The 57671-nt window shown below is 41.8% G+C and carries 42 protein-coding genes and 1 other annotated feature (1 of these 43 running past the window's edge); of the genes, 16 read left to right on the top strand and 26 right to left on the bottom strand.

The features are described 5' to 3' along the window. Positions 1–1466, bottom strand: the 5' portion of a protein-coding gene (locus IM475_RS14075; protein WP_287727976.1) for an ABC transporter ATP-binding protein/permease. Its footprint begins 604 nt before the window's first position; 1466 of the gene's 2070 nt are visible here — the first part of the coding sequence; the start codon lies at positions 1464–1466; the stop codon falls past the left edge of the window. Positions 1467–2096: 630 nt separating this feature from the next. On the opposite strand from IM475_RS14075, the gene IM475_RS14070 reads away from it, so the two are divergent. The 5 genes from IM475_RS14070 to IM475_RS14050 all read left to right on the top strand — a co-directional run bounded on the left by IM475_RS14070 (position 2097) and on the right by IM475_RS14050 (position 28038). Continuing rightward, on the top strand, positions 2097–5393 hold the full coding sequence (locus IM475_RS14070) for a non-ribosomal peptide synthetase (protein WP_287727975.1): 3297 nt from the start codon (positions 2097–2099) through the stop codon (positions 5391–5393). Between the two features lie 14 nt (positions 5394–5407). After that, positions 5408–8725: a non-ribosomal peptide synthetase gene (locus tag IM475_RS14065; RefSeq protein WP_287727974.1), complete on the top strand. Its 3318-nt coding sequence runs from the start codon at positions 5408–5410 to the stop codon at positions 8723–8725. Further along, entirely contained in the window at positions 8722–22860 is a 14139-nt protein-coding gene (locus IM475_RS14060) for a non-ribosomal peptide synthetase (protein WP_287727973.1), read from the top strand. The genes IM475_RS14065 and IM475_RS14060 overlap by 4 nt, the downstream gene beginning before the upstream one ends. 164 nt (positions 22861–23024) lie before the next feature. Then, positions 23025–27281, top strand: coding sequence for a non-ribosomal peptide synthetase (locus tag IM475_RS14055; protein WP_287727972.1), 4257 nt, complete (start codon positions 23025–23027; stop codon positions 27279–27281). 277 nt (positions 27282–27558) lie between these two features. After that, a complete protein-coding gene (locus IM475_RS14050) occupies positions 27559–28038 on the top strand; it encodes a hypothetical protein (RefSeq protein WP_287658690.1) in 480 nt (159 codons plus the stop codon). 164 nt (positions 28039–28202) lie between these two features. Here IM475_RS14050 and IM475_RS14045 read toward each other — a convergent pair whose 3' ends face one another. Continuing rightward, positions 28203–28361 (bottom strand): microviridin/marinostatin family tricyclic proteinase inhibitor, encoded by a 159-nt coding sequence (locus IM475_RS14045; protein ID WP_287658692.1) that lies wholly within the window; start codon positions 28359–28361, stop codon positions 28203–28205. Between the two features lie 185 nt (positions 28362–28546). Further along, positions 28547–28873, bottom strand: a complete 327-nt coding sequence (locus IM475_RS14040) for a mannose-binding lectin (RefSeq protein WP_287727971.1) — start codon at positions 28871–28873, stop codon at positions 28547–28549. 367 nt (positions 28874–29240) lie between these two features. On the opposite strand from IM475_RS14040, the gene IM475_RS14035 reads away from it, so the two are divergent. Both IM475_RS14035 and IM475_RS14030 read left to right on the top strand, forming a co-directional pair. Then, on the top strand, positions 29241–30029 hold the full coding sequence (locus IM475_RS14035) for a class I SAM-dependent methyltransferase (protein ID WP_287727970.1): 789 nt from the start codon (positions 29241–29243) through the stop codon (positions 30027–30029). A 38-nt stretch (positions 30030–30067) separates the two neighbouring features. Then, entirely contained in the window at positions 30068–30802 is a 735-nt protein-coding gene (locus IM475_RS14030) for an SDR family oxidoreductase (RefSeq protein ID WP_287669660.1), read from the top strand. A 384-nt stretch (positions 30803–31186) separates the two neighbouring features. Here IM475_RS14030 and IM475_RS14025 read toward each other — a convergent pair whose 3' ends face one another. The 9 genes from IM475_RS14025 to IM475_RS13990 form a co-directional block, all read right to left on the bottom strand. Then, positions 31187–31435 (bottom strand): type II toxin-antitoxin system HicB family antitoxin, encoded by a 249-nt coding sequence (locus IM475_RS14025; RefSeq protein WP_002795687.1) that lies wholly within the window; start codon positions 31433–31435, stop codon positions 31187–31189. A gap of 16 nt (positions 31436–31451) precedes the next feature. Then, complete coding sequence (locus tag IM475_RS23180; protein ID WP_502865693.1) at positions 31452–31541, bottom strand: immunity protein CdiI family protein; 90 nt, start codon at positions 31539–31541, stop codon at positions 31452–31454. Between the two features lie 23 nt (positions 31542–31564). After that, entirely contained in the window at positions 31565–31909 is a 345-nt protein-coding gene (locus IM475_RS14020) for a HepT-like ribonuclease domain-containing protein (RefSeq protein ID WP_287727969.1), read from the bottom strand. Continuing rightward, positions 31896–32285: a nucleotidyltransferase family protein gene (locus tag IM475_RS14015; RefSeq protein WP_002736777.1), complete on the bottom strand. Its 390-nt coding sequence runs from the start codon at positions 32283–32285 to the stop codon at positions 31896–31898. Before IM475_RS14015 ends, IM475_RS14020 begins: the two co-directional genes overlap by 14 nt. 369 nt (positions 32286–32654) lie before the next feature. Then, positions 32655–34676: an SUMF1/EgtB/PvdO family nonheme iron enzyme gene (locus tag IM475_RS14010; RefSeq protein WP_287727968.1), complete on the bottom strand. Its 2022-nt coding sequence runs from the start codon at positions 34674–34676 to the stop codon at positions 32655–32657. An 87-nt stretch (positions 34677–34763) separates the two neighbouring features. Further along, positions 34764–35522, bottom strand: coding sequence for a PP2C family serine/threonine-protein phosphatase (locus tag IM475_RS14005; RefSeq protein ID WP_287727967.1), 759 nt, complete (start codon positions 35520–35522; stop codon positions 34764–34766). A gap of 13 nt (positions 35523–35535) precedes the next feature. After that, positions 35536–36192: a vWA domain-containing protein gene (locus IM475_RS14000; protein WP_287727966.1), complete on the bottom strand. Its 657-nt coding sequence runs from the start codon at positions 36190–36192 to the stop codon at positions 35536–35538. Between the two features lie 264 nt (positions 36193–36456). Further along, the gene (locus IM475_RS13995; protein ID WP_287658704.1) at positions 36457–36798 is read right to left on the bottom strand and encodes a thioredoxin family protein; all 342 of its coding nucleotides are present in this window, start codon (positions 36796–36798) and stop codon (positions 36457–36459) included. Between the two features lie 88 nt (positions 36799–36886). Continuing rightward, on the bottom strand, positions 36887–37588 hold the full coding sequence (locus IM475_RS13990) for an NnrU family protein (protein WP_287727965.1): 702 nt from the start codon (positions 37586–37588) through the stop codon (positions 36887–36889). Positions 37589–37774: 186 nt separating this feature from the next. On the opposite strand from IM475_RS13990, the gene IM475_RS13985 reads away from it, so the two are divergent. Further along, positions 37775–38068: a (2Fe-2S) ferredoxin domain-containing protein gene (locus IM475_RS13985; RefSeq protein ID WP_287727992.1), complete on the top strand. Its 294-nt coding sequence runs from the start codon at positions 37775–37777 to the stop codon at positions 38066–38068. Between the two features lie 196 nt (positions 38069–38264). Here the strand turns inward: IM475_RS13985 and infC are convergent, their stop codons facing one another. Continuing rightward, the gene (gene infC / locus IM475_RS13980; protein ID WP_002797889.1) at positions 38265–38795 is read right to left on the bottom strand and encodes a translation initiation factor IF-3; all 531 of its coding nucleotides are present in this window, start codon (positions 38793–38795) and stop codon (positions 38265–38267) included. A gap of 402 nt (positions 38796–39197) precedes the next feature. On the opposite strand from infC, the gene IM475_RS13975 reads away from it, so the two are divergent. Both IM475_RS13975 and IM475_RS13970 read left to right on the top strand, forming a co-directional pair. Next, positions 39198–40625: an AAA family ATPase gene (locus tag IM475_RS13975; protein ID WP_287727964.1), complete on the top strand. Its 1428-nt coding sequence runs from the start codon at positions 39198–39200 to the stop codon at positions 40623–40625. Between the two features lie 10 nt (positions 40626–40635). Then, on the top strand, positions 40636–41337 hold the full coding sequence (locus tag IM475_RS13970) for a DUF4276 family protein (RefSeq protein ID WP_287727963.1): 702 nt from the start codon (positions 40636–40638) through the stop codon (positions 41335–41337). A 191-nt stretch (positions 41338–41528) separates the two neighbouring features. Here the strand turns inward: IM475_RS13970 and IM475_RS13965 are convergent, their stop codons facing one another. The 6 genes from IM475_RS13965 to IM475_RS13940 all read right to left on the bottom strand — a co-directional run bounded on the left by IM475_RS13965 (position 41529) and on the right by IM475_RS13940 (position 46126). Then, complete coding sequence (locus tag IM475_RS13965; RefSeq protein ID WP_228020789.1) at positions 41529–41837, bottom strand: HepT-like ribonuclease domain-containing protein; 309 nt, start codon at positions 41835–41837, stop codon at positions 41529–41531. A 1-nt stretch (position 41838) separates the two neighbouring features. Beyond that, complete coding sequence (locus IM475_RS13960) at positions 41839–42171, bottom strand: nucleotidyltransferase family protein (RefSeq protein WP_193978917.1); 333 nt, start codon at positions 42169–42171, stop codon at positions 41839–41841. A gap of 72 nt (positions 42172–42243) precedes the next feature. After that, a complete protein-coding gene (gene purB, locus IM475_RS13955) occupies positions 42244–43539 on the bottom strand; it encodes an adenylosuccinate lyase (RefSeq protein WP_287727962.1) in 1296 nt (431 codons plus the stop codon). Between the two features lie 316 nt (positions 43540–43855). Beyond that, on the bottom strand, positions 43856–45190 hold the full coding sequence (locus IM475_RS13950) for an FAD-binding oxidoreductase (protein WP_287727961.1): 1335 nt from the start codon (positions 45188–45190) through the stop codon (positions 43856–43858). A 199-nt stretch (positions 45191–45389) separates the two neighbouring features. Beyond that, complete coding sequence (locus IM475_RS13945) at positions 45390–45509, bottom strand: photosystem II protein Y (RefSeq protein WP_012265998.1); 120 nt, start codon at positions 45507–45509, stop codon at positions 45390–45392. Positions 45510–45574: 65 nt separating this feature from the next. After that, positions 45575–46126, bottom strand: coding sequence for a gamma carbonic anhydrase family protein (locus tag IM475_RS13940; RefSeq protein WP_287727960.1), 552 nt, complete (start codon positions 46124–46126; stop codon positions 45575–45577). Positions 46127–46234: 108 nt separating this feature from the next. On the opposite strand from IM475_RS13940, the gene IM475_RS13935 reads away from it, so the two are divergent. Together IM475_RS13935 and IM475_RS13930 are read left to right on the top strand one after the other, a co-directional pair. Beyond that, on the top strand, positions 46235–46750 hold the full coding sequence (locus tag IM475_RS13935) for a TIGR02652 family protein (RefSeq protein ID WP_045357972.1): 516 nt from the start codon (positions 46235–46237) through the stop codon (positions 46748–46750). Between the two features lie 254 nt (positions 46751–47004). Next, positions 47005–47439, top strand: coding sequence for a VOC family protein (locus tag IM475_RS13930; protein WP_287727959.1), 435 nt, complete (start codon positions 47005–47007; stop codon positions 47437–47439). Here the strand turns inward: IM475_RS13930 and IM475_RS13925 are convergent. Continuing rightward, positions 47436–48104 (bottom strand): hypothetical protein, encoded by a 669-nt coding sequence (locus IM475_RS13925; RefSeq protein ID WP_287727958.1) that lies wholly within the window; start codon positions 48102–48104, stop codon positions 47436–47438. The genes IM475_RS13930 and IM475_RS13925 overlap by 4 nt on opposite strands. Before the next feature lie 171 nt (positions 48105–48275). Here IM475_RS13925 and IM475_RS13920 point away from each other — a divergent pair, with 171 nt between their 5' ends. Both IM475_RS13920 and IM475_RS13915 read left to right on the top strand, forming a co-directional pair. Beyond that, positions 48276–48977 (top strand): DUF3120 domain-containing protein, encoded by a 702-nt coding sequence (locus IM475_RS13920; RefSeq protein WP_287727957.1) that lies wholly within the window; start codon positions 48276–48278, stop codon positions 48975–48977. Positions 48978–49028: 51 nt separating this feature from the next. Further along, positions 49029–50051 (top strand): adenylate/guanylate cyclase domain-containing protein, encoded by a 1023-nt coding sequence (locus IM475_RS13915; protein ID WP_287727956.1) that lies wholly within the window; start codon positions 49029–49031, stop codon positions 50049–50051. Between the two features lie 150 nt (positions 50052–50201). Here IM475_RS13915 and IM475_RS13910 read toward each other — a convergent pair whose 3' ends face one another. The 6 genes from IM475_RS13910 to IM475_RS13885 all read right to left on the bottom strand — a co-directional run bounded on the left by IM475_RS13910 (position 50202) and on the right by IM475_RS13885 (position 55618). Further along, entirely contained in the window at positions 50202–51194 is a 993-nt protein-coding gene (locus IM475_RS13910) for a 30S ribosomal protein S1 (RefSeq protein WP_002737013.1), read from the bottom strand. A gap of 232 nt (positions 51195–51426) precedes the next feature. Continuing rightward, on the bottom strand, positions 51427–51942 hold the full coding sequence (gene nrdR, locus IM475_RS13905; protein WP_287727955.1) for a transcriptional regulator NrdR: 516 nt from the start codon (positions 51940–51942) through the stop codon (positions 51427–51429). A gap of 122 nt (positions 51943–52064) precedes the next feature. After that, on the bottom strand, positions 52065–52160 hold the full coding sequence (locus IM475_RS13900; RefSeq protein ID WP_071823417.1) for a photosystem II reaction center protein T: 96 nt from the start codon (positions 52158–52160) through the stop codon (positions 52065–52067). Positions 52161–52264: 104 nt separating this feature from the next. Beyond that, positions 52265–52657, bottom strand: a complete 393-nt coding sequence (gene rplL, locus IM475_RS13895; RefSeq protein WP_287658720.1) for a 50S ribosomal protein L7/L12 — start codon at positions 52655–52657, stop codon at positions 52265–52267. Between the two features lie 43 nt (positions 52658–52700). Next, positions 52701–53249, bottom strand: coding sequence for a 50S ribosomal protein L10 (gene rplJ, locus IM475_RS13890; RefSeq protein ID WP_287658721.1), 549 nt, complete (start codon positions 53247–53249; stop codon positions 52701–52703). 102 nt (positions 53250–53351) lie between these two features. Continuing rightward, positions 53352–53468: a sequence feature (ribosomal protein L10 leader region), on the bottom strand. Between the two features lie 644 nt (positions 53469–54112). Continuing rightward, complete coding sequence (locus IM475_RS13885; protein ID WP_287727954.1) at positions 54113–55618, bottom strand: UbiD family decarboxylase; 1506 nt, start codon at positions 55616–55618, stop codon at positions 54113–54115. A 180-nt stretch (positions 55619–55798) separates the two neighbouring features. Between IM475_RS13885 and IM475_RS13880 the strand changes: the two genes are divergently transcribed. After that, entirely contained in the window at positions 55799–56890 is a 1092-nt protein-coding gene (locus tag IM475_RS13880; protein WP_287727953.1) for an AAA family ATPase, read from the top strand. Beyond that, positions 56868–57536 (top strand): DUF3226 domain-containing protein, encoded by a 669-nt coding sequence (locus IM475_RS13875; protein WP_353737453.1) that lies wholly within the window; start codon positions 56868–56870, stop codon positions 57534–57536. The genes IM475_RS13880 and IM475_RS13875 overlap by 23 nt, the downstream gene beginning before the upstream one ends. Positions 57537–57671: the final 135 nt, after the last annotated feature.

Below are 57671 nucleotides of genomic sequence, written 5' to 3'. Positions count from 1 at the left end.
ACTCGATTTAGTAAATTTTGGAGATTGACTTCTTGCAAAACTTCCCTTAATTTTATCTCATTGGTTTCTTGATTGCGATTGGGATAGAGTAACTGTTCTCGCAAGGTTCCTAATATTATATAGGGACGTTGGGGCAGAAACAATACTTCTTCTAGGGGGGGACGAACTAATCGGCCGGTTCCTGCATTCCATAAACCGGCAATTGCGCGTAGCAAGGAACTTTTACCCCGACCACTCGGCCCGACAATTAATAAACCTTGTCCTGGCTGAACAGAAAGGGAGAGGTTTTCGACAATTACCTGTTCATAATCGGGAGTTTGCAAGGTGACATCTTCAAAGGAAAATTGGGTTTCTTCGACAGTTGTAATCGTGCTTAAATTTTCTGGTTGTTTAATGACTTCTTCTAAGGCTTGGGAAAATTCTGATAAACGTTCAACATAACTGCTAAATTGTGCCGAAGTGCCAAATTCACGAATTAATTCCGCCAGCGCCGTAGCAAACAAATTAGCCGCTAAACAGGCTTGCCCGACCTGTCCGAAACTAACCCCCTCACCATTGATATACAAAGGACCCAAAATGACAAAAGTAAATACTTGAATTGCCGCCTGATAGCCTCGACTAAAAATTTCTGTGCCTCTCTCCCAATCAATTTTACGTTTAGCACTGTCTAAGAGTTTATTAAATCGCCGCTGAATAATATTTAATTCCTGATTTTCTCCCTCAAAGAAAGCGATAGACTCCGCATGATTACGAATGTGGGTTAGAGCATAATTATAGTTAGCCTTAAGTTCTAATTCTTCTTGAGTGATTTTATTTAAAGCCTGGTTAAAATAGATAGCAATGACGTTACCGAGAATTGTCCAAACGACTAAAATAATGGCGACAGAGGAAGAAATTGACCAGAGAATCACTAAAAAAGTGATCATATCTAGGACATTTTCTAGGGCAACTGCAAAAAAGGAGAGAGCTTTACTGGTAATCGGCTCAATTTCCTGGGATAAACGCTGATCTGGGTTGTCGATATCGGATTTAAAATTAATTCTGTAATAGGCGCGATTATGCAAATATTTTGTGAGAATCCAGTCATTGAGCCAAGCATACCAATCCAGGGCGATTCTTTTTCTGAGAAATTTGAGCAAGCCAACTAAAAGGGTGACAAAGAGCAGTCCAACCGCGAAAACTACCAAAGTTTTGACAAATTTATCAAAATCATTTTTTTCAAGAATGACATCAACTAAGTAATTACTAACAAAGCTATTGAAGGCATTTAATCCCACAACTCCTAGTATTGCCCCGATTAGTAGGATGAGCATTGCCCAAGCTTTCATCACATCAGAAAAAGCCCTTCCCCCCGATTCAGTAGGATACCAATAGGGAGCAGCGATCAGCTTGACACTGTGCCAAAATTTGCTGACATCGGAGATAATATTAGTCGTCGATCGATCTTGAGGGACTTTGGCGGACATATAGCATTTATATTTGAGTTGTGGACATTTTGCAGGAATGATTTTAGATTTTGGCTGGATTGGCGGAGTTGATCCTTAGGTTGTCTGTGTGGGCTAGTTTCAGGAGAAACCCTCCCCTGTGTAGAAGGCAATTGGCGAAAATATAAAGCTCCCCGACAATTTTAAGGTTATTGTGCTTGAGTTGTGGTAACATACTCCCGTCGCTTTATCTGTCAGCATAGAGTGATCGCTTTCTCAGCCCCCCTGCTACTGCTTTTTTAACCCTCGTTATCTTACTACAAGTAACCATTGTTTTGATAGCTAAAGCTAGTGAGCGCTTCTCAGACTACCACATATTACCGAATTTTGTTGACCATGACAAATTTTCTTTTCTATGATAGGATTTCAGGATACAGGGTTCAAAGTAATGAGGTGCGCCGATTTTCTTCCCCGTTTACTGTTCCCTCAAAGCGATAACAGACCTTGCGACATCATGGTGAAAAATGTTCGATATATGTTACATTTTGTACTCGGCTTCCTTGCGCCCCTACAGTGGGGCAAATTCGGTTTCTGTAGGGGCATAAAGCATACGCTTTCCCCTAGATAACCTTTTTTTATCATCACAAATGCGGGAGAGTCATGAGTAGAAATATGAAAACAATTTACCCACTTTCACCGGGACAAGAAGCAATGTGGTTAATCTGCCAAATTGCTCCGGAGAGCGTTGCTTATAATATATTTATTACTGCAAAAATTCATGCTTATTTAGAGATTGCTGTTGTCAATCGTGTCTGGCAAAAAATTATTGAAAAGCACCCGATTCTGAGAACCACCTATACCAGTTATGAAGGCAAACCGGTACAACAGGTTAACCAGCAAGAGAATTTTAAGGTTGAGGTAATAGATGCCAGCGACTGGAGCGAAGACCAATTAGTAGAAAAAATCTATGCTATTGCTGACCGCCCTTTTAACTTAGAAAAAGATTCAGTTTTGCGGGTGAATTTATTTACTCGTTCAGCAGCAGAACACATTCTCTTGCTGACAATGCACCATATTGCTGGTGATATGTGGTCTTATAATTTACTGCTGAGTGAATTTCAAGCTTTATATCCCGAGGAAGTGGAGCAATTTAGTCAACAGCAGACAGAAACAGCCCCAGATTCTTGGAATGAAAATAAAACCTATGCAAATTTTGTCCAATGGCAAGCAGCAATGCTATCGGGTAATAGGGGAGAAAAACTGTGGCAATATTGGCAACAACAATTAGCTGGCGAATTGCCAATTTTGCATCTGCTTCCCGACAAACCCCGCCCCCCAGTAAAGACCTATCAAGGAGCCTCATACATTGTCAAGCTAGATGAACAGTTAACTGAAAAACTCAGGTATCTAGCTTCAGCATCGAACACCAGTCTTTATCAGATTCTGCTCACAGCATTTTACGTCCAACTTTACCGCTACACTAATCAAACAGATATTCTTATAGGCAGCCCAATGAGAGGTCGGACGGCTAAAGAATTTAAAGAGATTGTTGGCTACTTTTCCAACCTGACCGTTTTAAGAGTTTCTGTTCAGGAGAATGCTACATTTACAGAACTTCTGGCTCAAGTTGGCAAAATAGTTAGACAAGCCCAAAAGCATCAAGATTACCCATTTTCTCTGTTAGCAGATAAACTTCAGCCACAAAGAGATACTAGCCGTTCGCCTTTATGTCAAGTCAGTTTTGCTTGGCAAGCACTAACTTGGTGTGAAGCAAAAAATAATTCCTTGCATTTGCAAAAATCCCTGTTGCGAATGGAGCCATACTTGAAAGGACAACGAGGCGGACACTTGGATTTGAGTTTAATGGTCAGGGAAGCGAAAGGGGAGATTGAGCCGTGTTGGCAATATAACACCGACTTATTTGATGCCGCTACCATTGAGCGTATGGCCAAGCATTTTGTCAGACTGCTCAACTCTATTGTGCTGAACCCACAGCAGCCAATTTCCCAATTATTAATGCTCACAGAAGTTGAGCAGCAGCAGTTACTTTTTGAGTGGAATAATACTCAGGCTGACTATCCATTAGATAAGTGTATTCATCAATTGTTTGAGGAACAGGTGGAACGAACTCCTGATAATATAGCGGTCGTGTTTGAAGACCAGCAGTTAAATTATCGGGAGTTGAATGCCAGAGCGAACCAGTTAGCTCATTACCTGCAAAATTTGGGGGTGGGACCAGATGTGTTGGTGGGAATTTGTGTCGAGCGTTCCCTAGAAATGATGGTAGGACTGCTAGGTATTTTGAAAGCAGGTGGAGGTTATTTACCAATTGACCCTGAGTATCCAACTGAGCGTTTACTGTATATACTCCAAGATGCTCAAGTTAGAGTTCTATTAACCCAAAAACATTTAATCGCAGGACTTCCAAAACACCAATCAGAACTCGTTTGTTTAGATACTGACTGGTCGTTTATCACTCAAGCACAGGAATCAAATCCCTGCTGTGAAGTTCAACCGGAAAACTTAGCTTATGCAATCTACACTTCAGGTTCAACAGGAGAGCCAAAGGGAGTGATGATTCAGCATTCCTCCGTTGTCAATCTTGCTCACGGACTGCATCAAGCTATTTATGCTCACCATCAGATTTCCCCATTGCGAGTCAGCATCAATGGTTCTTTAGCTTTTGACACTTCCGTGAAACAGATTATCCAACTGATATATGGTCATAGCCTGAACATTGTGCCAGAAAAGGTGCGATTTGATGGCCATGCCATGTTATCCTACCTGCGGCAGCAAAAAATAGATGTATTGGATTGCACACCATCGCAACTGAGGCTACTGATTTCAGTAGGATTGCTGGACAGTGACAATCATCATCAATCTGTTTTGGTGGGAGGAGAAGCCATTGATGAATCTATGTGGGCAACTTTGGCCAAGGCTCAAAACATTAATTTCTATAACGTTTATGGACCGACAGAATGCACTGTGGATACCACAATCTGTTTGATCACAGCTAACCTCAAACCAGTGATTGGTCGTCCTATTGCTAACGTACAAACCTATATTTTAGACGAATATTTACAACCTGTTCCTGTTGGTGTGCCTGGGGAATTACACATAGGCGGTGCGGGATTAGCGAGAGGCTATCTCAATTGTCCAGAGTTAACCAATGAGAAATTTATCTCTCATCCCTTCCATCAGACAACAGAAAGCAGATTATATAAAACAGGAGATTTAGCTCGTTATTTACCGGATGGCAATATCGAATACTTAGGACGTATTGATAACCAGGTAAAAATTAGAGGATTCCGCATTGAATTAGGAGAAATTGAAGCAGTTCTGAGTCAGCATAATTATGTAGAAACAACTTGTGTCACCGCTCGTGAAGATAGTCCAGGAATAAAACGCCTAGTTGCTTATATCGTGCCGCCCAAAAATGTCACCCCAAGCACAAATGAACTGCGGCAATTTCTCAAAGCTAGGCTCCCAGATTACATGATTCCTACTGCTTTTGTTACCTTAGAAACCTTACCTTTAACCCCCAATGGCAAATTAGACCATCGTGCTTTACCTGAACCCAACTTGCGTGGGGAGATAGAATTGAATTTTGTTGCTCCTCGTAACCTAGAAGAAGAAATATTAGCCACAATCTGGTCACAAGTTTTGCGAGTAGAGCCAGTAGGTATCTATGATAACTTCTTTGAACTGGGGGGCGATTCCATCCTGACTATTCAAATCATTACTAGAGCCAGAAAAGCAGGATTAGAGTTAACCCCCAAACAATTATTTACCCATCAAAGTATCGCCGAATTAGCCACAGTAGCAAAAAGAGTCACCGAGTCACAAACAGAACCAGAAATAGTGAATCCTCCGCCGCCTGAAGCGGATACTGGAGATTACACCGCCCAAGATTTCCCCTTATTAGAAATCGACCAAATAGAACTAGAACAAATATTAGCTCAACTGTAACGATGAACTCCCAGATGAATAGCACAAATAGACAAAATGTAGCCGATATTTATCCCCTATCGCCGATGCAACAGGGGATGTTGTTTCATAGCTTGTATGAGCCAGATTCAGATGTATATTTCGTCCAATTTAGTTGTAATTTAAAGGGCAATGTCGATACAACAATATTCGAGCAAGCTTGGCAAAGATTAGTAGAAAAGTATGTCGTTTTCCGTACAGCTTTTATTTGGGAATCATTGAGCCAACCTGTACAAGTAGTGTATCGACAAGTAACTGTGAGAGTCGCTACATTTGATTGGCAACATTTAACCGCACAACAGCAAGAACAGGAATTAGCAGTTTTTTTGGAGAGTGATCAGCAAAAATCCCTAGAATTGTCTGAAGCTCCATTAATGCGCCTAAATCTGATCAAGTTGGATAAAAATACCTATCAATTTGTTTGGAGTAGTCATCATTTATTACTTGATGGTTGGTCTTTATCTTTAGTGATTAAAGATTTTTTAAAGATTTATCAAGAAATTTCTCAAAATCAGATTAGCACTGATCAACCTGTTGTCAGCTATCGCCAATATATTGCTTGGCTACAGCAACAGGAACAAAAACCAGCCGAAGAATTTTGGCAACAAAAACTGCAAGGTTTTACTGCTCCTACTCCTTTGGTCATAGAAAGATCAGCGAATTCAAAAAATAGCAACGTCTATAAAAAACAGCAAATTCAGTTCCCCGCTTTAACCACAGCTACCTGCCAATCTTTTGTTAGGAAAAATCGCTTGACACTGAATAATTTAGTGCAAGCAACTTGGGGATTATTGCTATCGCGCTATAGCCAAGAAACAGACATAGTATTTGGTGCGACTGTATCTGGTCGTGAGACATCTATTGCTGGTATTGAAGCAATGGTGGGATTATTTATTAATACCTTGCCCATGCGAATCCAAGTTAAACCAGACACCTCAGCACTGACTTTATTAAAAGATTTACAAGCTCAGTTAGTTGAGTCTAATCAATACTCATATAGTTCATTAGCAGAGATTCAAACTTGGAGTGAAATCCCTAGGGGTGAATCTTTATTTGACAGTATAGTTGTTTTTGAAAATTATCCAGTTGACGCTACTGCGGTCTTAGGTAATGATAGTTTTTATCTGGAAAATATTCAGGTTTCTCAACAAACTAATTATCCTCTAACCCTAATTGCGCTCCCTGGGGATCAATTACAGGTGCGAATTAGCTATGATACTAACCGATTTGATGATGGGACAATTACTCGCCTATTGGGGCATTTTCAAACCTTACTGGAGGGAATGGTCGCCAATCCAGAGGCGCGAGTTTCTCAATTACCTCTGCTGACAGAATTTGAGAAAAATCAATTATTAATAGACGGTCATAATCCGCAGGTTGATTACCCAGTTACTAAGTGTCTTCACCAGTTATTTGAAGAGCAGGTAAAACGCACACCCGAAGCGGTAGCAGTTGTATATTCAGATCAACAATTAACCTACAATGAATTAAATAATCGAGCTAATCAGTTAGCGCATTATTTGCAATCTTTGGGAGTAAAACCTGATCAATTAGTGGGTATTTGTCTTGAACGTTCTTTAGAGATGATTGTGGGTTTATTGGGGATATTAAAAGCGGGTGGTGCTTATGTTCCTCTTGACCCAGAATATCCGATTGAACGGTTAAGCTTCATGTTAGAAGATGCTCAATTATCAGTGCTGTTAACGCAACAAAAGTTAGGAGAAACTCTCCCCCAACATCAAGCTTCCATCATTTGCTTAGATAGCGACTGGGAAAAAATTGCTGAAAACAGCCATTCAAATCCAGAAAACACCGTCACTCCAGATAACTTAGCTTATGTTATCTACACTTCCGGTTCCACGGGTAAACCGAAAGGGGTGTTAGTCAATCACTCCAATGTCGTGCGATTATTTGCCGCTACAGATGCTTGGTATAATTTTAGTAGTCAAGATGTTTGGACTCTATTTCATTCCTACGCTTTTGACTTTTCGGTGTGGGAAATGTGGGGAGCTTTGTTATATGGTGGACGCTTGGTAGTTGTACCCTACTTAATAACTCGTTCCCCCGAAGCATTTTATCAGCTATTATGTCAAGAAAAAGTCACAATTCTCAATCAAACTCCTACCGCTTTCCGTCAGTTAATTCAAGCTGAAGAATCCTTAAAAGGAAGTTTTCTCCCCTTATCAAGGGGGGTTAGGGGGGATCGTTCATCGACAACAGATAACGATTTAAGCTTACGTTTGGTTATTTTTGGAGGAGAAGCTTTAGAAATTAACAGTTTACAACCTTGGTTTCAGCGCCATGGCGACCAATGCCCCCAATTAGTTAATATGTACGGAATTACGGAAACTACCGTTCATGTTACCTATCGACCATTAAGTATGACCGACTTGGATAGTACAGCTAGTGTGATTGGTCGTCCCATTCCCGACTTACAAGTATATTTACTAGACCAATATTTACAACTTGTACCGGTTGGTGTACCCGGGGAGATGTATGTGGGGGGTGCCGGAGTAACAAAAGGTTATCTCAATCGTCCTGAATTAACAACAGAAAGGTTTATTTCTAGTCCTTTTGAGAAGGATGAAGTGATCCCCCCAACCCCCCTTAATAAGGGGGGCAATGAGCCGTCAAAATTGTATAAAACGGGAGATTTAGCCCGTTATTTACCCAAGGGAGAATTAGAATATTTAGGACGCATTGACAATCAAGTTAAGATTCGGGGTTTTCGGATTGAGTTGGGGGAAATCGAAGCATTATTAGCATCTCATCCCCAGATTTGGGAAACAGTAGTAATAGTGAGGGATGATACAACAGGAGATAAGCGTCTTGTGGCCTACATTGTGCCACAATCGGAAAAAATAATTACCATTAACGAAATACGGCAATTTCTGAAAGCTAATTTACCCGATTACATGATACCTAATGCTTTCGTTATTTTAGATGCCTTACCCCTTACTGCTAATGGAAAAATAGATCGTCGAGCTTTACCCCCACCAGAATCTAGTAGTGAACCATCAGACAAATATGTTGCTCCGCGTAACCCGATCGAGGATATATTAGTAACTGTTTGGTCAGAAGTGCTAAAAGTCGAGAAAGTGGGTATAAATGATAACTTCTTTGAACTGGGAGGCCATTCCCTACTAGCCACTAAATTAGTAGCACAGATACGCGATCGCTTGAAAGTTGAACTTCCCTTACGTCAGTTATTCAACTCGGCCACACTAGCAGAATTAGCCCAAGTGATTGAACAGTTAAAACAGGAAAAATCCGCTCCCATCGTTCCAGCAATTTTACCAAGAAAAAGAAAATGAATTTTGAAGAATTACCCCTATCTTATGCTCAACAGCGTTTATGGTTCTTAGATCAATTAGAACCAAACAGTCCCTTTTATAATATTTCCCTGGCCTTGCATTTAGCGGGAAATCTCCAGGTAGATGTCCTCGAAAAAAGCCTACAAGAAATTATTCAGCGCCATGAGTCCCTCCGCACAAATTTCGCCACTATTGAGGGAAATCCTGTACAAGTAATTAAACCAGAAAGTAATTGGCAATTAACGCTTGTCAATGGGAAAGACAGCCCAAAATATCGAGAAGAGCAGGAAATAAAAAAATGGCTGGAAATTCACAGCCATCAACCTTTTGATTTAGCCAATGACTCCCTAATTAGAGCCACCCTACTTAAGTTATCAGACACAGAACATTTCTTGCTAATTTGTCTGCACCATATTGTCTCTGATGGTTGGTCAATGGGGGTATTTATTGAGGAATTGACAACCCTTTATAATGCCTATACTAAAGGTTTAGAACCTCTTTTACAAGAGTTACCAATCCAATACGCAGATTTTGCAATTTGGCAAAGGGAATATTTGCAGGGAGAAATCCGACAAAATCAGTTAAATTACTGGCAAAAACAGTTAGCAGCAGCACCCGCTTTATTACATCTACCTACGGATTATCCCCGTCCTCTAGAACAAAGTTTTCGGGGAGATCGGATAAAATGTAACCTTTCTCCAGAACTTAGTCAAGGGTTAAATAAGCTGAGTCGGGAAAAAGGTGTCACCTTATTTATGACCCTCCTGACCGCATTTCAGACTCTACTCTATCGTTACACAGGACAAACAGACATTTTAGTCGGTACGCCTATCGCTAACCGTACTCGTAGTGAATTAGCTGGGTTAATCGGCTTTTTTGTCAATACCTTAGTCTTAAGAACAGATTTAGCAGGAAATCCCAGTTTTAGCGAGTTATTAAAACAGGTACGAGAGACAGCAACGGATGCTTACGACCATCAAGATTTACCTTTTGAGATGTTAGTAGAGGCTCTACAACCTGAAAGAAACATGAGTTATACTCCTCTATTTCAGGTGATGTTTGGTTTAGATAATGAAATTGTAGATAGTATAGATTTAGAAGGAATAAAAGCCACTCGTCAGCCTTTAGAATTTAAGACAGCTAAGTTCGATCTAAGTTTATCCATACAGGTAAAAGAAGCTGGATTAACTACGATTTGGGAATATAATACAGATCTGTTTGACAAAAGCACAATTGAGCGACTATCAGAGCATTTTGTTAACCTATTAACTGGGATTATTGCTAATCCAGAACAAGTAATTGGTCAATTACCTTTACTAACAAAAAGCGAGACTAATCAGTTATTATTTGATTGGAATCAGACTAAAATTGACTACAAAAATGATTTGTGTCTGCATCAGTTGTTTGAACAACAAGTAAAACAGAATCCACAGGTGATCGCAGTTAAATTAGAAAATGAATTTTTCACCTATCAAGAATTAAATAATCGTGCTAATCAATTAGCCCATTACCTACAATCTTTAGGGGTAAAATCCGATAGTTTAGTCGGGATTTTTGTTGAACGTTCCCTAGACATGATTATCGGAATACTGGGAATACTTAAAGCTGGGGGAGCTTACGTTCCTTTAGATATTAATTATCCCCAAGAGCGAATTACCTATCTTATTGAAGATACTCAACTTAGTATTGTGTTGACGCAATCTAAATTTATTGAGCAACTTCCCCAATTTCAAGGAACAACCATCTGTTTAGATCAAGACTGGTCAACAATTGCCAAACAGAGTACAGTTAACCCTTTGGTAGCAGTTGAGCAGCACAATTTAGCCTATATTATCTACACCTCTGGCTCCACAGGTCAACCCAAAGGGGTAATGATTGAACATCGCTCAGTAGTCAACTATATCCTGACTACTATTCGAGAGTATGGTATTACCTCAGAGGATCAAATTCTGCAATTTTCCTCTATCTGCTTTGATGCTTCTGTTGAAGAAATCTTTGTTAGTTTGTTATCGGGTGCGACCTTGGTATTGCGAACAGAAGAGATGTTGCGCTCTAGTGAGGATTTTTGGCAATGTTGTCAAAAATGGCAATTAACAGTTTTGGGTATTCCTACTGCTTATTGGCATCAATTAGCCTCGGAACTAACTGCTGCTACCCTGCCAATTCTCTCAAATATTAAAGTAATTTTCATTGGTGGAGAAGCCATTCAACCGGCAAAAGTCCAGCAATGGCAAACAGTTACAGGCCAATATTCCCCTCTTCCTCGACTATTCAATGGTTACGGGCCAACGGAAGCAACCATTGCGACAACTTTCTCCGAATTTACTTCACCAACTATAACCAATGTTCCCATTGGGCGACCCATCAGTAATACTCAGGTTTATATTCTCGATGCTTTCTTACAACCTGTTCCTGTGGGGGTAGCTGGAGAATTACATATTGGTGGTATGGGATTAGCGCGGGGTTATTTTAATCGTCCAGAGTTAACACAAGAGAAATTTATTTATTTAGAGAATAGGGGACAGTTACAAGGGGAACGTCTCTATAAAACCGGAGATTTATGTCGGTATTTACCCGACGGTAATATTGAGTATTTAGGACGGATTGACAATCAAGTAAAAATTCGGGGTTTCCGCATTGAATTGGGAGAAATTGAAACCGTTCTTAGTCAGCACAATGCAGTAAAAACGGCTGTTGTGATTGCCCAAGAAGATGAGACAAATCAGAAACGTTTAGTCGCCTATATTATTCCTCAAATAGAGATTATTTCCCCCCAAAAAGAGCAAAATTCACTTAATGTTACTGAACTGCGGCAATTCCTGAAAGCCAAGTTACCAGAGTATATGATTCCTAGTGCCTTTGTCATTTTGGAATCCCTACCCTTAACGCCTAATGGTAAAATCGATCATCGTGCTTTACCGTCCCCCGAATTCCAAAGCCAAGAGCAGTATATTGCGCCGCGTAACCCCATTGAGGAGATATTATCCTCGATTTGGGCAAAAGTGTTAAAAGTTGCACGGGTGGGGATTCACGACAACTTCTTTGAGTTGGGTGGACATTCATTATTAGCAACGCAACTAATTTCGCGCATCCGTGAGGCTTTTCAGGTAGAAATGCCCTTACGCGAGTTATTTGTTGCACCGACAATCGCCGAATTGTCCCAAGAAATAAAACGGCTTTCCGAAGGAGAACAACTAACTGAACTGCCGATTTTACCCAGGGACAAAACAGCAGAATTACCCCTATCTTTTGCTCAGACTCGTCTCTGGTTTTTGGCTGAATTTGAGTCGAATAGTTCTTTTTATAATATCCCCCTAGCCTTGCGTTTAGAGGGAAACCTGAACTCAGAAATCTTAATCCAGAGTTTAGAAGAAATTTGCGATCGCCATGAGGCTTTACGCACCAACTTTATTACCGTTGATGGTATCCCTACCCAGGTTATACAAGCACGAACCTGGACAGTTACGGTTGTGGATTTACAGCATTTATCTGGTAGTGAAAAAGTAATTGCCTCCCAAGAGTTAGCACAAAATCAAGCGATTCAACCCTTTGACTTAGCCGGTGAACCCTTAATTAGAATCACTTTAGTGGTGTTATCTGAAACGGAACATCTCTTATTAGTCTGTATGCACCACATTGTCAGTGATGGCTGGTCAATGGGGGTATTTCTTCAGGAACTAACCGCCCTCTATAATGCCTATATTCAGGGTTTATCTTCGCCTCTAAATCCCCTATCTATCCAGTATGGAGATTTTACCCTTTGGCAAAGACAATGGCTGCAGGGAGAGGTATTGCAACAGCAACTAGACTACTGGCAAAAACAGTTAGCCGGCGCACCGGCCCTCCTATCTTTACCAACAGATAGACCTCGACCCAATCAACAAAGTTTTGCTGGGGGACATTTACCCTTTAGCCTTTCTTGGGAATTAACCGAAAAACTGACCCAATTAACCCAGGAACAGGGTGTCACCTTATTTATGACCCTGTTAACAGCTTATGCTGTCTTACTTTACCGTTATACGGAACAGGAAGACATCTTAATTGGTACTCCCATTGCTAACCGTAATCGCAGTGAACTTGAAGGTTTAATCGGCTTTTTCGTCAATACCTTAGTTTTGCGAATTGACTTGTCAGGTAAGCCCAATTTTCATCAGTTATTGGGTCGAGTACGGGAAATGACAATGGATGCCTATGCTCATCAGGATTTGCCCTTTGAAATGTTAGTAGAAGTCCTACAACCTGAACGAGATTTAAGTCACGCACCTTTATTTCAAGTGGATTTTCTGATGCAAAATAGTCCCCCGTCTCCCTTAGAACTAACAGGATTAACCGCCACTCCCCTCACCACAGAAAATGACACCGCCAAATTTGATCTAACCCTGGCGATGGAGAATACCGGTGCAGAATTAAAAGGGGTATGGGAATATAATACCGATTTATTTGATCGCAGCACCATTGAGCGATTAACAGGAAATTTCATCACCCTACTAGAAGCATTGGTTGTTAACCCGCAACAGCCAATCTTTCAACTACCACTATTAACTGAAGTCGAGGCAAAAGAATTATTAGAAGAATGGAATGCTACCGAAAAAGCATATCCTTTCCATCAATGTATTCATCAATTATTTGAAGAACAAGCAGCACGAACACCGGCTGCAGTAGCAGTGGTATTTGAAGGTCAAGAATTAACCTATCAAGAATTAAATATTCAGGCGAATCAATTGGCCCATTATCTCCAATCTTTGGGGGTAAATTCAGAAGTTTTAGTTGGTATTTATTTAGAGCGGTCGCTGTTAGTTATTGTCGGATTATTGGCAGTTCTCAAAGCTGGAGGAGCCTATATACCTTTAGATCCAGATTATCCCCAGCAACGGTTGACTTATATGGCAGAAGATGCCCAAATTTCTCTACTGCTAACTCAAGAAAGTTTACTCGATTCTTTGCCAGTAGAAGATGTGGGGGTAATTGTCTTAGATAAATTAGCCGAAAAATTGACAGTTCAAACACCAGAAAATCCCTTCAGTGAAGTAGCCCCAGAAAATCTACTATGCCTATTATATACATCTGGTTCAACCGGTAAACCTAAAGGAGTGATGTTAACTCACGCAGCCTTAGTTAATCATAGTTGGGGCATTAGTGAAGTATTCGGTTTGACAGAATTTGATCGCGTTTTACAGTTTGCTTCCTTTGGTTTTGATGTCGCTGCGGAAGAAATTTTCCCCACTTGGTTAAAAGGTGGCACAGTGGTCTTAAGACCAGGGCAAATGTTCCCAACTTTGACTGATTTTGCCGATTTTATAGAACAAGAAAGCCTCACCGTTTTAAATATTACCCCTGCCTATTGGCATGAATGGGCGCTCGCCGTTTCCCAATCATTAGCTACTGTACCATCCAGTCTGCGGGTCGTCGCCGTGGGAGGGGATGCAGTGTTACCAGAAACCGTCAATATTTGGCGACAAATGGTCGGAAAACGGGTTGAATGTATTAATGTATATGGACCTACAGAAGCGTCTGTAACCGCCATAGTTCATGACTTGCTAGATTATCAGTCAGAAAAAATCAATTCAGTGCTGATTGGTCGTCCCATTGCTAACACAAAAGCATATATCTTGGATCAAAATCTGCAACCTGTACCCATTGGAGTTAAGGGAGAATTGCATTTATGCGGTGTTCGTTTAGCGCGGGGTTATCTGAATCGTCCCGAATTGACTGCTGAAAAATTTATTAACAATCCCTTTGCTCATTCACCGTTCAATCGTTTGTATAAAACGGGAGATTTAGCGCGTTATTTACCCGATGGTAATATTGAATGTTTTGGCCGGATTGACAATCAGGTTAAAATTCGCGGATTCCGTATTGAGTTAGGAGAAATTGAAGCGGTACTTAACCAAAATATTGATGTACAAACATCTTGTGTGATTATTCGGGAAGATACTCCGGGGGATAAATATTTAGTCGCCTATATAGTATCCCATTACGAACGGATACCGATGATTAGTGAACTGCGTCAGTTTCTGTCCAGTAAATTGCCTTTGTATATGGTTCCTCAAGCTTTTGTTTTTCTGGAATCTTTACCCCTTACTACTAATCGTAAGGTAGATCGTCGCGCTTTACCCGCACCAGATAAAATAGGGAATCGCCGGGATCAATATGTAGCACCACGCAATGGAATTGAGGAGATGTTGGTGCAAATTTGGACAGAAATACTCAAAATAGAGCAAGTGGGAATTTATGATAATTTCTTTGAAATTGGCGGTCATTCTCTCCTCGCAACTCAATTAGTCTCCCGGATTCGGAGTTTATTTAAAATAGAACTGCCTTTGCGGAGTTTATTTGCAGCAGCTACGGTGGCCGAATTAGCGCATCTCATTGGACAATTACAGCAGCAAAATCTCACGCTAACAGTACCCCCCATTTTACCGAGAACTAAGGATACAGAACTACCTCTATCTTTTGCTCAACAGCGTTTATGGTTTTTAGATCAATTGCAACCAAATAGCGCTTTATACAATATACCGATGGTGTTGCATTTCCGAGGCAACCTCAATCAAAAGGCCTTAGAACAAAGTTTACGAGAAATCTGTGATCGCCATGAAGTATTACGGACTAATTTGGTCACGATTGATGGACAACCGACTCAGATTATTCAAACAACAAGGGAGACAATATCGGTCGTTGATTTACAAGATTTACCCATCCAGGAGCAAGCAGAAAAAACACAGCAATTAAAGCAAAAACAAGCCACTCAACCCTTTGATTTAGCCAAAGAATCTTTAATCAGAATCACTTTATTGGTGCTATCGGAGACGGAACATTTCTTATTAGTGTGTATGCACCACATTATTAGTGATGGTTGGTCAATAGAAGTATTTATTCACGAATTGACCACCTTATACAATGCTTATGTGCAGAATCATCCCGCAAATTTAGCTCCTTTACCGATTCAGTATGCAGATTTTGCAGTTTGGCAAAAACAATGGTTACAAGGGGATGTCCTGCAAAGTCAATTAAATTACTGGCAAAATCAACTAACAGCTGCACCCCCTTTATTATCGCTTCCCACAGACCACCCTCGACCTGCGGTGCAAAGCTTTGTCGGTACTCAGCAAGAATTTTCCCTTTCCCCCAAACTTAGCCAAGCTTTGACTGAATTGAGTCGCCAACAAGGGGTGACATTATTTATGACGCTGTTGGCTGCTTTTGATGCTTTACTGTATCGTTATACAGGGTCAAGTGATATTTTAGTAGGAACTCCCATCGCTAATCGTAATCGCGGTGAAATTGAGGGTTTAATCGGCTTCTTTGTTAATACTTTAGTGATGCGGACGGATTTATCAGACAATCCGAGTTTTAGTCAGTTATTAACCCGGGTTCGGGAAGTGACAATGGATGCTTACGCGCACCAAGACTTACCCTTTGAAATGTTAGTCGAAGCGTTGCAACCGGAACGGGATTTGAGCCATACTCCCCTATTTCAAGTAGCTTTTGTCCTGCAAAATACACCTAAGTCTGAGATTGCAATGACGGGATTAACGGTGACAGATTTGCCACCGGAAAATACCACAGCTAAGTTTGATTTAACCTTAGCTATGGTTAACACCGATGATGGCTTAAAAGGTGTCTGGGAATATAATACTGATTTGTTTGAGAGTAGCACTATTGAGCGATTATCAGGGCATTTTCTCAACTTATTAGGGGGAATTGCGGCTAATCCTCAAGCGCGGATTTCCCAATTACCCTTACTGACAGAAAGTGAGACTAATCAGTTATTAATTGAGTGGAACAATACTCAAGTTTACTATCCTGAGTATAAGTGTATTCATCAGTTATTTGAGGAACAGGTAAAACGCACACCCGACGCGGTAGCGGTGGTCTGTTCCCAGCAACAATTAACCTACAATGAGTTAAATTGTCGTGCTAATCAATTAGCTCATTATCTGCAAAAATTAGGAGTAAAACCAGATGAATTAGTGGGGATTTGTCTAGAACGTTCCTTAGACATGATTGTGGGATTATTGGGGATATTAAAAGCGGGTGGTGCTTATGTACCTCTCGACCCAGATTATCCCAGTGAACGGCTACAATTTGCCATCGCTGATGCTCAACTGTCATTATTGCTAACTCAAGAGGGATTAATCGATAAATTACCCGAACATCAAGCGCGGCTCATCTTGTTAGACAGATTCACAGAAGAAATTAACCAAAACAGCCAAGATAACCTAACAGGAGTAGTAACAGCCAATAATTTAGCTAATCTCATTTATACCTCTGGTTCTACAGGAAAACCTAAAGGGGTAATGGTGGAACATCGGGGACTATTTAACCTAGCTCAAGCGCAAATTAAAACGTTTAACTTACAGTCAAACTCTCGCCTTCTCCAGTTTGCTTCCCTCAATTTTGATGCTTCTATCTGGGAAATTATCATGGCCATAGGATCGGGTGCAACCCTTTATTTAGACACCAAAGACGCTTTAATGCCTGGGTTGCCATTAATGGGGCGATTAAAAGATTATGGTATTACTCATGTTACTTTACCCCCCTCAGCCTTAGCGGCTTTGCCACTAGAAGAAATACCAGAGTTACAAACTATTATTGTGGGGGGAGAAGCTTGTTCAGAAGAATTGATCAAACAATGGGCTACGGGTAGAAATTTCTTTAATGCTTATGGACCGACAGAAACCAGCGTTTGTGCCACGGTAGAAAAATGGACAGATGCGACGGAAAAAATCACTATTGGTCGTCCCATTGCTAACACCCAAATTTATATCTTAGACTCCCATTTACAACCTGTCCCGATTGGTGTTCCGGGAGAATTACATATTGGTGGTATGGGATTAGCGCGGGGTTATCTCAATCGTCCCGAATTAACCCAAGAAAAATTTATTCCTAATCCTTTTGAGAAGGATGAAGTGAGCCCCCCAACCCCCCTTAATAAGGGGGGCAATGAGCCGTCAAAATTATATAAAACGGGAGACTTAGCCCGTTATTTACCCGATGGTAAAATCGAATATTTAGGACGCATTGACAATCAAGTAAAACTTCGCGGCTTCCGTATTGAATTAGGAGAAATTGAGGCCTTACTCAACCAAAATGAGGCGGTACAGTCTTCTTGTGTGATTGTTCGTGAAGATAATCTAGGGGATAAACGCTTAGTTGCTTACGTTGTACCGCAACCCGAAATCAACCTGACAATTAACGAAATACGGCAATTTTTGCGAGCAAAATTACCCGACTATATGGTTCCTACTGCGTTTGTCCTTCTTGATGCTTTCCCCTTAACTCCCAATGGCAAAATCGACCGCCGTGCTTTACCTGTTCCCGATTTCCAAAGCAAAGGTGAATATATAGCTCCCCGTAACCCCATTGAAGAAAAAATGGCGCAGATTTGGGCTGAGGTACTGAAATTAGAACGAGTCAGTATTGAGGATAATTTCTTTGAATTAGGGGGACATTCTCTGTTGGCAACTCAAGTTATTTCTCGATTACAGGAAACCTTTGAGATTGTTTTACCCTTGCGTTATCTGTTTGAATCCCCAACCATTGCTCAGTTAAGTGCGGTAATTTTAAAAGAACTGCAAACAGGTTTAGGGTTAAAGCTACCATCAATTGTCCCCGTTAATCGAGAGGATGATATTCCCCTATCCTGGGCACAGGAACGTCTCTGGTTTGTGAATCAATTAGAAGGAGAAAGTGGGGCTTATACTATTGATTTAACGATGCGTTTGCAGGGAAATCTCAATGTTAAAGCCTTAGAAAAAGCTTTCCAGGCAATTATTCAACGCCATGAACCCCTACGGACTCAATTTAAACTCAAAGATAACAAACCAATACAAGCGATAGATCCTAATGTAACCTTCACCTTGCCAGTTGTCAATCTGCAAAACCTCAGTCATTCTGAGCAACAGGTAAAAAACCTGTTATTAGCAGCAGCCTCCGAACCCTTTGATCTCGAATCAGGGTCAGTATTACGAGTCAAATTATGGCAAGTCAAGACAGAGGAATATGTACTATTATTAGCCATTCATCATATTGCGGCGGATGGTTGGTCAATAGGTGTTTTAATCGACGAATTATCAGTCTATTATCGAAGTTTCTGCACCGGGACAAAAGCAGATTTACCTGATTTATCGATACAGTATGCTGACTTTGCCTTGTGGCAGCGTCAATGGTTAACCAATGAAGTATTAGACCGTCAATTAAGCTACTGGAAGCAACAATTAACCGGGGTTCCCCTACTACACCAACTTCCCACAGACCGTCCCCGGCCAGCAATCCAAAGTTTTCGCGGTGGGACGGAGCGACTGCAACTAGATAGTCAACTAACGCAACAACTGAAAAAACTCAGTCAAGAGTCCGGTAGCACTCTCTTTATGACATTACTAGCGGGTTTTGCTGTGTTACTATCTCGTTATAGTCAACAAACAGATGTGGTAATTGGTTCACCAATTGCTAACCGTAACCGCACCGAAATTGAAGGGTTAATCGGCTTTTTTGTCAATAGTTTAGTGTTAAGATTTGATTTATCTCAAGACCCGACCTTTGAGGATTTTCTCGCGCAGGTCAGACAAACTACTCAAGATGCTTACGACCATCAAGATTTACCCTTCGAGATGTTAGTCGAAAAATTACAAATTGAGCGTCATTTAGATCGTAATCCTTTAACACAGATAGTTTTTGCCCTTCAGAATGCTCCTAGTTCTCCCTGGGATTTACCCGGAGTAAAGATTGAGGAGATACCATCGGGATTTGATTCAGTTAGGGTTGACCTAGAACTTTACCTCTGGGATACACCGGAAGGATTAGGCGGTTTTTGCTCTTATAACAGGGATTTATTTGATGCTGAAACTATTGTCCGCCTGATGAATCATTTTAAGACTTTGTTAGCGGCAATTGTGGAAAATCCCCGTCAATCAGTAGCTTCACTACCCTTATTAAACCCAGAGGAAGAGTATCAACTATTAGAGGAGTGGAATGAGACAAAAGCAGATTACTCCTATAACAAGTGTATTCATCAATTAATTGAGGAACAAGCAGCGCGTACCCCTGATGCAGTAGCAGTAGTCTTTGAAAATCAACAGTTGACCTATGCAGAATTAAATAGTCGGGCCAATCAACTAGCTCACTATTTACGCTCTTTAGGTGTAGAAACCGAGGTAATAGTCGGTTTATGTGTAGAGCGCTCTTTAGACATGATTGTGGCATTAATAGGCATCCTTAAAGCCGGTGCTGCCTATCTACCCCTTGACCCGGAATATCCTCAAGAACGCTTACAATTTATGTTAGAGGATAGTCAAGTACCCTTATTACTAACCCAAAGTTTACTGATTGATAAACTCCCAAATCATCGAGGCAAAACCATCTTTTTAGCTGAAACTTGGCAAGAAATTAAACCAATGAACCGGGATAATTTGACGGGGAAGGTAACAGCTTCTAATTTAGCTAATGTGATTTATACTTCTGGTTCTACGGGTAAACCTAAAGGGGTGATGGTTGAACATCAAGGGTTGTGTAACTTAGCTTTGGCGCAAATTCAGACTTTTGCTGTGTCTTCTCAGAGTCGAGTGCTTCAATTTGCTTCTTTTAGTTTTGATGCCTGTATTTCAGAAGTTTTAATGGCTTTGGGAGCAGGAGCGACACTTTATTTGGCAAGTAAAGAAAATTTAATGCCCGGTTTACCCTTAATCAAGCAATTACGGGAGAATAAGATTACTCATATTACTCTACCGCCATCAGCTTTAGCGGTTCTGTCTTGGGAAAATCTTTCCTCTCTGCAAACTATTATTGTCGCCGGGGAAGCTTGTTCTCCTGAATTGGTGAAAAAATGGTCCCAGGGACGAAATTTCTTTAATGGTTATGGACCCACAGAAGGAAGTGTTTGTGCAACGGTAGCTAAATGTACGCCTTTTGACACAAAAATAACTATTGGTCGGCCAATTCCTCATGTCCAAGTTTATATTTTAGACTCGCATTTACAACCGGTTCCTATCGGTGTACCCGGGGAATTACACATCGGAGGAGCAGGGGTGGCCAGAGGTTATTTGAATCGCCCAGAATTGACCGCCGAGAAGTTTATCTCTAACCCGTTTGTCTCCCTTGATCCCCCCCTAACCCCCCTTGATAAGGGGGGAGAGCAGCCGTCAAAATTATACAAAACGGGAGATTTAGCTCGTTATTTACCTGATGGAAAAATTGAATATCTGGGACGAATTGACAATCAGGTTAAAGTAAGGGGTTTCCGCCTTGAATTAGGGGAAATTGAAGCAGTTTTGAGCCAACATCCCCTAGTACAAGAAGCGGTTGTGATGGCTCGCGCTGATCAGGCAAGTGATCATGATCAAGACCAGCTTAATACTAATTTGGTAGCCTACTTAGTTCCGGCTCTCAAGGGTCAAGTATTGCCCCAACAGCTTGCTCAATGGCAGAGTGAATATGTTAGTGATTGGCAAAAGATTTACGAAGAATCCTACAGTAAACCCCAACCTCAAACCGAGGACCCCACTTTTAATATTAGTGGTTGGAATAGTAGTTATACGCGACAAGCTATTCCCGCAGCAGAAATGCGGGAATGGGTTGATCAGACAGTGAGCCGAATTTTAGGAAATCAACCACCGCAACGAGTGTTAGAAATTGGTTGCGGAAGTGGCTTATTGCTATTCCGTGTGGCGAAACATTGTCAGGAATATTGGGGAGCCGATTATTCCGCTGCTACTATTAATAACCTCGAACATTTATGCAGCACAATTGAGGGTTTAGAGGGCAAAGTAAAATTATTACACCGAACAGCCGATGATTTTACTGGCATTCCCCAAGCTACTTTTGATCGAGTAGTAATTAACTCTGTGGTTCAGTATTTTCCTAGTGTCGATTATCTATTACAAGTTATCGCAGGAGCAGTCAAGACGATTGCGGATCAGGGTAAGATTTTCCTAGGTGATATCCGTAATTTGTCCTTACTAGAGCCTTACCATGCCGCGGTACAGTTAGCTCGCGCTGAAGCTAATAAAACCCTTGAAGAATGGCAAAAACAGGTGAATCAAAGTGTAGCTACCGAAGAAGAATTGTTAATTGCACCTCAGTTCTTTATCGCGCTTAAACAACGTTTTCCGCGAATTTCTTGGGTAGAAATTGCACCGAAACGGGGTCAGGCTGACAATGAGTTAACCCAATTCCGCTATGATGTTACTTTACATCTGGATACTGATGGGCAAAAAACCGCAATTCCTTGGCTAAATTGGCAGCGGGATCGGTTTTCTTTAGGGCAAATACAAGATAAACTAAAACTGGAACAACCAGAATATTTAGGTATTAGAGATGTACCCAATCAACGATTACAAAAGGCGCTACAAATTTTAGACTGTTTAGAAAATCCTCCTGGGGTAAAAACGGTGGGAGAATTGCGGCAATTGTTAGCAAAAAATACCAGAATAGGGATTAATCCTGAGCAAATGTGGCAACTGGGAGAACAGTTAGGTTACACTGTTCATCTCAGTTGGTGGGAAGGTAGTCAAGATGGTTCTTTCGATGTGGTTTTCTGTCGCCAGAATGCCATCTTAGAACCGATAATAAGTAAAGTTGATCAACAACCATACCCCAATTTTTGGGATGATGAGACGATTATTCCCAAATCCTGGACTGATTATACGAATAATCCTCTATATGGTAAATTAGTCCAGAAGCTGATACCACAGGTGCGGGAATTTGTCCAACAAAAGCTACCTAGTTATATGGTTCCCCAGGCTTTTGTTTTGCTTAATACCCTACCTTTAACTCCTAATGGTAAAGTAGATCGGCTGGCTTTGCCTACACCCGATACAGCTACGCGCAATTTAGCTACGGGATTTCTCGCACCTCGTACCCCGATTGAAACTCAAATGTCTCAAATTTGGAGTGAAGTTTTGGGAGTCGAACGTATTGGGATTAAGGATAATTTCTTTGAATTGGGAGGACATTCTTTGTTAGCGACTCAGGTTATTTCCCGTTCCCGCGATCTTTTCTCGGTGGAATTGTCTTTACAAAATCTGCTGGAATACCCAACTATCGCTAATTTAGCCCAAATCATTGAAGTTCTTACCGTTGCACCGGGAGAAACAGCTATGACTGAAAGCTTGGAAGATTATGAGGATGGTGAATTATAAAAACGGTTAAAGTTTTAGCTGATATCAATAGTTTAGCAAGACAGTTAAAACGGCAAAGGACAAATATTGATCCTAGTCAATGGCAATCTATGGACTTTTTCATCCTCAGGGCAAACTTCGTGATTTAGAGCTAATTTAACAACAACTTTGGAGGCAATTGGTAAGTGAAAGTAGGAGATTTTTTAGCCTATTTAAAGGGTTTAGATATTAAACTGTGGCTGGAAGGCGAAAAACTTCGTTTTCAGGCTCCCAAAGGGGTTATGACCCCAGAAATTAAAGAAGAAATCGCCGCCAAAAAACCTGAAATTTTGGACTTTTTAAGAGCGGCAAAAATCCCAACTAATACTGTTGATTTAGAGATTATTTCTGTGTCACGGTATCAGGATTTACCCCTCTCTTTTGCTCAACAACGACTCTGGTTTCTGCAGCAACTTTCTCCCGATAGTCATTCCTATAATCTGTTGGAAGCTTTGCGGTTAGAAGGCTCCCTCAATCTGTTGGCTTTAGAACAAAGTCTCAGTGAACTGATTCGCCGTCACGAAATTTTAAGAACCACTTTTCCCATGGTAGAAGGGCAACCAATTCAGTGCATTGCTCCTCCTTCACCCGTCAGTTTACCCCTGGAAGATTTACAAGGTTTATCAAAGAATGAACAAACAGAACATCTGCAAGAAATAGCGATTGCTTTCTCCTTAAAACCCTTTAATCTAGCCAAGGAATCATTAGTCCAATTTAAGTTACTTAAACTGGGTTCTCAAGAGTATGTATTGCTGTTGAAGATGCACCATATTATTTACGATGGTTGGTCTTTGAGCATCTTCTTTGATGAATTATCTCAACTTTATGCGGCCTTTGTCCAGGGTTTGCCTTCCCCTCTCGCTAAATTATCGATTCAATACGCCGATTTTGCCGTATGGCAACGTCAATGGCTCACCGGTGAAGTTTTGGAGCGTCAACTTAATTACTGGCAAAAACAGTTACAAGATGCACCTACTATTTTAGAATTGCCGACGGATTATCCCCGTCCTCCAATTCCTAGTTTCCGGGGTGATGGGCAAGTTTTTCGCCTGAATCAAGACTTAACACAACGCCTCAAACGGTTAAGTCAGGAGTCAGGAGCAACACTATTTATGACTTTACTGGCGGCTTTTTTTGTCCTAATTTCTCGTTATAGTGGTCAATTAGATGTTTTGGTGGGTTCTCCGATAGCTAATCGTAATAGTTCGGCAATTGAGAAATTAATGGGCTTTTTTGCCAATACTTTGGCTTTAAGGGGTGATATGTCGGGAAATCCGAGTTTTCTGGAGTTATTAGAACGAGTAAAGCAAACAACTTTATCAGCTTATGCCCATCAAGATTTGCCTTTTGAAATGTTAGTAGAAAAATTACAATTAAACCGAGATTTAAGTCACAATCCTTTGATACAGGTGATGTTCTCACTGCAAAATACTCCCCAATCTGAGGCCAGTTTATCTGGCTTAAAGATGGAGAGTTTGCCTTTATCTGTTGAGCTTAAAGCGCGATTTGATTTAGAGGTAAATTTTTGGGAAGTTTCTGATCGTTTAGAAGCGGTTTGGTGTTATAGTACGGATTTGTTTGCTGCCCCCACTATTAACCAAATGGGGCAACATTTTCAGAATCTCTTAACTGCGATTGCAGCTAATCCCAATATGGGAATTTTTGAGTTATCGATGTTAAGTGATGAAGAACGTTATCAATTGTTATCATTGTGGAACGAAACTCACACAGATTATCCCTCTGATAAATGTATTCATCAATTATTTGAAGAACAGGTAAAACGCACACCCGATGCGGTAGCAGTGGTATGTTCAGAGCAAAAATTAACCTACAATGAATTAAATTGTCGTGCTAATCAATTAGCCCATTACCTGCAAAAATTAGGAGTAAAACCAGAGGAATTAGTGGGGATTTGTCTAGAGCGTTCCTTAGACATGATTGTGGGATTATTGGCTATTCTTAAAGTCGGTGGAGCTTATGTTCCTATTGACCCAGATTATCCCCAAGAACGCATTAGCTTCATGCTCCAAGATACCCAGGTTAAAATAATATTAACCTGCGAATCTTTACAGAATTCCTTGCCAAATCATCAGGCTATTGTTATCTGTTTAGACAAAGATTGGCAACAAATTAATCAAGCAAGTCAGCAGAATCTGAACAGCACAGTTTCTGCGGATAATTTAGCCTACGTCATTTATACTTCTGGTTCTACAGGTAAACCTAAAGGCGTTGAGGTTATTCATCGTAGCGTTAACCGTCTTTTGTTTGGCGTAAATTACGCACATCTGGATGCAACACAAAGATTTTTACAAATGGCTCCCATTGCTTTTGACGCTTCTACCTTTGAGATTTGGGGTGCTTTATTACATGGTGCGAGATGTGTGATTTTTACGGAAGATATTCCTACCGCTACAAGTTTAAGAAATGCAATAGACAAACATGGCATTACTATTTTATGGCTAACGGCTGCTTTGTTCAATAAGATTATTGACGATAATTCCCAAGCTTTATCAGGAATTAAACAGCTACTAATTGGTGGAGAAGCACTTTCAGTTGCTCATGTTCATAAAGCACTGGAAACTTTGCCATTGACGCAAATTATTAATGGATATGGACCAACAGAAAGTACAACTTTTACCTGTTGCTATCCTATTCCTAAACAACTAGAGGCAACAATAAAGTCAATTCCCATTGGTTGTCCAATCTCCAACACACAGGTTTACATTTTAGATAACTATCTCCAACCTGTCCCGATTGGTGTAGTAGGAGAATTACATATTGCTGGTGCAGGATTAGCCAAAGGTTATCTTAACCGTCCCGAATTAACCCAAGAAAAATTTATCCCTAATCCTTTTGAGAAGGATGAAGTGATCCCCCCAACCCCCCTTAATAAGGGGGGCAATGAGCCGTCAAAATTATATAAAACGGGAGACTTGGCCCGTTATTTACCCGATGGTAATATTGAATATGTAGGACGGATTGACAATCAAGTAAAAATTCGCGGCTTCCGTATTGAATTGGGAGAAATTGAGGCTGTACTTAGTCAAAATCAGGCGGTACAGTCTTCTTGTGTGATTGTTCGTGAAGACAATCCCGGGGAAAAACAGTTAGTTGCCTATATTGTACCTAAGCTAGGAGTAAAGCTAACAAGTGGCGATTTGCGTCAATTTCTTAGCCATAAATTGCCCGGTTATATGGTTCCGGCTGCTTTTGTGATGCTGGAGTTTTTCCCTTTAACAGCTAACGGAAAAATTGATCGCCGTGCGTTAAAAGCTCCTAGTAACCCCAGTGATTCAGACAGATTTATTGAAGCGCGTAATCAGTTAGAATTAAGCCTAGTACAAATTTGGTCAAAAGTGCTAAAAATTGACAAAGTTAGCGTGCAGGATAACTTTTTTGATCTCGGTGGTCATTCCCTGTTGGCTCCTTATTTAATAACTCAAATTAAGGAACAGTTGGGCAAAGAAATTGCCGTAACAACACTGTTTCAAAACCCAACTATTGAACAGTTAGCGACTATTATTAAAACCGGTTTAGATCCATCTAATCAGTCTTGTTTGGTTCCCATTCAACCTCATGGTTCAAAGCCGCCTTTCTTCTGTGTCCCTGGGGCCGGGGGACGACCATTTTATTTTTACCATTTAGGACGTTATTTAGGAAAAGATCAACCTTTCTACAGTTTTGAAAATGATCTCTATCAACAGTTTGGAGAAATCACTCGCATTGAGGATATAGCCAGTATTTATCTTAAAGCCATGCAGGATTTACAACCCCAAGGACCCTACTTTTTGGGAGGACATTCCTACGGTGGTAATGTGGCTTTTGAAATGGCTCAACAGTTGGTTAATCAGGGTGAACAAGTGGCATTACTAGCAATCATTGATTCTTCAGCACCCACTTATAAAGACAAACAAATTTTGCTTGATTATATTAATTGGGATCATGCGCGGTGGTTAGCCGAAGTCAGCAAAGGTATCGAAGTTTATTTAGATAAAACCATCGATATTTCCTATGAAACTCTTCAACTCTTAACAGTGGAGGAACAATTAAAATACGCCTTAAACTTTTTTAAACTGGCTAATATGCTTCCTCCCAATGCGGAAACTAGGCAGCTTGCAAAAATTGTCCAAGCCTATAAAACTAGCTGTTTATGCCTGATTGATTATCTCCCTAAACAGACTTATCCTGGTAAAATTACGATTATACGGGCCAGTGAGGAATTATCTGATGATCCAAATAAAGATTTAATAGCTGGAGATTGCGAGGATTCCTCTTTAGGCTGGAGTGAATTTTCTACAGAGCCAGTTGAGATTCATTTCGTCCTAGGAAATCATGTCTCGATTATGGTGGAACCCCATGTCCAGATTTTAGCCGAAGAGTTAAAAGTTTGCCTTGAGATTTGATACCAAACCCGTTTTTAAGACTATGGTTAACTCCCAATTCAACTTGAAAAACCCAGTTATCAATTGTTTCTCCCCAATCTCATCTATCTTTTCAACAGGATTTAATCTAAGAACTGACGATTTTCTACAAGTTGTGTGAACGGTAAGACTAATGTAAAATGCTGCAAGGCATCTGATTGCTAGACAGCCGATTTGTATTCTTTTGCCTTACCATGGATTTTATATGACTGAAATCCCGACCAACCAATCCAACTTAGTGATTTTAGGAGTCTCATCAATGACGGAAACTACTGAAACGGCCATTCCCAATGATTTTCTCGGAATTAATCCCACAGACATCAACAAAAAACTTGTCTCCTGGGGAATTTCTCTGGATGAAGTTGTTCAAAAACTTGCATCTCTGGGACTCCCCGGCATTATTTTCATTATTGCTGTTGCCGCATCCGGTGGTACTGCCTATCCGATGATTTACGCGCTTTTTGGGTTAGGCGGTCCGCTGGGACTAATTGGTGGACTTGGGGTCTTAGGCATCTCTACCATTATTGGCGACATTGTTACGCGTTATGGCATTGAGGCACTGCTTAAAACGGTCTATCTCAAACGTCGTGAAACAGAAACTCAAGAATATCTCATCAATGAGGTGGAAGGTTTGCCAATTTCTCAAGTTCTAAAACTTAACCTGAAAAAGGCTATTGAAGTAGAAATTGCTGCCGAAGAACCCATTGCTCCCAAAGAAGTCGAAATTGCTGAAGAGTAGTTTTAACTTGACTAAGCACCTTCTCCCCCCGCTGCCCTCACCGGCAAATTGACTTTTTCAGCAAACCCTAAATACAACAAAAAACCGCCATAAATCTTACTCCTGCTTGACTTATGGCGGCAGTTTATTTCTGTCTGAATTACTGAAAGCAATCTTTAAATTAATTAACTATCTTCCCAGTCAGAAGGCCATTTCCAAGTCCAAACGGGAGCGGGTTGAGAATCGGGGGGGGAATCGGGAGTCGGAGCCTCGTCTTGGTCCGCAGATAAAAAACGAGCAAAGAAGGGGATTGCTTTACTTTGTTCGCTATTAGGATAATTCATGGTCATTCCTAGTTTTGAGTGGCAGCTTTTTCAAGCTAGCTGCGATTACCTTGCGATAGTAACATATATTGCCGTCTTACTCAAGTCAAATACTTGGTGAACTACCTACACTTCTCTTGCGGGTAAGTGTAGGTTTCCTAGCCAACAGATAGCGGAATCCTGGATTTCTTGCGTCTTCCCCTAGCCTATCCGATTTCCAGTTGGCTATCGTTATTATCGATCTGACTGTCTAACAGTATTTGCGTAGGTTTCCATTTCCCATCCCTTGTTTCACAAGTACACACCAACCATACGGATTGCTCTCCATCCCCGAACTCAAGGTGACAATCTTGGCAGGTTTCTTGGAAGTTTTGATCCCCGAACTGCAATTCCCCATCTATATTACCGATATGGTCACTAAGCGTCAGTTCGGTGGGGAGCCATTCTCCATCGCGAGCTTGGCACTCAGCACTCAGGATTGTGCTGTCAGGGTCGTAGTTAATACTGTTACAAGTGTGCGAAAAATTAGGCATGACAACTCTGTGTGTTAAAAAACAATATGATTCAGCATAGTGCCTTAGCAGCCGACATTCCGCACCGCTTCATATACTTTTATATATTTTTACATTCCCCAAGATGTTTTGACGAAAAACCTTGATTGTAGAAACTACTATTGAGAAAAATTTCAATAATTGATTTTTTCTGAGAAAAAAATTTGCAATTCTTCACCTTGATAAAAATCCATGATTGTAGCTATAATCTTTACTGGCAAAGGATTGTAAGCAATATATTAGTAAAAATTATCAATTGAATGTTAAGAAGTGCGGAAAGTGGGTTCTACTAAGCCCAATCGTGTTAGACTAATGTAGTTTTTGCCGAAAGAGTTAAGTGAGTTTAACAATGGATAAAAATGAATGGATTAGTAGATTCGATGATTTAATTTGTAGTCCTTCGATTCGAGAGTTTTATGGTGAAAGAGAGTTTTTTAATGTCGGTTATTGGCTCTCCCATACCCAAGATCAACAGGAAGCATCCTCTACTCTGATGGAGAAACTTTTAGAATTTATTCCCAACAAACAGGGAACAATTCTTGATGTTGGCTGTGGTTTGGGAGCAACTACCCATTATCTTCTCAAATATTACCCATTGACAGCAATTGTGGGCATTAACATTTCTCCGACACAAATTGCCAGAAGTCTCTTGAATTTTCCCGAGGGTAAATTTCTGTTAATGGATGCGGTAGAGATGGATTTTGCCGATCATTCTTTTGAGCAAATTATTTGTGTAGAAGCGGCTTTTTATTTTAATACTAGGCGGCAATTCTTACAAGAAGCTTGGCGAGTATTAAAGCCGGGGGGAACCTTAATTCTCTCAGATCTGAGTTTTGCCACAACAGAACTTTTAGGAGATTGGACAGTTCCCCAAGCAAACACGGTCAAAGATATTGCCGAGTATCAAAATCTTTATCAACAGGCAGGGTTTAAAGATGTTCAATTTGTCGAGGTGACGGAGGAGTGCTGGTTCAGACATTTTCGCCATCTTAAGTCTTGGTTAACAGAGGAATTGCAATCGGGAAAATTAGACGAAGAAACCTATAATTTAAACATTAAGGCTCTGGATAATTTGCTAAGTTCCTCGGCCATAACTTATTGGTTAGTTGCTGCCCAAAAGCCAGTCAATATACTGTAATAGTTGTCAGTTTTTCTTGAATTTTTGGAGACAAAAAAATGTTTGATTCCTTATCGGGTAAAAAAGTCGTTATTATTGGTGCAAGCTCCGGGATTGACCTAGCGATTGCCGAAAAATTGCTCTCCCTGGGGGCAAAAGTGGTGCTTTCCCATGCTTCTCAAGAGAAATTAGCTGCGGCTGTTGCCCTAATTTCCGGGGAGATTGAAGCCAAAACTGTTAATTTTTTAGAAGAAGATTCTGTTAATGCCTTTTTTGCAGAAATTGGCAACTTTGACCATTTAGTAGTCACCTCTCTCGGAGACAGAAATATGCCGCGAGCCTTATTAACCGAAATGACCGCAGAAACGGCCCGGGGAGGTATGGAGAAATTCTGGGGAACCTTTTTAGCAGTGCGTGGCTCCCTGAAAACTTTGGCCAAGGACGGTTCTATTACCCTGACATCCAGCGTCACTATGTTCAAATATTCCAAAATGGGCGGAATTTCCGTCATAGCCGCCGCTAATAGTGCTGTAGCCGTATTTGGACGCGCCCTCGCCCTAGAACTCGCTCCTATTCGCGTTAACGTTGTTGCCCCCGGATTAATAGAAGATACAAGCATCTGGACCAGTCAAGGTGATTCGGAACGCTCCGACCTGAGCAAATGGGCGGTTTCTGCCCTACCTGTCGAACATTTAGGGCAACCCGAAGAAGTCGCCCTAGCAGTATTGAGTTTGATTATCAACCCCTATATGACAGGTGTGGTTTTACCCGTGGACGGTGGAGTTACTCTTTAAAAGAAATGGTGAAAAAAGACCGAGAAATCCTCGAGAACAAAAAATCTGGTGTCAGAGCAGAAGAGCGAAAAGAACAAAGTGAGCATAAAAATGCAGGAAAATTAATAAGTAGGGCTTGCTGAATAATGGTAAAACCCTTTTAAAATAAGGCTTTTGACCTGTTAAAATCCGATGTTACTGCTGCGAAAATAGGATTGGGACCTTCAAAAACCTGGCATTATCTTTCGTGCAGTACACAAACTGGTACAAAAAAGCAGGGCAACAAAGCCTGAAACTCTTGCCTCGCAGCCTCGGAGCCTTCTGCCTGACCCCACCCTAGGCCTTTTTCAGCAAACCCTAAATAATTGGGTTGGGTTTCGTTCCGAGGGCCCAACCTACTTATTGCTAAATTTGTTGGTGTAATTTCGGGTGTGGCTGTGACAGAAAACTATCAGAAAAAGGTTTTTCTGGCTTTTCCCCGCGCTCGGCACAAAAAGCTAGGTAATCTTCCACTGAATCAGCAAAAGCTTGCTGCAATTCCGCTACACTCTCTCCCTGAAAAGTGATAACATCTCGGACGTTGGCCACCTCACCGTGAAAGATACCCGCCTCGTCATCAAAAAAAACTACTGCTTCGTAACCTTTACAATTCATTCTAAGCGATAATTATTTACTGTTCACTGCTAAAGGGTAATTCCGAGAAATCTATCTCACCTATTTGATCGATTACCCAGAGAGGATAGCAGTCATAATCTGCCATTAACTTAATTTTTTAAATTATTATCATTGGGGCAATGGTGGTAATAGAGACTGCAATTGTTCTAGCAAAGGAGAAAGTCTTACTGTAATAATATTCCAGACAATTTCTGGTTGAACCTGATCGTACTGATGGCTAATAATATTTCTGAGTCCAATAATTCCCCTCCAATCAATTTTGGTGTGTTTTTGTTGAAAAGTCTCAGGAATTCTACGGGATGCTTCTCCTAAAATTTCTAATTGTCTTTCCACAGCACTTTGTAACAAAAGACTCTTGGAATATTCTTCCAAAGAAACATCTTGAATAAATTCTTGGATATTAGTAATAGCTTCGACCATATCCCAAAGATAGCCAGCCTCACGACTGTTCATGACGATAAATTAGCTGATGAGTTTTTAAAATTTCGTAACGACGATAGGGGTTTTTCAGTCCCTCTTGATTAACCAAGTCAACTTTGCGTCCGAATATCTCCTCTAATTCTTCTTTCATCTGAACAATATCAAACAAATCCCAGCCATGATTGGGAGCAAACTTATAAAGAACATCAATATCACTATCAACTCGAAAGTCTTCCCTTAATACTGAACCAAATAAAGACATTTCAAGAATTTTCCAATGTTGACAAAAATTAGTAATTTTGCTTAAGATAACTTGAGCTTGTTTTTTGTTAAAACCAGAATTTAACAAGATTTTTTCGGCCTTGTTGGTGGTTATTTTAACAACCTTCGCTGTAATAGCTTGTTTCATTGGTGAGCAAAATCCCCCAAATTATCCTTGACAAAACACTTGAGATCCTTAAGGTTACAGTAACCCGCCATGTAAAGTCGGCTGGTAGGCTACACCAACATTAACACACCCTAGGAGATCGGCGCTCACTTTTTCGTCCGTAGTCTGATCGTAGGTTAGGCCAAACGATAGTGAAACCCAACATTTTTAAATCATTGGGTTGGGTTTCCTTCCTCAACCCAACCCACGGCTTTTTAACAACCGATAACTGTTTCATTTTTCATTGTCCTTAACAAAATTTAACACTACCTCAATTTTTTCAAAAAAATCGACCCGCCTAGCGGCGGGAAAAAGAGAAAAAGGGTAAAAAGGGTAAAAAGGGAATAAGGGTTACAGGGTCCTCCCAGCACCGCACACCACCCGAAAACCGCAGCTGCTGAAGCGGAGAACGAGGTCGGCGCGAACCGCAGAACGGCAACCCCCGGGAAGAACGTCCCAAGAGCCGCCACGCAATATATGATCATTATTATCATTTGTCAGCCAAGCACTGCCATCCTTTGGCGCTCCGATATAGTTATCGTGCCAATTGTCCTCGCACCACTCCCAAACATTGCCACTCATGTCATAGAGTCCCCAAGCATTGGGCTTTTTCTGACCCACAGGATGAGTTGTCCCCTGAGAATTGTCGTCATACCAAGCGTAATCTCCTAACTGATTAGCATCATCACCGAAATAAAAGCGAGTAGTAGTCCCCGCACGACAAGCATATTCCCATTCCGCTTCTGTGGGGAGACGATAGGTTTTCCCTGTTATCTGACTCAATTTCTGACAAAAGGCTTGAGCGTCATTCCAACTAACCTTTTCTACCGGATTTTGGGGATTATTTTTAAAATAAGAGGGATTTGTTCCCATTACTGCTTGATATTGTGCCTGAGTCACCGGATATTTCCCAATCGCAAAACTGTTGACTTTAACTTGGTGTTGAGGCTTTTCAGAATCCGAAGCATCGGGATCACTGTCAGGAGATCCCATGAGAAATTGACCTGCTGGTAAGCCTACCATCTCCAGTGTTACTCCATTGGGTAGGTTTTCTGTAAATGGAGTTGGCTTTGTAAACCTGATAGATGCAGAACTTGAAGGACGAGGTGAAGGAGAAGGAGTAGGATTCTGACGAAACAACTGAGCGAAAATATTACTAGCGACTGTCCCTACTGTAACTAACCCCAAATTTATTAAGACTTTACGACGCGACCATCTTTGAGGAGGTATAGGTGAAGGAGATGATTTAATCGATACTGGGGGAGGTGGTGGCGAAACTGGACGAGGTGGTGGCGAAGAGGGCGATCTGGGCGATACTTTAGGTGACGGTGTAGATGTCACAGTAGCGATACTGTTCCCCGGAAAAATATCAAAATTTAAATCACTAAATCGCTCACACCAATAACACTTTCCGTAACTGCGGTTGTAGTAATGATTATCAACTTTGCCACAGCGTATAACCTCATTTAATGCAGCTTCCAAAGTATCGCACCATTCCTTAGCCGTCGGTCGTCTGTGGGGGAATTTATGTCCCTCATTGAAACAGCGCAAAAATAAGGCGTGTAAGTCGGGATGTAAAATATTTAATGGTATGGTAGTATTACTAGGTACAAGCAATTTATCCCCAGAAAAAGGCCATAGTCCCCGTCGAATTAGTTCCGACTGTTCCAGGGAATCCCCTCCTCCTTGCCACAATCCCCGAAACGGCGGCCCGCCAAATAATAGATAATAAATAACAACTCCTAATCGAAAGCGATCATGCACTTCTGTTTGATCTACATCTGCTATATTCACTCCGATTAATTCCGCCGGCGTAAATCCTTCTGAGCCAACTAAACACCGATATATTTTACCGCTATAGGGATCTGATACTTGAAATGAATCTGTATCAATAATTGTAGGCAACGCCCGATTATTCACTAAGATATTTTCTAGCTTGATGTCTCCCAAAACATAACCTTTAAGGTGAATTGCTTCGATAATAGCGGCTATATTCCGCGCTACTACATGAAGAAAATACCAATTAGTTTCTAACTTGTATTTTCTTCTCATTATGGGCGTACAAAGCTTTAATAATGTTTCTGAACCCACCACTTCTGGCATTAAAAAACCAACGACTTTTCCCTGGTTATCTTCCAAGATAGAATAGGGCCAAGCGAAGGAAATATGGTTAAGATGAGCATTAGGATCCCCAGGCCGATTTCTCACCATTAACTGTAATTTATCAACCCTTTCATTATGGGGATTGTGGTAGATTTTCGCTAAGTACCCATTAAAGTTAGTGTGCCATACTTTCGCTTCGCCACTGTTCGCCAGTTCTTGCGTCAGTGTAATCCAGCGATTCTGTAGTTGACAGCGATAAGTTAAAGACATCAAAAAATCTCCGAGTATTTGTGCTGTTCAGAAAAATTTATCTAGTCGTTTCCTTGCCAGATCCAGAAACCCGGTTTCTTAAACCCCTCAGTTTCTTAAACAAAAAGCTAGGAGTAAGGTTTTATCATCGGTTGTTAACTTATTTAAATCCTCCCGCTCTAAAAATTCTTTGAGGTCTTCTTGCAATGGCGTTTCTGTCTGTTGTAAATATTCCTCTAATGGCTGAAAAAAAGGCGGAAAAGGCTGCCAATTTTTATAATCGATCGATACCTTTTCCACTCCATCCGTCGCCACACAAATAAAGGCAACTGGCTCGGTTAAAATTTTTATTTGCATATCCTCCAAAGCATTACTAGAAGTAACAAAAGTGGTTTCATTGATGTATTCCCCCTTGTCAGGCTGAAACAATAACTGATAATTTCCTCCCAGAGGTTTGAACACAATAAAACCATCTCCTATCTGCATCGCCGCTAATCGTTTTGAAGTAACCAAAACAACCAGTAAAGTTGTCGCCAGATCATTAATATCTAACTGTTCTTTTTCGGCTTCTTCTTGGAGAATTTGCTGAACATAAGCCAACAGTCGCCGGAATATTTCCTTTAATTCCGCTTCAGTTCCAGTGGCAGCTAATGCTGTTTTTTTGAGCTTATACTCTAAAAATTGCAGCGCTGCTTTAACTGTTATTTTCGCACCCAAATCCGAATGTTTGGCACTACCGGCCCCATCGGCCACGGCTCCAATCAAAACATCCTGACCCAATAATTTATAATCACCATAATCTTGACAGGGTAATCCCGTTTGGACGTGAAAACTACCGACCACCGACTGACATAATGTTCTCCACATAATTAACTGTCCTCTAGGTGGTAATTTGTCCCCAATTCACTGGTGGTAAAGCGATCGCCGCTCCAATTTTACCACCAGAAACTCGTTTCATTGAGTTACTTAACCACTGAAATAATTCCCGAAAATCTAACCCATTGAGTAACACGGGGGGATTATTAGAAATCTGTTTAAGCTTCTCCATATCAGCACCCTGAACACCTACAGAAAAAAATAAAACCCGATTTTCTGCTTCTGCTTGTTTTACCCGTTGCGCTGCCAGATTCCATTGATCCGTAGGCGCACCATCAGTAATTAAAAATATCCAGGGGCGATAATATTGGATACCATTATTTCTATAAATCGCTTTACGATCTTCGATTAAATCTAAGGCCAATTCAATCGCTTTTCCCATGGGAGTTAAGTCTCCTGCGGTTAAAGTCGGTGGCGTAAATTGATCAATCCCGACAAAATCTTGCACGGTTTTAACCCCTCCCTTACCAAAGGTAACAATGGCGGTTTCTACGCTCAACGTCGCTTGGGTATCCCGCATCACATCCTGCTGAAAGGTTTTGATACCATCATTGAGAGCCTTAATCGGTTCCCCTGACATTGAACCAGAGGTATCCAGTAGTAATACCACAGGACAGCGATTTTCCTGATTTTCGACAAATTCAGCCACACCAATCGGCATTTTTTTAAGCCTCCTAATTTTTTGAACTGGGGGAACTATGGGAGTTGTAGGAATTGGGATTATCTACTTTTTGTCCTATTATATTATCTCTGCCAGTCCCATCAGAGGCTCTCTTATTCTTTGTGTGATAAGTTTAATTGATATAAGAGCGATCGATCTTTGTGTTCTCTGTGTCTGGAGTGGTTCGTTCCACTCACCCACCAGCGTTACCGTATCTTAGAAGACATTTTACCCACAGAACCCATCAGAAAAGGTATCTTTCCCTTAAGCTAAACGCAGGATTTGATTTTTGGCCATTAGTCGCAGGGTTTGATGCAATTCCTCGCGACTGTGAATTTCCTCCAGACGATGAACGGGAACACCTTGATCGAAGAGAATTAACGTAGGCAGACTACGCAGACGAAAACTATTAGCTAATTGAAAATTCTCATCGGCATTGACACCGACTAATTGAATCGCATCTTGACACTCATTTTGCCAAGAAAAGAGGGTGGGTTGGATTAAACGACATAAACCACACCAGGGAGCCCAAAAATGCACGAGTACCGGACGAGAAGACTCTAAAACTAGCTTAGGGAAGCTCTTTTCGTTGACGGATAGTATCATGTCTAAACGTATTTTATGAAAACTTGATTTTGATATAGAAACCATTCTACACCAATCGGGATCAACAGGAAAGGGGTTGTGAGCAAAATCACCAATAAATTTTACTTGTTGCTTGCATTAGCCAAGGATGCCCCCACCAGAGGAGTAGAATAAACCCTGTTACTCCTAGATAGGCAGGACGAAGGAATTCTTGCCATTTTAGGCTTTGCCGACCATCGATAATTGCTAAAAAGGGAATCACCGAGGTGCGTTCTTTCACCTTTAAAAATGCCTCTCCGTAACGGTTCTCTAACCGGCGATCGCCATGCCAGACAGCAAAAAGATGATGGGCAATTAAACCTAGGGAAGTCAATAGGGTAAAGCTTGTCCCTAACCAGAGGGTATGGGCAATACACCAGATCACCTGTCCTACCATCTGGGGATGACGGGTAACGCGCAGAATGCCGGTTTCGTAGAGATGAACCTGGGGTTTTTGGATAGCGGCAATCTCCAGCAGGTTAAAGGTGGCAGGATAGAGAAAGAAAAAAGAAATGGCCGAAAGTATCCAAACTAGGGTTTTAACTCCAGCGACTCCCTGTACTTGCCAGAGAAGCAAACCATCATAACGATGATTGAAGAAATAAACTACTAAAATTACCGCTAGAGGAATACTCACAAGGGCAAATAATACCCGATACAGTCGCGCACCGATGATAGCTTCTCCCCCCATTCGTAAACTGGCTAATCCGCTATGGGCGACAGCAAAACCCAGTAATAAACCTAACATGATCCAATGACTAGCGAATGCCACTTTTACCCTCTTGATTGACTAAATTTTTCTCTGAACTCTATTTTAAAGATCGATGGTTAATTTTTCGCCCCCTTTTTTTGTGTTGCCAGTATTGGGGATTCGGGGCAAAATAAAACTATGCTTCCCCAAAGCGACTCCCAAGAATATAACCGGGGAACTATCCAATTTTGCAACTTTTTAGATAATATGTCTTATCCCCAAAAGCGATTTGTGATGGTCTGTCAGCATTCTTCCTGTTCGGTGCAGGGTGCGTCCGAGCTTCTTTTAGCATGGCAAACGGCAGCTCTCCCAGAAGATGTCATCGTTATGACCAGTAGCTGTCAAGGACAGTGTAGCACTAGCCCCACGGTGAGGATTATTCCTGAAGAAACTTGGTACTGTCGTGTTAAACCAGAGGATGTCAATCAGATTGTCGAAGAACATTTAAAAAACGGTCAACCGGTCGAGCGTTTACTCCATCCACGCATTCACGCTCAATAGCAGTAAACTCGGTCATCAATTTTTAGGCTATGCTTCACAATAGTCTTTTGCTCCTAGGTTAACCCCTGTGAGTGCCTGTGATTGCAATCCAGAGACTTAATTCTCGGATAATACATTTGTTTTAGATTATTGGTTTCCTTTCGGGATTTCCGAAGAACAAAAAAGGGGACTTAGCCCCTTTTTCCGGATTAGTTAGTTATTTTTTCGGCGATAACATCATCATCATGTTACGACCTTCTTTTTTTGGTGCTTGCTGTACCTCAGCCACATCCTGTAAGTCTTTGGCCATGCGAGCCAGTAATTCTTCCGCTAGGTTAGAGTGTTGAATTTCCCGACCTCGGAAGGTAATCGTCGCTTTTACCTTATCTCCCGCTTTTAAAAAACGTTGCGCTTGGTTGACTCGCACGTTGTAGTCATGCTCATCGATTTTATAGCGCATTTTAACTTCTTTTATATCGGCTGTATGCTGTTTTTTCTTGGCTTCGCGGGCCTTTTTCTCCTGTTCAAACTTGTACTTACCATAGTCCATAATCCGGCAAACGGGAGGACTTGCCGTTTCACTGACGAGGACGAGATCAAGTTCCTTTTCTTCGGCCACGCGCAAAGCTTCGGCAGGAGTAATAATTCCCAGTTGAGAGCCGTCGCTATCGATAACGCGGATTTCGGGAAAGCGGATTCTTTCGTTAATTTGGGGGAGATCGCGAGTAGTGCGTCTTTTATCTATCACAGGCGTTCTGGGTTATCTCTATTCTAGTTAGTTAATCGGTTGGAGTTTACAAAATGGTTTACTTGCTATTCTACCTACTCGATCGAGTTTCTTGGCCAATTGTTAAGTTTTCTTGCAATGTTAATTTTTAGCCGCCGGTCCTCAGCCCCCGGCCGTCAGCCAGATAAGCTGTTGTCTATGGGCTTTGTTAGACTAAGACCCTATACTCTCAGGAATCGATCGGTAAGGTGCGTTCTCCCTCGTTGCAGCAGGTAACGCACCCGACAAAATCGGCGGCATCGCACTACCCCTGTAAACCAATGTCTAGATTATAGTAGGACGGTATCGGGCGAAAGTTGATAAGATTTTCCAGTATGGTTAAATGTCGCGCTGATGTTTTAATATTACTTATCGCCTAAAACTATGATTACTTATATTAAAATTCATGGCTTTAAATCCTTTCATAATTTTGAAATGGTATTCACGCCGCTTACTGTAGTTGCTGGGGTTAATGCTTCTGGTAAGAGTAATTTATTTGATGCTTTGCAATTGTTGGCGCGGTTGGCAGAAGTGGATCTGAAGACGGCTTTTAGCGAGCAGCGAGGACATCCTAGCGAACTTTTTACCCAGTATGATGAGGACGACTACGCCACGGAAATGGAATTTATAGTTGAAATGTTAGTCAATCGCAAGGTAAGAGATAATTGGGGTGGGGAAGTCGATCTTAAATATACAAGGTTGCGCTATCAATTAAAAATTAAACGAGAGTCTAATATAAGTGGCTTTGAAAACTTGTATATTGTTGATGAACGTTTAGAAAATTTAAAGCACAATGAAGATAATTGGGTAAAAAATTATATTCCTAAGACAGTATTGGAAACTTGGCGACCAAAAGTAACGGGTAGGAGAGCGATTCCTTATATTAAGACTGAAGATATTAATGGTATTGCTACCATTGTTGTACATCAAGATGGTCAACAAGGGAATAAAAAAGTATTTCCCACAAAAAACGCATCACAAACTGTTTTAAGCAGCATGAATAATACTATAGATTTTAAACATATATTAGCCGCCAAACAAGAAATGCTGAGTTGGAAGTTTATGCAGCTTAATCCCGAAGATCTGCGAGAACCTACTCGTCAAGATATAGGCATCAGAGATACAATAACAGCAAGCGGAAAGAATTTAGCCGCTGCTTTATTTCGCATCAAACAAGATGATGAATATACCCTCACAGCAATTTCCCGTGATCTCAATAATCTGCTACCGAATCTCACAGAAGTTAATGTTTATGATGACAAAGCAAATGGACAATTTATTATCAAGGTAAAAGGTGATGATGGTCGGGAGTTTTCTTCGAGAGTGCTTTCCGAAGGAACCCTACGTTTATTAACATTATGTGTCCTGCAATACGACCGACAACACACAGGATTACTGTGTTTTGAAGAGCCAGAAAATGGCATTCATCCTTTTCTTATTGAAGCAATGGCAAGATTATTAAAAGAGCTAACTGTCGATTTTGAAGATACTGAAATGCCTTTACGCCAAGTAATAGTGAACACTCATTCTCCGGTTCTGGTGAGTCAATTAATTAATTGGCAAGATGATAAAAATGTCAGCATTTGGCTTTCTCAACTTACCACTATAATATCCACTATTGAAGGGAAGCGAATTAAGATGAAAAGCAGTAATTTTCACCCTGTTATCAAAGAGAATAAAAAGCAATTAACCTTATTTTTCTCCGAAAATGAGGCCAAGCTAACTCTCTCGGAAGTTGTCGAATATCTAAAAACTGCTGATGCTGAAAGTGCGATTAAAAATATTAAAAATCAACAAAACCAATTAACATAAATCAATTAAGATGGCAAAAAAAACCAAACAAATAATTATTGCATTAGCTACAGAAGGCAGTTCCGATCATAGATTTTTACCGAATATTATTAAGCGCACTTTCGAGAGAGTTGCTTTTGAAGATGAACAAGAAATAGAAATTTTTGACCCAATTTGTCTTCCACAAATCTCTGGCGAAAATATCCGAAAAAAAGCTAAACAATACGCAATTCAAGCGGTGGAGAAGGGAGCAATGGTTTTGTGCTTCCATGCAGACGCAGATGATAAAACAGATGAAAACGCATTTAAGGAAAGAATTGATCCGGCTTTTAATGCTATTAAATCAGACGAGCGAGACTTATGTAAAAATTTAGTTGCTATCGTTCCAATACAAATGACTGAAGCCTGGATATTAGCAGACAAAGAATTACTAAAAAAAGAATTGTGTACAAATAAAAGTGATAGTGAGTTAGCAATCGATAAAGAACCCGAATCTTTTAGCAATCCGAAAGAAACGATTAAAAATGCCATCAATAAAGCCAGAGAAGGTATGACTAAACGGTATCGAAATAAACTAAAAATTGACGATTTATATTCACCGCTTGGTACAAAAATCCCATTGTCGAAATTAGAATCCTTGTCTTCCTACAAAAAATTTGAAAAGGCAGTACGAGATATTTTTCCACAATTAACGAAAGTCAACAATATAGAGGATAATCCTGATCAAAGGTGAATAGGACCTTGCTAATACCATTTTTCTAAAGTAATGGCAGAGATGGTTAATTGCCTCCAACCTCAAACCCTATTCTAGAAAAGAAAATGGGAGTAAGATGTCTGCCACGAATAAAGAAAAATGGCATAAGGTGCGTTCCCTGTCGTCGATTTAGTTCTCCCTATGCGATCGCTACTTCCGCCTAACAACCCTCAACGTTCAGGAGGAATTTGCCCCTTTAACTCCTCAATTAGTGATGGGAGCTGCGATTGAACCACATCCCAAACGATATTGAGGTTGACATCATCATACTCATGTACCAACCGATTTCGCATTCCCTTGATTTCTTGCCAAGCAATGTTGGGCAAGTTTTGTCGGGTTGTTTGGGAAACTCGTCCGGCGGCTTCGGCAATCACCAAGAGCCGTCGAATGACTGAATCTTGAAGCTGTACATTGGCGACGAACTCAGCTTTCGAGCATTGAGCCGTGTAGATCATGACCAGTTCTGCGGATTGCAGCATATCAAGCAGGAATTGGGGATCCCGTTGCATAAATCACTTGAGCCGAAGAAAGGATTTGATTACGGCGTAGGTAGTTGCGACTGGTGGCAATGCCTTGGCGGGTAATCAGGTCAACATCTCGATGGAAGATGGTTTTTAGCTCTGCTTCCATTTGGTCTAGGGTGCTGAATGTGGGATGAGCTTGTGGATGAAATTCCACCATAACATCAATGTCGCTGTCGGGGCGGAAGTCTTCGCGCAGGACGGAGCCGAATAGAGCGAATTCGGTCACTTGCCAGCGATCGCAAAACTGGGCAATTTTTTCCATCGGTAGGTCGCTCGCAGTAATGGTCATGGCATGATTACTCCCAAGGTTTCAAATTGCCGATCTCAAAAACGTGGCCGATAGCTGATCACTGAAAGCTCCTTAAATATCTAACCTTTGGTAGATGCTATTAAGATGATTTAGGTGCTGCTGGGGATCAAAGCAACTTTCGATCTCGTCGGGGGATAAAATAGCGGTAACTCGCTCATCTTGGCTGATAAAAGCTTTAAAATTGCCGTTATCGGTGTTCCAAGCGCGATGGGCGTTTTCTTGGACGATTTTATAGGCAGATTCCCGGCTAATTCCCTTACTCACTAAAGTTAAAAGAACTCTTTGACTGAAAATCACGCCACCGTAAACATTCATATTTCGCTTCATGTTTTCGGGATACACCAGCAGATTTTTGACTAAATCGGTGATTTCCTTAAGCATAAAGTGGGTCAAAATGCAAACATCCGGCAGCATCACCCGTTCTACGGAACTATGGGAAATATCTCTTTCGTGCCAGAGGGCGATATTTTCTAAAGCGGAAACGCTATGACTACGGATAATTCTCGCCATTCCCGTTAAGCGTTCTGAACGGATGGGATTACGTTTATGGGGCATAGCGGAGGAGCCTTTTTGTCCTTTGGAAAAGTATTCTTCCACTTCTAGGACATCGGTTCTTTGCAGGTTGCGAATCTCCACGGCAAAACGTTCGATCGAAGCCGCTAATAAGGCTAATTGTTGCACATAATCGGCGTGTCGATCGCGCGATATCACTTGAGTGGAAGCGGTATCCGGTTCTAATCCTAACTTCTGACAGGTTAACGCCTCAATTTTCGGGTCAATATTGGCATAGGTTCCCACTGCACCGGATATTTTACCGATGGCGATGTCTTGGCGCAAGCGAATTAAACGATCGCGTCCTCGCAGCACTTCCGCTAACCATCCCGCTAGTTTAAAGCCAAAGGTGATCGGTTCGGCGTGAATGCCGTGGGAACGTCCCACCATGACTGTATAACGGTGTTCTTGGGCGCGATAGCGCAGGGCTTGGATAAAATCTTCTAATTGTTCTAGAATCAGGTTTAAACTGGCGACTAATTGCAAGGATAGGGCAGTATCTAGTACATCAGAACTGGTTAAACCCAAATGAATATAACGCCCCGGCTCGCCCACATACTCGTTAACATTTGTTAAAAAGGCGATGACATCGTGGCGCACTTCTGCTTCTATTTCTAAAATGCGATCGGGATCAAAATTAGCTTTTGCCTTAATTTCTTCCACTGCATCCGCGGGAATATAGCCTAATTCTGCCTGCGCTTCACAGACGGCTATCTCTACCTCTAGCCATGTTTGATATTTATATCTATCCGTCCACAAATTCCCCATCACAGGGAGAGTATAACGCTCGATCACTATTAATTATTCCAAGACAACCGTTTAATTGTATCGGATCGGGGCAAGTCCGGGAATAGGCAAGGAGCAGCGGGGAGTTTTGTTTTCCCCACTCCCTTTTTAGCGGTTAGTAATTCGGTAGTAGCGGTGAGGCTCTTCTAGGTTGTGTGTGATAAGTTTAACTTACAATATGATTGATTGATCTTTGTGTCCTTTGTGTCTTTGTGGTTCGTTCCACCCCCTCTCTAGGAGGATTATATCTTAGAATACATTTTACCCACCAAATCCAAGAGAGCCGCGGTGAACTATCTTGTTTAATTTAGCTTGAATCGAACCCCTACCCCCTTGCTTCAACCCATGCTCGCATTTTACCCGGATTGTTCAATCCGTAGGGATCGACGAGTTTTTTAAATTCTAGTTGTAGCGGATTAATCTGTCGGCTGCCGCCATCTTCCATGATATAAGTGTGAGGATTGGCAATGGCTGCCCCCTGTTGTTCATAGATAGCAATAATCTCATTTAATCGAGTTTCCGTGGTAAATTCTAGCAAGGGAAGACCGGCGGGAATAACTTTACCTTGAAATCTCAAAAATTCTAGGTGCATCATTATTTCCTCTCCAAAATAATTATAGAGTTTCTCCACCGTGGCTAGATTAAAATAAAAAGCCTGTAGATAAGTTATTTTGGGGTTACAACTACGCGCATGGAGAGTGGTATGATTCCAAGTAAATTCTAAGATACTGTTGCCTTTTTGGGTTTCTTCTGGCGTTTTATAGTAAGTAAGTTCACCATTATATTCTTTAATTAAAGACTCTAAGGCGACTCGATCGCTGTCCGATACTATTAACAAAACTGCCGCTTTCCCCGTGGGTAAATAATCCTTAAGAGCGATAAAATAAGCAGGAATTGGCCAAGAGTGAACGCTAACCATTTTCTTAACGATGCCATCACTATCACTGAGTGCTTGACCGAATTTAGCGGCGGTGATAAAATCGGTAAAAGTAACGATAAATTCTGCCCAAGGATAACAGGGAGCGAGGGCTATTTCTAACTCGGTAATAATGCCATTGGTTCCGTAGGCATGATTGACTTTTTCTACTTCATCCCCCCGTAATTCGATAATTTTGGGTTCTGTTTCTAGGGTGACTAACTGCACTGCTTGCAAATTGCCTCTATCCTTTAATTGTCCATAATTAATCGAACCCATGCCCACACTGCCACCCCCGATAAAACCGCCAATTGTCGCCGTCCGATAGGTAGAGGGAGCCATTCTTAATTCCCAACCAATTGCGCGAGCTTGTTTATCAAAAAATGCCATTTTTACCCCCGCTTCTACCCGTGCTGTACCCGGTTCGATCGAGATAATTTTTGTTAGTTTGGTTGTGTCTAAAATTACTCCGCCCTGCAAGGGAACACATTGACCATAATTACCTGTACCCGCACCTCTAACTGTTAAAGGAATTTGGTATTTAACGCAGGTTTTAGCGATGTCAATAACCTCTTGGCTATTGTGGGGACGAATGACTAAATCAGCCCGTTTATCTTGCAGTTGTGCTTCTAAAATGGGACTAAAATGATAATAATCTAAGGAAAGTTTCGCCACTTGCCCCGGATCGGTGATAATTTCCAGACGGGAAAGTTCTTCAATGAGATTTTGATAGTTAGATTTCATGGTTAGGTAGGGTTTGCTGAAAAAGTGTATTGGTGGGGTTAGGGGTTAGGAGTCAGGAGACAGGATTCAGGAGTCAGGATTCAGGAGATTATTTTTATTTGTTCTCCCCATACCCCAATTCATAATTCATAATTCAAAAAGAAAAAATTAAAAACCGATCGCCTAGGCGGTCGGTTTTACTAAGAACTATAAACTATTATTAACTTTGTTTGCTGAGAAACTGTTGAGCTTGTCTAAGAGCGGCAGCGCCGATATTGAAGACAGCCCAGCCACCAGCAATAAGCAAAGGGGTTAAAACGATCAACACTCTCCAGTCCATAGATTTCCTTCTCCTCGGTCAGTGCTTAAAAGATTGTTACTTGATTCTCATTTTATATTTATACCCTAATCCGCCCGTTTTGGGAATCCGGTATCAGTAGCTTTTCCCGCATGAACGAGGGCAAGTTTAGCATAGCGCTCGGCGTGTTCGATCAACTCTTGAGCCTCCTTTGGCGAGACTTCCCGGACACGTTTAGCGGGAATGCCCACCACTAAAGATCGCGGTGGTATATCTTTTGTCACAATACTACCCGCCCCGACAATACTACCCGCCCCGACGCGCACACCATCGAGAATCACTGCCCCAATGCCGATTAAACAACCGCGTTCAATATGGGCTGCGTGAATTACCGCCCGATGCCCGATGGTAACGTAATCTTCAAGGATAGTAATTTTGCCCGGATCTCCGTGTAGGATCGCCCCATCTTGGATATTAGTATAGGCCCCAATTTCGATGCGTTCCACGTCGGCACGCAATACCGCCCCATACCAAACACTCACCCCCACAGCTAGGGAAATATCGCCCATTACCGTGGCATTAGGGGCAATAAAAGCCGCTTGACTGACATCGACAATCGGCCAGAAATTAGAAGTTGATCTTAAGTTATCTAAGGACATGGGAGGATCTGCACTAAAGTCGAAAGAGAATACCCGTCCAATTTGGTTGGGTATAATATGGATAGGCTTATTGGTACAAAGATAGCAATTTTTAGTTTAGGTTCTTCCATGATCAATGCAAGTTTACAATACCCTGTTTTTGGCCCCGATATCCATTGTCCTCACTGTCGGCAGCTAATCCCCGCCCTCACTTTGACGGATACCTATTTGTGTCCGCGCCATGGGGCTTTTGAAGCCGATCCCAAAACGGGTGAGTTGGTTCACTTGCAGTCAGGACGGCATTGGCGACTCTGGAATGGTGAGTGGTATCGTCAACACACCCACCCGGATGGTATTCGTTTTGAGATTCACGAAGCACTCGATCGCCTCTATACTCAAGGATTTAAAGCGACTAAAGTAATTATTGCCAACCGTTATCGCGATCTAGTTAGTTCCTACCTAGAACGTAACACCACTTGGCGCGGTAATGGACCGGGTGAAGCCACTATTCCCCGTCTCTACGGTTTACCAGTAGAATTTAGCCCCGATGCCCCCGATCAACCCTGTTGGGATGTAATTAATTTTGATCTGGAAAAAGAACCGGGGGTTCCCAAACGTTACCCCTATTTTCGTCTTTTTGATTAATCAGTTATCAGTTATCAGTTATCAGTAAACAGTTATCAGTGAATAATCTCACTTAATAAACTCATAACCTCAAAACTGAATCGGGAGGCAGATCGATGAAGGATTGCTTATCAACCCCGAATTCTGACTGATTACTGATTACTGCTCACTGATTACTGAACCTTAAAACTGAATCGGGAGGCAGATCAATGAAGGATTGCTTATCAACCCCGAATTCTGACTGATTACTGATTACTGATCACTGATTACTGAAAATGCACCATGCTTCTATTCGTACCGCTAATATCCATCGGGCGATCGCTTTTTATCAACTTCTCGGTTTTACCCTAGAGGAAAGATTCACTACGGGTTATACTTTGGCCTGTTGGTTAACGGGGTTAAACGGACGCATCGAATTAATCCAAATTCCTCAACCGAAACCCGCCCCCGATGCCTTTAGTGATCAGCATTATGTCGGTTATTATCACTTGTCTTTTGACATAACAGAAAATGTCAGCAATTTACCAGCATGGTTAGAAAAATTAACAAATAGCTTTCAGCAAGCCCATCAAGAGGATGCCGATTTATATCAACCTTTAAACATTCTTTTGCCCCCCCAACAACAGATGATCGGCGATCATGTCTATGAAGTCACCTTTATTGCCGATACAGACGGTTTACCCCTAGAATTTATCCGTCGTTTAACCTAAAAAGATTGTCCCACTTCTAAGACTTTCGTTTGGCCGTTGCGAGACAAAATAACCTGTTGACTACCAACTTCCACTAAAGTCCAGCCATTGATAAATTCCCCCGGAGAAATACGAGTGGTTATGCCCTTATTATCAAATAAAGCTGAAGATTGATCGCCTAAATCCATCACCCCCACCAGAATATTTTTCACCTGATTATTGGTAGGAATAACCGCTGCCACTGGTCGATTCCCTTGGGGAGCAGCTGGTAATGGTGGTACAGAAATGTCGGTATTTGAGGGTGTAACTGGGACAAGTTTGGCAGTAGTCTCAGGGGTTTGGGGATAAACGGGAACGTAAATTCTTTCTATGATCTGGGGAGTATTATTAACTGGTAAATTAGCGGGGGGTGGTGGTGGAACTGTGGCTACCGAGGAAGGGATATTTTGGGGAGAAGGATGAGGATCGGGGGATGAAGTTTGACCTTGGCGATCAATAATAGCAAGGGATGATTGCAGATAGGCAATAAATTTTTGATCTTCCCGGGAAATCGTGCCATTTTGAGAGACAGGGGCATTTTTTTGACTGATTAGCCATGCCACCACCCAACCTAGATAGACGCAAGCAATGACAAAAATAACTTTATCTAGGGGCATTCTGGGATTTTCTTCATGGCCCGCTGCCATATTTTTTGCACTCCTCGATCGCTGCTGTCGTTTCGATTTTAACAGGATAGCACTAAGTTATTCTCCCTCAATTTTCCTTTTTAATTTATCAAAATCTTCTAGGGGGGATATAGTGGAGAGAGAATGATGTATCTTGATATAAGTAAAGTTTCGTAACAATTCTGAAATCCTTTGCTCAACTCTACTCTAGTTCCCAGCAATCCCGATCGGCTGAAACCCCTAGTCCCTAACTGGGAAAAATGTCAATCCGTCTTTTGGACAGCAGCATTTCTGGTATCGGTCCCCGTGTTCATGCAAGCGCCCCTAGTGCGCTACTATCCCGAAATTAGCCTAGGTTTAACCGTTTTCTGGGTGGGGTTAGGGATTTGGCTGCTCAAACAAGCAAAAATCAGTCTTTGGGGGGATTTACTTTTGGGCTTTAGTTGGAGTTGGTTAGCAGGTTCTCTGTACTGGGGTTGGTGGCGTTGGGAACCGTTGATCCATATTCCCATGGAAGCGATTGGGCTGCCCTTTGTTCTCTGGGGATTATACAAAGGTCGCGGCAAAGTGGGCAATCTTTTCTATCTGGGTTCTTTGTTAGGGACCGCCATCACCGATGTATATTTCTATCTAACGGGACTAATTCCCTACTGGCGACAATTAATGACCGTGGAACTAGACCCCAACCTAGTATCGCCGATATTTCATAACGCCTTGGCCCAAATTGAGACCCCCTGGGGCATCAGTTGGGCGATCGTGCTGCTCAACCTGCTCTTAGCGATCGGTATTTATCCTTTGCAAAAAAGGGTATGTCATTGGTGGGCATTTAGCGGAGCCGTATTGAGTACAATTTTAGTCGATGGTTTATTTTGGATTACCGCTTCTCTGGCTTAAGAGAATAAGCTATATAATTAGTGCAGTCTATCTATTGCCGCTTATGCACCCGTGGATATACTACTAGGACAAAATCCCTATTTACTACTCCATACCGAGAGAGGCCAGCGTTTTTTCCCTCTCGTGGGGAGAGCTTACTGGACAATCGGACGGAGCAAAGATAACGATATCGTGATTAAAGATCACTGTATCTCTCGTAATCACGCTATTTTACAATCCACGGAAACAGGGGATTTTTATCTGATCGATCTCGGTAGTCGCAATGGAACTTTTGTCAATGGCAGAAGGGTAGCCATTCCGGTGACTATCCATAGCCAAGAGCAGATCACCTTTGGCAAAACCGAGGTGCAGTTCTATCGTCCTGCTCCCACCAATGTGGGCAAGCAACCGCGCAATCTAGAATGGGATACCCTCACCTCCGCCGTCCATGAACGGCGCTTAACATCGGTGATGGTGGTAGATATGCGGAATTTTACGGCTTTAACGAGGCAATTAGACGAAAAAGTGCTTTCTTCTCTGATTGGCAGTTGGTTTCGCCATGCCGGGGGTATTGTCCGCAGTTCTGGCAGTTGGGTAGATAAATATATTGGTGATGCGATCATGGCCATCTGGTTTCACGGCCAACAGGAAGTCGATCAAGACGATATCCTGCAAATTTTCCAAGCAATTACGCAACTACATAACATGACTCGCACCTTAAGCGAACAATATCCCTTACCCTTTAAATTACGCATCGGTGCGGGGGTGAATACTGGTTATGCCATGGTCGGCAATACTGGCAGCGGTGAACATCCAGATTATACGGCGATCGGGGATACAGTCAACGCCGCTTTTCGTTTAGAGTCGGCTACTAAAGAAATGGGCAAGGATTTAGCCATCGGAGCAACTACCTACAGTTATCTCATCGGTTTACCCCATCTCCAGCAGGTTTTTGCTCAACATACCGTCAGTCTGAAAGGATACCACGATAGCACTATTGCCTACGGAACCACTTTTGATGACTTGGAGCGTTTCCTCGATGCCAATATTAGTGAGGAGATGACTGGAATTACAGGATTTATCGGCAGTGTCTGAAGATTGAAATTAAACGGGGAGTTGGGAGACGTTTCAGTGATCAGTGATCAGTAAACAGTAATCAGTGAAAAGACAGTAGGAAACTTCTATTTAATACTGTACACTTAAAACTCAAATCTGATAACTGATAACTGATAACTGATAACTGACTTACTCCTCGGTGGCGGCGAGAACCAAATCTTCCTCCTCCAAGGCGGGGGGAACTTCGATTTCTTCGACTACTTCCGAGACAGTCCGGCCTTCCGCTTCCGCTAGACGTTTTTCTCGGTATTTAATCGCCATTTCTTCGGCTTTTTCAAACACTAACGGGCGATTTTTTAGCATATCTCCCGGTTCTGGTTCTAATTGTTTAGTCGAGAGGGAAATGCGACCTCTTTCGGCATCGAGATCGATAATCATCACTTTCAACTCATCATTGACATTGAAAACCGTGTGGGGGGTGTCAATGTGATCGTGAGAGATTTCGGAAATATGCAGTAAACCACTGACTCCACCAATATCGATGAAAGCACCGTAGGGCTTAATTCCGCGCACGGAACCGATTACCACCTGTCCCACGGCTAAACCGTTCATCTTGCGTTCCACTAAAGCGCGACGATGACTTAAAACCAGACGGTTGCGATCTTCGTCCACTTCTAAAAACTTTAAGGGCAATTCCTGACCGACTAAATCCTCTTTCGCTTCTCTGGTGCTAATGTGAGAACCAGGGATAAAGCCGCGGAGACCTTCAATTCTGACTAATGCCCCACCACGGTTAGTGGCGAAAACATTCGAGCGCACGGTAGCATCTTCTTTTTGCAATTGACGCACCCGTTCCCAAGCGCGCATATATTCAATGCGACGGATCGACAGGGTTAGCTGTCCATCTTCATTCTCGTCGGTAAGAATGAAAAATTCCCTGGTTTCGTTGGGTTGTAAAACTTCTTCGGGATTATCGACGCGGTTGATCGACATCTCCTGCACGGGGATAAAAGCGGCGGTTTTAGCACCGATATCGATGAGCGCTCCCCGGGGTTCCATGCTGAAAACAGTCCCGGCGACAACATCTCCCGGACTGAAATGATAATCGTATTTGTCTAGAAGGGCGGCAAAATCTTCATGGGTAAAGCCTATGTTTTTGTTTGCAGTTTTTTGGGTGGTCATGTACGTTGTTTGGGCCTCGGAATTTCCGTAGGTTTTTCCTCCTATGTGATGTACAGTTTCTAAATCAAGGAGATGCCTCCTAATTTAGTTACTAGGCGGGGCCTAGGGGATGAACTGCCGCATCCGGCTTTCTTGGAGGCAATCTGCCTCAAGAATGACTTTTAAGAATCCAACCAGAGCTTGGGCTTTAAATAGCACAAGGGATCCTAATTATAACTGAATCGGGAACTATTTAAGACGAGGTGATCACGCTGGCTTCTTCCACTGGAGACCAAGAAGGATGAGCGCGTTCGATTTCGGAGGATTGCAGCAGCGCTAAAGCGGCGATAAAGTCTCTAATTCCCTGAAAATTGCCGTAAACCGAAGCAAAGCGAACATAAGCCACTTCCGATTCCTGCCGGAGGTATTCTAGGACTAATTGACCGATCTCCTGACTGGTTACCTCCCGTTTTGAGTCTTGCTGCAGACGGGATTCGATATCATTGACGATCGCCTCTAATCTTAGGTGGGGAATGCCAGTTTTTTCACAGGCCCGGACGATACCGCGCAGCAGTTTGCAGCGATCGAAAGATTCCCGTTTACCATCTTTTTTAATCACCGTGATCGGCACGAATTCGATGCGCTCGTAGGTGGTGAAGCGATGTTTACATTGTAAGCATTCACGACGACGACGAATGCTCTGACCGTTTTCGGAGGAACGGGACTCTAAAACGCGACTATCGGTATGCTGACAATTAGGGCATTGCATAGGAGGCGCTCGGTGAGGGGAACCTTTAATTTAAGCCTTTAAATACGAAAACCAGAGCCGCTAACCTGCTTTTGGCAAGCGGGCGGCTCAGGGAAGAAAATTATTAAACGGAGTTAAGAAATTTACTTTTGAATCCGGGGAGGTTCCCGGAAGGCGATGGCGAAGAAAATTACCGCCAAAGCCATAGTTAAAACCAAAATGTAAGCGACGCTTTCCATGGTTGGACATCCTACAAGATTGCTATGACAATCCTATAGTATCAGGAAATGAGCTTTTCAGCTTGCCTGGGGATGTAATCTACATCCCCAGAATCAGTGGCGAGCTATTTAACGCTAACTTTTGCCCCGGCATCTTCCAGTTTTTTCTTGACGGTGGCGGCTTCGTCTTTGTTAACGCCTTCTTGAACCGCTTTGGGAGCGGCTTCTACTAGGTCTTTCGCTTCTTTGAGTCCTAAACCGGTCAATTCGCGCACTACCTTGAGGATAGCAATTTTCTTGTCGGCGGGAACTTCTTCGAGAACGACGTTAAATTCGGTTTGTTCTTCCACAGCTTCAGCGGCGGCTGCAGGAGCAGCCCCGGGGGCAGCCATAATTATGCCACCGGCCGGAGCGGCGGCGCTAACTCCGAAGGTTTCTTCGATACCTTTGACTAATTCAGCAGCTTCTAAGAGGGTAAGGGTTTTGAGTTTTTCTAAGATTTCAGCTACAGCAGACATGGGTTAGACTCCTAATTGTTTTCAGTGATTGATTGGCGCGGTATTAAGCCGCTTCTTTTTCTTCTTGACGGGCCACAGCATCGACGGCACGGGCCAAAGATGCGGGAACTTCGTTGATGCTGCGGGCCAGTTTGGCGGCAATGGCGTTGATTGCTCCGGCGGCCTGAGCGATTAACTGTTCTTTCGACGGTAAATCAGCGATCGCTTTGAGCTGCTCTTCTGTCAACAGTTGACCTTTTGTCCCTTCTTTGAGGACACCGCCGCGCAATTCGGTTTTTTTGCTTTCTTTTTTGAACTCTTGATAGGCCTTGAAAGCTCCACCGATATCCTCTTTTACGAGCAGAAAGGCGGATGTTCCCGATAAAAGGCTTTTCATCGGTTCCCAGCCACTATCTTCAGCGATCGCCAATCCCATCAAAGTATTTTTGGTGACTTTACAAATCGTTCCCGTGGGGCGCAATTTGCGGCGTAGATTGCTGATTTCGGCGACGGTTAAACCTTGATAGTCGATGACCATCGTTAATTGAGCTTCGCTCAGGGAGGTTTTTAATTCTTCTAGAATTACTCCCTTGCTTTCTCTGCTTCTCCCCATCCCTTGTTCACCTCCTGTATGCGGGGGACCGGTTCCACAGACAGGCGCAAAAATAACCCCTTGTAGCGCCGGGGTTGAGTGGAGAGAATCAGTTCAGGCACGACCAAGACAGAAAAAATCTCTCTTTAGTCTTTTTGGCTGCTGTTTTCTCGCTTTGACCTCGGCAGGGTATTTAAGCTGTTTCGCACCTGCTGTCTTTGGCTTAAGCCAGCTTCCCATCTTAACATTATTGCGGGATTTATGTCAAGCACTGGGAGGGAGTGGGCAGAGGCAAAATCCTGACGAGTAGGACAGGCATCCTCGTTGAACGCCAAGTCTAAAACCCGATGTATTCTAAGATACAGTGCTGCTGGCGAGTGAGTGGAACGAACCACAAAGACACAAAGGACACAAAGATTGATCGCTCCTATATTAAGTTAAACTGATCACACAACGAAGAAGAAAGCCTAATTTTTGAGCATTACTTGGCAGACTACTGATATAGCTGCTCAATTAATTAAGCCTCTTGCATAGTTAATTTTTAAGGATTTAAAAACGGCAGCAATAAGGATTAAATTGCATAAAATCTGCGAATAAACCGCTTATTGTTCATTCTTAATTCTCCTGACTATTAACTACTGACGACTGGATACTAACCCTAACAACAATTTTTGATTTTTACAAGAGGTCTATGGTTCAGTCTCTGGCAAAATAATTTTATTGTTAGGGTTGCCCACTCACCGATCATCACAATCTCTACATTGACCTTTGGGTTTACCATTATCTGTAGAATCATTTTTGTTGAAGTTTAGGAATCTTTTGTCAGAAGACAAGGTTCTAGATCTTTTAAAATGCCTCTTAGCTTACAGCTTAGTCGGTTAAATCTACATTTCGTAGCCAAACTTATTGGCATCTACTTCTTGTAAATTAATATCGATTAAACCGTATTCTAACCAGCGTTGGGAAACCTTGACCGCCATGGCCGGATCCGACTCCAAAGGTTCTCCCCACTGGTGGTCAGTTTCGGGATACATTTTAGTGGTGGCATCAATTCCCATTCTCCCCCCCAAACCGACCTTTTCGCTGGCAAAATCGAGGCTATCAAAGGGGGTTTCCGGGAGAATAAACACATCGCGAACCGGATCCACTTTAGAACTAATTGCCCAAACCACTTGCCGGGGGTCGCGAATATTAATCTCCTTATCGACGACGATGACAAATTTAGTATAGGTGAACTGGGGTAAGGCACTCCAAAAAGCTAAGGCCGCTCGCCGCGCTTGTCCGGGATAGGCTTTATCAATGGAGATAATCGCCGCTTTATAGCTTAAAGCTTCCATGGGTAGGAAAAAATCCCTGATTTCCGACACCTGTTGCCGTAAAATCGGTGTATAAATACGATTAAGAGCGATAGCCATCATCGCCTCTTCCTTGGGAGGACGACCGCTAAAAGTGGTTAAATAAATGGGGTCGCGACGGTGGGTCATGCAGTGGAAATGAATCAGGGGTGAATCTTCCACACCGCCATAGTAACCCATGTGATCACCAAAAGGTCCATCTGGCAATACCTCTCCGGGGGTAATTGTTCCTTCCAGGACGATTTCTGCGTCGGCCGGCACTTCCAAATCGAGGGTTTTACATTTGGCTAACTGTACCCCAGAACCGCCGTACAATCCCGCAAACAGCCATTCTGAGAGATCTACGGGGATAGGAGTGGCGGCGGCCATGATAATTAGAGGATCAACCCCTAAAGCGATGGCTATTTCCAATTTTTTGCCCATCTGTGCCGCTTTTCGCAGGTGACGCGCCCCACCGCGCACGGATAACCAGTGGACGGTCATGGTATTGTGAGACTGTAGCTGTAAGCGATAGACACCGACGTTAGGGGTTCCCGTTTCGCAATCTTTAGTAATTACTAGCCCTAGGGTGATAATCTGGCCTGCATCGCCAGAATAGGGGCGAATCATCGGAATTTTCTTTAAATCTACTTCATCCCCTTCTAAAATCACCTGTTGACAGGCAGGGAAAAAGTTACGGTTGGGTTTGGCTTTCAGGACATCAAACAACACTTTACCAAAATCGATCGCTTGGGAGAGTTTTTTCGGCGGTTTCGGTTGTTGCAAGAGGGCGAGTTTTTTGCCTAAATCTTCCAATTCTTCGGGTTTATTCAGGTTCATCGCCCAACAGATGCGTTCTACCGTTCCCATCAGGTTAATAGCGACGGGAAACTCTGCTCCTTGCACATTTTCAAACAGTAAGGCCGGCCCCCCCACCTGTAGCATCCGATTAGCGATCTCGGCAATTTCTAAATCGGCAGAGACCGATGCACTAATGCGGCGTAATTGCCCATGCTCTTCTAAAAGCTTAATAAATCCTCGTAAGTCTCTAGCCATGATGAAGAAATGTAAATAAATCCCTGTCTCTATTATCTCTTAGGGCGGCAGTTTCTGTCGGGGATAGTCACCGTTTTCAGAGTTGGAGGCGATTCTCGTCTAGAATTAAGTAAAAAAATCCCCATCTTGCCAGCTTCATTCCTAACCCTAAATTTATGCTTATTCAGCCCGGAGGTCAACATGATTAAGGATATTGAAATTAGTAATTTTAGATGTTTTGAGCATACCAAAATTGAAGGTTTTGAGCGAGTTAATTTAATTGGTGGTAAAAACAATTCAGGGAAAACTGCCCTATTGGAGGCAATATTTTTGTATAGTTATCCCTATCCAAATACTATTCATGAAGTCAGAGAAGCTATTCGCAAGGAATCTTTAGCAGTTGTTCGGGCTGTTCCTAAAAATGCTTGGGATGATTTATTATTCAATCTTGATAGAAAAAATATTATTGAGTTAAAAGGCTCCCAATCTAACCAAGGAGATAAATTGGTAAAAATATCGATTTCTGGTTCTCTTAAAGATACTGTTCTAGGCATCCCTGAAGACTTGCAAAAATTATACGATTTTATCGCTAAAAATCCATCAGTTATTTCTATCTTAAATATTCACACAAGTTTTGACCATGATAATGACTCAAATGATGAGCAAATGAACTATTTTTTAATTGCCAGTTCTAAGGAGATACTAGCTTTACCTGATGGGGGTGATGAGGAACCAGTAATCATTGCCGCATCTGTCAATAAATCTTTGGAAGAATTGAGCGAGTCCTATACTAAAATAGTTTTTAATGGACAGGAAGAAGAAGTGCTAAAAGCTCTACAAATTTTCGATCCGTCTATTGAGAAAATAGAAAGTTTTTTTCTGGGCGAACCAAATTTATATCTGAAAAGAAAAGAGAGAAAACGCCTACCAATATCTCTGTTTGGTGAAGCTATTAATCGTCTAATAGAGATGATTTTTGCTCTGCTGCTTAATCCGCAAAAAATCATTTTTATCGATGAAATAGAAAATGGTCTTCACTATACTGCTTACCCAGATATTTGGAAAACTTTATTCCGATTAGCTATCGAACTAGATAGCCAAATTTTTGCCACAACCCATAGTTTAGAGATGATCCAAGCTTTTGCCGATGTGGGGTTAGAATATTATCCAGAACAGGGGGCCTATTTTGAACTAGCAAGGAGTCCCAGAACTGATAAAATTATCGGTATTAAAAGTGAATTAGATATCTTAGATTACGCTCTCAAGCATAATGATCGAATCAGAGGTGAGTAGAATCGTGGCTAATGTAATGATTGTTGAAAGTCAAGATGATGCGGCTTTTTTACGAGCTATTATTGAGCATATTAAGGAATCAACTCATCTAACGATAACTATTGTTAAATTTTATACTCTAGACGGAATAGAACGAGAAAATTATCGTAGCCTTGAACAACGACTGAAACGACTTAATAACACCCTGCTCAAAGATGATATTCAAAAGATAGGTATTGTTTTAGATTTAGATGAACAAACCAGAGAAGAAAGACTTGCTCTGGTTAGTCAATGTATTCAAAGAGTTTTTAGAGAAGCAGCCAGGATAGATGATATCCAAAAGCTATTTCAATTAAATGCTTCTACGAATACTCAAATAGGTTGTCATTTTCTTCATGTTAATGAACAGGGGGAACTAGAGACAGTGTTGAGAGAAATTAAAACCCAAGATTCTCCCCATGCTGATTGTGTAGAAGCTTGGCGATCCTGTATTGCACAAAAAAATATTGATATAAATCGTAAAAAAATTGATAAATTGTGGATTCAAAACTATATCAGGGAAGATACACCATCACAGAATGAAAAAAGAGAGGCTAAGAAATATTGTAATTTATCCCATGCTTTAACCAAAAAAGACATTTGGAACTTTGAGCATGAGGTATTATAGCAAAGAGCGGGATAGTTAGGACATAATAGAGAAAAAGAAATGAGGAGAAGCTTTCATGGCAGCACCCTATAGTGATGATTTAAGACAGAAAGCAGTGAGTGCCGTAGAGCGAGGGGAGAAAAAAAGCCATGTCTG

Source organism: Microcystis sp. M061S2 (assembly GCF_020245605.1).
In the GTDB taxonomy this organism is placed as follows: Bacteria; Cyanobacteriota; Cyanobacteriia; order Cyanobacteriales; family Microcystaceae; genus Microcystis.
The sequence above is the reverse complement of the archived record's forward strand: the minus strand, read 5'-3'. Positions and strand labels throughout refer to the sequence as shown.

Bases quoted from the DNA above. Each gene is read 5' to 3' on its own strand.
- IM475_RS14065 (WP_287727974.1), top strand. From the start codon at position 5,408: ATGAATAGCACAAATAGACAAAATGTAGCCGATATTTATCCCCTATCG.
- IM475_RS13950 (WP_287727961.1), bottom strand. From the start codon at position 45,190: ATGAAATCTAACTATCAAAATCTCATTGAAGAACTTTCCCGTCTGGAA.
- IM475_RS13970 (WP_287727963.1), top strand. From the start codon at position 40,636: ATGGCAAAAAAAACCAAACAAATAATTATTGCATTAGCTACAGAAGGC.
- IM475_RS14050 (WP_287658690.1), top strand. From the start codon at position 27,559: ATGACGGAAACTACTGAAACGGCCATTCCCAATGATTTTCTCGGAATT.
- IM475_RS13945 (WP_012265998.1), bottom strand. From the start codon at position 45,509: ATGGACTGGAGAGTGTTGATCGTTTTAACCCCTTTGCTTATTGCTGGT.
- IM475_RS14035 (WP_287727970.1), top strand. From the start codon at position 29,241: ATGGATAAAAATGAATGGATTAGTAGATTCGATGATTTAATTTGTAGT.
- IM475_RS13930 (WP_287727959.1), top strand. From the start codon at position 47,005: ATGCACCATGCTTCTATTCGTACCGCTAATATCCATCGGGCGATCGCT.
- IM475_RS14030 (WP_287669660.1), top strand. From the start codon at position 30,068: ATGTTTGATTCCTTATCGGGTAAAAAAGTCGTTATTATTGGTGCAAGC.
- IM475_RS13965 (WP_228020789.1), bottom strand. From the start codon at position 41,837: ATGCTGCAATCCGCAGAACTGGTCATGATCTACACGGCTCAATGCTCG.
- nrdR (WP_287727955.1), bottom strand. From the start codon at position 51,942: ATGCAATGCCCTAATTGTCAGCATACCGATAGTCGCGTTTTAGAGTCC.
- IM475_RS13925 (WP_287727958.1), bottom strand. From the start codon at position 48,104: ATGGCAGCGGGCCATGAAGAAAATCCCAGAATGCCCCTAGATAAAGTT.
- IM475_RS14060 (WP_287727973.1), top strand. From the start codon at position 8,722: ATGAATTTTGAAGAATTACCCCTATCTTATGCTCAACAGCGTTTATGG.
- IM475_RS14005 (WP_287727967.1), bottom strand. From the start codon at position 35,522: ATGTGGAGAACATTATGTCAGTCGGTGGTCGGTAGTTTTCACGTCCAA.
- IM475_RS13975 (WP_287727964.1), top strand. From the start codon at position 39,198: ATGATTACTTATATTAAAATTCATGGCTTTAAATCCTTTCATAATTTT.
- IM475_RS14045 (WP_287658692.1), bottom strand. From the start codon at position 28,361: ATGAATTATCCTAATAGCGAACAAAGTAAAGCAATCCCCTTCTTTGCT.
- IM475_RS13940 (WP_287727960.1), bottom strand. From the start codon at position 46,126: ATGTCCTTAGATAACTTAAGATCAACTTCTAATTTCTGGCCGATTGTC.
- IM475_RS13985 (WP_287727992.1), top strand. From the start codon at position 37,775: ATGTCTTATCCCCAAAAGCGATTTGTGATGGTCTGTCAGCATTCTTCC.
- IM475_RS23180 (WP_502865693.1), bottom strand. From the start codon at position 31,541: ATGGCAGATTATGACTGCTATCCTCTCTGGGTAATCGATCAAATAGGT.
- IM475_RS14025 (WP_002795687.1), bottom strand. From the start codon at position 31,435: ATGAATTGTAAAGGTTACGAAGCAGTAGTTTTTTTTGATGACGAGGCG.
- IM475_RS13900 (WP_071823417.1), bottom strand. From the start codon at position 52,160: ATGGAAAGCGTCGCTTACATTTTGGTTTTAACTATGGCTTTGGCGGTA.
- IM475_RS14020 (WP_287727969.1), bottom strand. From the start codon at position 31,909: ATGAACAGTCGTGAGGCTGGCTATCTTTGGGATATGGTCGAAGCTATT.
- IM475_RS13910 (WP_002737013.1), bottom strand. From the start codon at position 51,194: ATGACCACCCAAAAAACTGCAAACAAAAACATAGGCTTTACCCATGAA.
- IM475_RS13995 (WP_287658704.1), bottom strand. From the start codon at position 36,798: ATGATACTATCCGTCAACGAAAAGAGCTTCCCTAAGCTAGTTTTAGAG.
- IM475_RS13885 (WP_287727954.1), bottom strand. From the start codon at position 55,618: ATGGCTAGAGACTTACGAGGATTTATTAAGCTTTTAGAAGAGCATGGG.
- IM475_RS14000 (WP_287727966.1), bottom strand. From the start codon at position 36,192: ATGCCGATTGGTGTGGCTGAATTTGTCGAAAATCAGGAAAATCGCTGT.
- IM475_RS13880 (WP_287727953.1), top strand. From the start codon at position 55,799: ATGATTAAGGATATTGAAATTAGTAATTTTAGATGTTTTGAGCATACC.
- rplL (WP_287658720.1), bottom strand. From the start codon at position 52,657: ATGTCTGCTGTAGCTGAAATCTTAGAAAAACTCAAAACCCTTACCCTC.
- IM475_RS14070 (WP_287727975.1), top strand. From the start codon at position 2,097: ATGAAAACAATTTACCCACTTTCACCGGGACAAGAAGCAATGTGGTTA.
- IM475_RS13935 (WP_045357972.1), top strand. From the start codon at position 46,235: ATGATCAATGCAAGTTTACAATACCCTGTTTTTGGCCCCGATATCCAT.
- rplJ (WP_287658721.1), bottom strand. From the start codon at position 53,249: ATGGGGAGAAGCAGAGAAAGCAAGGGAGTAATTCTAGAAGAATTAAAA.
- IM475_RS13875 (WP_353737453.1), top strand. From the start codon at position 56,868: ATGATCGAATCAGAGGTGAGTAGAATCGTGGCTAATGTAATGATTGTT.
- IM475_RS14015 (WP_002736777.1), bottom strand. From the start codon at position 32,285: ATGAAACAAGCTATTACAGCGAAGGTTGTTAAAATAACCACCAACAAG.
- IM475_RS13960 (WP_193978917.1), bottom strand. From the start codon at position 42,171: ATGACCATTACTGCGAGCGACCTACCGATGGAAAAAATTGCCCAGTTT.
- IM475_RS14010 (WP_287727968.1), bottom strand. From the start codon at position 34,676: ATGTCTTTAACTTATCGCTGTCAACTACAGAATCGCTGGATTACACTG.
- IM475_RS14040 (WP_287727971.1), bottom strand. From the start codon at position 28,873: ATGCCTAATTTTTCGCACACTTGTAACAGTATTAACTACGACCCTGAC.